At 72.6% G+C, this 56,411-nt stretch carries 51 protein-coding genes and 1 pseudogene (1 of these 52 running past the window's edge); 29 read left to right on the forward strand and 23 right to left on the reverse strand.

Going from position 1 to position 56,411, the window contains the following annotated elements; genetic code table 11:
- Window positions 1-78: 78 nt before the first annotated feature.
- Window positions 79-570, reverse strand: coding sequence for an inorganic diphosphatase (locus tag ACSU6M_RS18955; RefSeq protein ID WP_351244146.1), 492 nt, complete (start codon window positions 568-570; stop codon window positions 79-81).
- An 84-nt stretch (window positions 571-654) separates the two neighbouring features.
- Between ACSU6M_RS18955 and dacB the strand changes: the two genes are divergently transcribed.
- From dacB to folE, 6 genes are all read left to right on the forward strand, one after another.
- On the forward strand, window positions 655-2,223 hold the full coding sequence (dacB, locus tag ACSU6M_RS18960; RefSeq protein ID WP_437070936.1) for a D-alanyl-D-alanine carboxypeptidase/D-alanyl-D-alanine endopeptidase: 1,569 nt from the start codon (window positions 655-657) through the stop codon (window positions 2,221-2,223).
- 88 nt (window positions 2,224-2,311) lie between these two features.
- Window positions 2,312-3,442 carry a zinc-dependent metalloprotease gene (locus ACSU6M_RS18965; protein ID WP_437070937.1) on the forward strand — a complete coding sequence of 377 codons (1,131 nt, stop codon included), beginning with the start codon at window positions 2,312-2,314 and terminating at the stop codon, window positions 3,440-3,442.
- A 191-nt stretch (window positions 3,443-3,633) separates the two neighbouring features.
- Entirely contained in the window at window positions 3,634-4,659 is a 1,026-nt protein-coding gene (gene tilS / locus ACSU6M_RS18970) for a tRNA lysidine(34) synthetase TilS (protein WP_437070938.1), read from the forward strand.
- A gap of 73 nt (window positions 4,660-4,732) precedes the next feature.
- Window positions 4,733-5,293, forward strand: a complete 561-nt coding sequence (gene hpt, locus ACSU6M_RS18975) for a hypoxanthine phosphoribosyltransferase (RefSeq protein ID WP_067028163.1) — start codon at window positions 4,733-4,735, stop codon at window positions 5,291-5,293.
- Window positions 5,294-5,476: 183 nt separating this feature from the next.
- Window positions 5,477-7,516, forward strand: a complete 2,040-nt coding sequence (gene ftsH / locus ACSU6M_RS18980) for an ATP-dependent zinc metalloprotease FtsH (protein WP_437075218.1) — start codon at window positions 5,477-5,479, stop codon at window positions 7,514-7,516.
- Between the two features lie 139 nt (window positions 7,517-7,655).
- On the forward strand, window positions 7,656-8,261 hold the full coding sequence (gene folE / locus ACSU6M_RS18985; protein ID WP_437070939.1) for a GTP cyclohydrolase I FolE: 606 nt from the start codon (window positions 7,656-7,658) through the stop codon (window positions 8,259-8,261).
- A gap of 93 nt (window positions 8,262-8,354) precedes the next feature.
- Here folE and ACSU6M_RS18990 read toward each other — a convergent pair whose 3' ends face one another.
- From ACSU6M_RS18990 to ACSU6M_RS19015, 6 genes and pseudogenes are all read right to left on the reverse strand, one after another.
- Window positions 8,355-8,843 carry a DUF3180 domain-containing protein gene (locus ACSU6M_RS18990; protein WP_437070940.1) on the reverse strand — a complete coding sequence of 163 codons (489 nt, stop codon included), beginning with the start codon at window positions 8,841-8,843 and terminating at the stop codon, window positions 8,355-8,357.
- Window positions 8,844-8,904: 61 nt separating this feature from the next.
- Window positions 8,905-9,516 (reverse strand): 2-amino-4-hydroxy-6-hydroxymethyldihydropteridine diphosphokinase, encoded by a 612-nt coding sequence (folK, locus tag ACSU6M_RS18995; protein WP_437070941.1) that lies wholly within the window; start codon window positions 9,514-9,516, stop codon window positions 8,905-8,907.
- The gene (folB, locus tag ACSU6M_RS19000) at window positions 9,513-9,872 is read right to left on the reverse strand and encodes a dihydroneopterin aldolase (protein WP_437070942.1); all 360 of its coding nucleotides are present in this window, start codon (window positions 9,870-9,872) and stop codon (window positions 9,513-9,515) included. Before folB ends, folK begins: the two co-directional genes overlap by 4 nt.
- Window positions 9,873-10,140: 268 nt before the next feature.
- Window positions 10,141-10,644, reverse strand: coding sequence for a nuclear transport factor 2 family protein (locus ACSU6M_RS19005; protein WP_437070943.1), 504 nt, complete (start codon window positions 10,642-10,644; stop codon window positions 10,141-10,143).
- A complete protein-coding gene (gene folP / locus ACSU6M_RS19010) occupies window positions 10,641-11,501 on the reverse strand; it encodes a dihydropteroate synthase (protein WP_437070944.1) in 861 nt (286 codons plus the stop codon). The genes ACSU6M_RS19005 and folP overlap by 4 nt, the downstream gene beginning before the upstream one ends.
- Before the next feature lie 121 nt (window positions 11,502-11,622).
- Window positions 11,623-12,807: pseudogene (locus tag ACSU6M_RS19015) on the reverse strand (phosphatidylglycerol lysyltransferase domain-containing protein); the annotation flags it as partial.
- 243 nt (window positions 12,808-13,050) lie between these two features.
- Here ACSU6M_RS19015 and ACSU6M_RS19020 point away from each other — a divergent pair.
- On the forward strand, window positions 13,051-14,280 hold the full coding sequence (locus tag ACSU6M_RS19020; protein WP_437070945.1) for a hypothetical protein: 1,230 nt from the start codon (window positions 13,051-13,053) through the stop codon (window positions 14,278-14,280).
- An 84-nt stretch (window positions 14,281-14,364) separates the two neighbouring features.
- Here the strand turns inward: ACSU6M_RS19020 and ACSU6M_RS19025 are convergent, their stop codons facing one another.
- Window positions 14,365-15,678, reverse strand: a complete 1,314-nt coding sequence (locus tag ACSU6M_RS19025) for a PH domain-containing protein (RefSeq protein WP_437075220.1) — start codon at window positions 15,676-15,678, stop codon at window positions 14,365-14,367.
- A gap of 200 nt (window positions 15,679-15,878) precedes the next feature.
- Window positions 15,879-16,463: a PH domain-containing protein gene (locus ACSU6M_RS19030; RefSeq protein WP_437070946.1), complete on the reverse strand. Its 585-nt coding sequence runs from the start codon at window positions 16,461-16,463 to the stop codon at window positions 15,879-15,881.
- A gap of 31 nt (window positions 16,464-16,494) precedes the next feature.
- On the opposite strand from ACSU6M_RS19030, the gene ACSU6M_RS19035 reads away from it, so the two are divergent.
- The gene (locus ACSU6M_RS19035; protein WP_437070947.1) at window positions 16,495-17,646 is read left to right on the forward strand and encodes an NADH-quinone oxidoreductase subunit D; all 1,152 of its coding nucleotides are present in this window, start codon (window positions 16,495-16,497) and stop codon (window positions 17,644-17,646) included.
- A gap of 12 nt (window positions 17,647-17,658) precedes the next feature.
- Here ACSU6M_RS19035 and ACSU6M_RS19040 read toward each other — a convergent pair whose 3' ends face one another.
- Window positions 17,659-18,672 (reverse strand): SAM-dependent methyltransferase, encoded by a 1,014-nt coding sequence (locus ACSU6M_RS19040; protein WP_437070948.1) that lies wholly within the window; start codon window positions 18,670-18,672, stop codon window positions 17,659-17,661.
- 141 nt (window positions 18,673-18,813) lie between these two features.
- On the opposite strand from ACSU6M_RS19040, the gene ACSU6M_RS19045 reads away from it, so the two are divergent.
- The 3 genes from ACSU6M_RS19045 to ACSU6M_RS19055 all read left to right on the forward strand — a co-directional run bounded on the left by ACSU6M_RS19045 (window position 18,814) and on the right by ACSU6M_RS19055 (window position 21,673).
- The gene (locus ACSU6M_RS19045; RefSeq protein ID WP_437070949.1) at window positions 18,814-20,016 is read left to right on the forward strand and encodes a sensor histidine kinase; all 1,203 of its coding nucleotides are present in this window, start codon (window positions 18,814-18,816) and stop codon (window positions 20,014-20,016) included.
- A gap of 135 nt (window positions 20,017-20,151) precedes the next feature.
- Window positions 20,152-20,823, forward strand: a complete 672-nt coding sequence (locus tag ACSU6M_RS19050; RefSeq protein ID WP_437070950.1) for a response regulator — start codon at window positions 20,152-20,154, stop codon at window positions 20,821-20,823.
- Window positions 20,824-21,040: 217 nt separating this feature from the next.
- Complete coding sequence (locus ACSU6M_RS19055) at window positions 21,041-21,673, forward strand: AAA family ATPase (RefSeq protein WP_437070951.1); 633 nt, start codon at window positions 21,041-21,043, stop codon at window positions 21,671-21,673.
- A gap of 40 nt (window positions 21,674-21,713) precedes the next feature.
- On the opposite strand, the gene ACSU6M_RS19060 is transcribed toward ACSU6M_RS19055, so the two are convergent.
- Window positions 21,714-22,814 (reverse strand): DUF5937 family protein, encoded by a 1,101-nt coding sequence (locus ACSU6M_RS19060; RefSeq protein ID WP_437070952.1) that lies wholly within the window; start codon window positions 22,812-22,814, stop codon window positions 21,714-21,716.
- Between the two features lie 162 nt (window positions 22,815-22,976).
- On the opposite strand from ACSU6M_RS19060, the gene ACSU6M_RS19065 reads away from it, so the two are divergent.
- Complete coding sequence (locus ACSU6M_RS19065; protein ID WP_437070953.1) at window positions 22,977-23,171, forward strand: hypothetical protein; 195 nt, start codon at window positions 22,977-22,979, stop codon at window positions 23,169-23,171.
- On the opposite strand, the gene ACSU6M_RS19070 is transcribed toward ACSU6M_RS19065, so the two are convergent.
- The gene (locus ACSU6M_RS19070) at window positions 23,161-24,360 is read right to left on the reverse strand and encodes a threonine aldolase family protein (RefSeq protein WP_437070954.1); all 1,200 of its coding nucleotides are present in this window, start codon (window positions 24,358-24,360) and stop codon (window positions 23,161-23,163) included. The two genes, ACSU6M_RS19065 and ACSU6M_RS19070, sit on opposite strands and share 11 nt — an antisense overlap.
- A gap of 208 nt (window positions 24,361-24,568) precedes the next feature.
- Between ACSU6M_RS19070 and ACSU6M_RS19075 the strand changes: the two genes are divergently transcribed.
- The 10 genes from ACSU6M_RS19075 to ACSU6M_RS19120 all read left to right on the forward strand — a co-directional run bounded on the left by ACSU6M_RS19075 (window position 24,569) and on the right by ACSU6M_RS19120 (window position 33,224).
- Window positions 24,569-25,501, forward strand: a complete 933-nt coding sequence (locus ACSU6M_RS19075; protein WP_437070955.1) for a Rossmann-like and DUF2520 domain-containing protein — start codon at window positions 24,569-24,571, stop codon at window positions 25,499-25,501.
- The gene (panC, locus tag ACSU6M_RS19080; protein ID WP_437070956.1) at window positions 25,498-26,511 is read left to right on the forward strand and encodes a pantoate--beta-alanine ligase; all 1,014 of its coding nucleotides are present in this window, start codon (window positions 25,498-25,500) and stop codon (window positions 26,509-26,511) included. Before ACSU6M_RS19075 ends, panC begins: the two co-directional genes overlap by 4 nt.
- A complete protein-coding gene (locus tag ACSU6M_RS19085) occupies window positions 26,508-28,229 on the forward strand; it encodes an L-aspartate oxidase (protein WP_437070957.1) in 1,722 nt (573 codons plus the stop codon). Before panC ends, ACSU6M_RS19085 begins: the two co-directional genes overlap by 4 nt.
- A gap of 5 nt (window positions 28,230-28,234) precedes the next feature.
- A complete protein-coding gene (gene nadC / locus ACSU6M_RS19090; RefSeq protein WP_437070958.1) occupies window positions 28,235-29,206 on the forward strand; it encodes a carboxylating nicotinate-nucleotide diphosphorylase in 972 nt (323 codons plus the stop codon).
- 16 nt (window positions 29,207-29,222) lie between these two features.
- Window positions 29,223-30,020 carry a type III pantothenate kinase gene (locus ACSU6M_RS19095; RefSeq protein ID WP_437070959.1) on the forward strand — a complete coding sequence of 266 codons (798 nt, stop codon included), beginning with the start codon at window positions 29,223-29,225 and terminating at the stop codon, window positions 30,018-30,020.
- Between the two features lie 595 nt (window positions 30,021-30,615).
- A complete protein-coding gene (locus ACSU6M_RS19100) occupies window positions 30,616-31,239 on the forward strand; it encodes a hypothetical protein (RefSeq protein ID WP_437075222.1) in 624 nt (207 codons plus the stop codon).
- Between the two features lie 47 nt (window positions 31,240-31,286).
- A complete protein-coding gene (locus tag ACSU6M_RS19105) occupies window positions 31,287-31,466 on the forward strand; it encodes a hypothetical protein (RefSeq protein ID WP_437070960.1) in 180 nt (59 codons plus the stop codon).
- 177 nt (window positions 31,467-31,643) lie between these two features.
- The gene (locus ACSU6M_RS19110; RefSeq protein WP_437070961.1) at window positions 31,644-32,051 is read left to right on the forward strand and encodes a BlaI/MecI/CopY family transcriptional regulator; all 408 of its coding nucleotides are present in this window, start codon (window positions 31,644-31,646) and stop codon (window positions 32,049-32,051) included.
- Between the two features lie 9 nt (window positions 32,052-32,060).
- Window positions 32,061-32,594 (forward strand): amino-acid N-acetyltransferase, encoded by a 534-nt coding sequence (locus ACSU6M_RS19115; protein WP_437070962.1) that lies wholly within the window; start codon window positions 32,061-32,063, stop codon window positions 32,592-32,594.
- 294 nt (window positions 32,595-32,888) lie between these two features.
- Window positions 32,889-33,224 (forward strand): histone-like nucleoid-structuring protein Lsr2, encoded by a 336-nt coding sequence (locus ACSU6M_RS19120; RefSeq protein WP_043502963.1) that lies wholly within the window; start codon window positions 32,889-32,891, stop codon window positions 33,222-33,224.
- Here ACSU6M_RS19120 and ACSU6M_RS19125 read toward each other — a convergent pair.
- A complete protein-coding gene (locus ACSU6M_RS19125; RefSeq protein WP_437070963.1) occupies window positions 33,203-33,964 on the reverse strand; it encodes an SCO3374 family protein in 762 nt (253 codons plus the stop codon). The two genes, ACSU6M_RS19120 and ACSU6M_RS19125, sit on opposite strands and share 22 nt — an antisense overlap.
- A 430-nt stretch (window positions 33,965-34,394) precedes the next feature.
- Between ACSU6M_RS19125 and ACSU6M_RS19130 the strand changes: the two genes are divergently transcribed.
- On the forward strand, window positions 34,395-36,920 hold the full coding sequence (locus ACSU6M_RS19130) for an ATP-dependent Clp protease ATP-binding subunit (RefSeq protein ID WP_437070964.1): 2,526 nt from the start codon (window positions 34,395-34,397) through the stop codon (window positions 36,918-36,920).
- Window positions 36,921-36,988: 68 nt separating this feature from the next.
- Here ACSU6M_RS19130 and ACSU6M_RS19135 read toward each other — a convergent pair whose 3' ends face one another.
- Complete coding sequence (locus ACSU6M_RS19135) at window positions 36,989-39,940, reverse strand: NACHT domain-containing protein (protein ID WP_437070965.1); 2,952 nt, start codon at window positions 39,938-39,940, stop codon at window positions 36,989-36,991.
- 54 nt (window positions 39,941-39,994) lie between these two features.
- Window positions 39,995-40,663, reverse strand: coding sequence for an HAD family acid phosphatase (locus tag ACSU6M_RS19140; protein WP_437070966.1), 669 nt, complete (start codon window positions 40,661-40,663; stop codon window positions 39,995-39,997).
- Window positions 40,664-41,111: 448 nt separating this feature from the next.
- On the opposite strand from ACSU6M_RS19140, the gene ACSU6M_RS19145 reads away from it, so the two are divergent.
- Window positions 41,112-41,861 (forward strand): M23 family metallopeptidase, encoded by a 750-nt coding sequence (locus ACSU6M_RS19145; RefSeq protein ID WP_437070967.1) that lies wholly within the window; start codon window positions 41,112-41,114, stop codon window positions 41,859-41,861.
- A gap of 19 nt (window positions 41,862-41,880) precedes the next feature.
- Here the strand turns inward: ACSU6M_RS19145 and ACSU6M_RS19150 are convergent, their stop codons facing one another.
- Window positions 41,881-42,468 carry a TetR/AcrR family transcriptional regulator gene (locus tag ACSU6M_RS19150; protein WP_437070968.1) on the reverse strand — a complete coding sequence of 196 codons (588 nt, stop codon included), beginning with the start codon at window positions 42,466-42,468 and terminating at the stop codon, window positions 41,881-41,883.
- Between the two features lie 141 nt (window positions 42,469-42,609).
- Between ACSU6M_RS19150 and ACSU6M_RS19155 the strand changes: the two genes are divergently transcribed.
- The 3 genes from ACSU6M_RS19155 (at window position 42,610) to ACSU6M_RS19165 (ending at window position 45,433) form a co-directional block, all read left to right on the forward strand.
- Window positions 42,610-44,217: an MDR family MFS transporter gene (locus tag ACSU6M_RS19155; protein ID WP_437070969.1), complete on the forward strand. Its 1,608-nt coding sequence runs from the start codon at window positions 42,610-42,612 to the stop codon at window positions 44,215-44,217.
- Window positions 44,218-44,494: 277 nt separating this feature from the next.
- The gene (locus tag ACSU6M_RS19160; protein ID WP_437070970.1) at window positions 44,495-44,929 is read left to right on the forward strand and encodes a helix-turn-helix transcriptional regulator; all 435 of its coding nucleotides are present in this window, start codon (window positions 44,495-44,497) and stop codon (window positions 44,927-44,929) included.
- A 72-nt stretch (window positions 44,930-45,001) separates the two neighbouring features.
- Entirely contained in the window at window positions 45,002-45,433 is a 432-nt protein-coding gene (locus ACSU6M_RS19165; protein WP_437070971.1) for a VOC family protein, read from the forward strand.
- Window positions 45,434-45,452: 19 nt separating this feature from the next.
- Here ACSU6M_RS19165 and cseC read toward each other — a convergent pair whose 3' ends face one another.
- The 5 genes from cseC to ACSU6M_RS19190 form a co-directional block, all read right to left on the reverse strand.
- Window positions 45,453-46,748, reverse strand: coding sequence for a two-component system sensor histidine kinase CseC (gene cseC, locus ACSU6M_RS19170; RefSeq protein ID WP_437075224.1), 1,296 nt, complete (start codon window positions 46,746-46,748; stop codon window positions 45,453-45,455).
- 232 nt (window positions 46,749-46,980) lie between these two features.
- Entirely contained in the window at window positions 46,981-47,682 is a 702-nt protein-coding gene (gene cseB / locus ACSU6M_RS19175; protein ID WP_437070972.1) for a two-component system response regulator CseB, read from the reverse strand.
- A 12-nt stretch (window positions 47,683-47,694) separates the two neighbouring features.
- A complete protein-coding gene (locus tag ACSU6M_RS19180) occupies window positions 47,695-48,375 on the reverse strand; it encodes a hypothetical protein (protein ID WP_437070973.1) in 681 nt (226 codons plus the stop codon).
- Window positions 48,363-48,902 (reverse strand): SigE family RNA polymerase sigma factor, encoded by a 540-nt coding sequence (locus ACSU6M_RS19185; RefSeq protein ID WP_399643610.1) that lies wholly within the window; start codon window positions 48,900-48,902, stop codon window positions 48,363-48,365. The genes ACSU6M_RS19180 and ACSU6M_RS19185 overlap by 13 nt, the downstream gene beginning before the upstream one ends.
- A 612-nt stretch (window positions 48,903-49,514) precedes the next feature.
- On the reverse strand, window positions 49,515-50,465 hold the full coding sequence (locus tag ACSU6M_RS19190; protein ID WP_437070974.1) for an A/G-specific adenine glycosylase: 951 nt from the start codon (window positions 50,463-50,465) through the stop codon (window positions 49,515-49,517).
- Window positions 50,466-50,758: 293 nt separating this feature from the next.
- Here ACSU6M_RS19190 and ACSU6M_RS19195 point away from each other — a divergent pair, with 293 nt between their 5' ends.
- Complete coding sequence (locus ACSU6M_RS19195; RefSeq protein ID WP_437070975.1) at window positions 50,759-51,649, forward strand: hypothetical protein; 891 nt, start codon at window positions 50,759-50,761, stop codon at window positions 51,647-51,649.
- 58 nt (window positions 51,650-51,707) lie between these two features.
- Here the strand turns inward: ACSU6M_RS19195 and disA are convergent, their stop codons facing one another.
- Both disA and radA read right to left on the reverse strand, forming a co-directional pair.
- Window positions 51,708-52,832 carry a DNA integrity scanning diadenylate cyclase DisA gene (gene disA / locus ACSU6M_RS19200; RefSeq protein ID WP_437070976.1) on the reverse strand — a complete coding sequence of 375 codons (1,125 nt, stop codon included), beginning with the start codon at window positions 52,830-52,832 and terminating at the stop codon, window positions 51,708-51,710.
- An 80-nt stretch (window positions 52,833-52,912) separates the two neighbouring features.
- Complete coding sequence (radA, locus tag ACSU6M_RS19205) at window positions 52,913-54,322, reverse strand: DNA repair protein RadA (RefSeq protein ID WP_437070977.1); 1,410 nt, start codon at window positions 54,320-54,322, stop codon at window positions 52,913-52,915.
- 636 nt (window positions 54,323-54,958) lie between these two features.
- Here radA and ACSU6M_RS19210 point away from each other — a divergent pair.
- A protein-coding gene (locus ACSU6M_RS19210; RefSeq protein WP_437070978.1) for a BACON domain-containing protein crosses the window boundary here: on the forward strand, window positions 54,959-56,411 show its 5' portion. The gene runs 269 nt beyond the window's last position; 1,453 of the gene's 1,722 nt are visible here — the first part of the coding sequence; its start codon is at window positions 54,959-54,961; its stop codon lies off the right edge, out of view.

Here is a 56,411-nt window from a genome sequence, read left to right on the forward strand (position 1 = left end):
CAGGCCCAGTATGCGCACAGACACGCGAACGGGCCGCACGCGCACGCGTACGGCCCGTTCCGCGGGACTCAGGCAGGCTCAGTGGCCGCCCTGCTCCTTGAAGCGCTTGTAGGACCGCTCGATCTCGGCCTCGGCCTCGGTGCGGCCGACCCAGTTGGCGCCCTCGACGGACTTGCCGGGCTCCAGGTCCTTGTAGACCTCGAAGAAGTGCTGGATCTCCAGGCGGTCGAACTCCGACACGTGGTGGATGTCGCGCAGGTGCTCCACGCGCGGGTCGGTCGCCGGGACGCACAGCAGCTTGTCGTCGCCGCCGGCCTCGTCCGTCATCCGGAACATGCCGATCGCGCGGCACTTGATGAGGCAGCCCGGGAAGGTCGGCTCATCCAGGATGACCAGCGCGTCCAGCGGGTCACCGTCCTCGCCGAGGGTGTTCTCGACGAAGCCGTAGTCGGTCGGGTAGGCGGTCGAGGTGAAGAGGCGACGGTCCAGGCGGATCCGACCGGTCTCGTGGTCCACCTCGTACTTGTTCCGCGAACCCTTCGGGATCTCGATCGTGACGTCGAACTCCACCGGTGGCTCCTCCATGATCAGCGCACAGTTCTGGTGATTAAGTGTCCCTCACGCAGGTGTGTGATCGCGAAAGGGGCTGGTGTCGTGCCAGAGCTGAGGCCTTGGCGGGCGGCGAGCCCGCGGGTGGCGCGGATCGCGAACGCCGTACGACCTCGTCTCGCGCGGGCCGCAGCGGCCGCGCGGCCGCGGGTCGCGCGGTGGGCGCGGGCCACGAACCCGCAGGTCACAAGGGTCAAGACCTGGCAGTACACCGCGGGTGCCGCCACCGCCGGACTGGCGCTGGCCGCCGGCGTGGTCGCCGCCGCGGGTCCCTGGGACTCCTCGGGTCAGCGTACGGCCGAGCGGGACTGGGCGGCCGCACGGGAGCGCACAGGTGGCGCAGATCACGGAACCTCCGGCAGGAACCCCGGCGAGCCCCGCCCCGCGCCCAGCGCCGCCTCCGTCCTCGCCGGCCTCGGCGGCTCCGCCCCCGTCGGACGGCAGGCGCCCGGCGCCCCGCCGCTCGCCCAGGTCCTGGACCCGCTGCTCACCGGCCCCGCACTCGGCGAGCGGCACTCCGCCACGGTCGTCGACCTGGCCACCGGCAAGCGGCTGTACGGCTCCGCGGCCGACGAGGCGCTGATCCCCGCCTCCACCACCAAGATCGCCACCGCCGTCGCCGCCCTCGCCGCCCTCGGCCCCGACCACCGCCTCACCACCCGCGCCGCCTTCGAACCCGACACCGAGGAGCTGGTCCTGGTCGGCGGCGGCGACCCCACCCTCACCGCCCGCGAGGACACCGACGGCTGGGCCGGCCTGCGCACCCTGGCCGCCCGCACCGCGAAGGAACTGCGCGACCGCGGCGTACGCCAGGTCACGCTCTCCTACGACACCACGCTCTACGCCGGTCCCGAACTCCACTCGATCGGGGTCAACGACAACCTCGCCCCCGTCACCGCCCTGATGGCCGACGAGGCCCGCACCGACGGCTCCACCAGCGGCCCCGCCCCCCGCAGCGCCGAACCCGCCGCCGACGCCACCCGCGCCTTCGCCGACCTGCTGAAGGACCACGGCATCAGCACCACGGCCCCCGGCCCCTCCAAGGCCACCAGCCGCGCGCAGACCCTCGCCACCGTCACCTCCCCGCCGCTCGCCACCCTCGTCGAGCGCATGCTGACCAACAGCGACAACGACATCGCCGAGGCCCTCGTCCGCCACACCGCGCTCGCCACCGGCGAACGCCCCGACTTCGACGGCGCCGGCCGCGCGGTCCGGGCCCAGCTGAAGAAGCTCGGTCTGCCGGTCCGGGGCGCCGTCTTCCAGGACGGCAGCGGCCTCAGCCGCGACGACCGCCTCACCACCGGCCTGCTCACCGCCCTGCTCGCCAAGGCCGCCGACCCCGCCCACCCCGAACTCCGCCCCGCCCTCACCGGCCTCCCCGTCGCCGGCTTCACCGGCACCCTCACCAGCCGCTACACCGACGGCGCGGCCGGCCTCGTACGAGCCAAGACGGGCACCCTGACCGGCATCAACGCCCTCGCCGGCACGGTGGTCGACCTGGACGGCCGCCTCCTGGCCTTCGCCTTCCTGACCTCGGGCACGGTGGACCCGGCGGCCACCCAGACGGCCCTGGACAAGGCGGCGACGGCGCTGGCGTCCTGCGGCTGCCGGTAGACCACCGCGCCGGGCGGCCGAGGACACCCCGGCCGCGGCCGACCCCGACGCCCTGCCCCCAGCGGACGCGCTCACGTACGGTTGACGCATGACGAGCATCGGTGGTGCCGCATCTGCCGGAATGATCGACTGGAACCTCGCCGTGGCGACCGCGACCCGGCTGGTGCGACCGGGCCCGGAGATCACCCGCGACGAGGCCCGCGCCGTCGTCGCGGAGCTGCGCCGGCACGCCACGGCCTCCGAGGAGCACGTCCGCCGCTTCACCCGCCTCGGCGGCGACGGCCTCGACGACACCCCCGTCCTCGTCGTCGACCGGCCCGGCTGGGTCAAGGCCAACGTCGCCGGCTTCCGTGAGCTGCTCAAACCGCTGCTCGACAAGATGCAGGAGCGCCGTACCGGCCCCGGCAACGCCGTGCTCGGCGCCGTCGGCGGCAAGGTCACCGGCGTGGAGCTCGGCATGCTGCTGTCGTTCCTCGCCTCCCGTGTCCTCGGCCAGTACGAGACGTTCGCCCCCGCCAGCCGCGACCTGCCCGCCGGGGAGAACGGCGGCGGCCGGCTGCTGCTGGTCGCGCCCAACATCGTCCACGTCGAACGCGAACTCGACGTGGACCCGCACGACTTCCGGCTGTGGGTGTGCCTGCACGAGGAGACCCACCGCACCCAGTTCACGGCCGTGCCCTGGCTGCGCGACCACCTGGAGGGCGAGATCCAGGCGTTCCTCGCCCAGACCGACGTCGACCCCGGCACCGTCCTCGAACGCCTGCGCGACGCCGCCCAGTCGCTCGCCGGGGGCCGCCCCGAGGGCGAGGAGGAGGACGGCGGCCGCTCCTTCGTCGAGCTCGTCCAGACCCCCGCCCAGCGCGAGATCCTCGGCCGACTCACCGCCGTGATGTCCCTGCTCGAGGGCCACGCCGACTACGTCATGGACGGCGTGGGCCCCGACGTCGTCGCCACCGTCGCCGAGATCCGCGAGAAGTTCCAGCAGCGCCGCGCCAAGGGCGCCTCCCGGCTCGACCTCGCCCTGCGCCGGCTGCTGGGCCTGGACGCCAAACTCCGTCAGTACCGCGACGGCGAACGCTTCGTACGCGCCGTCGTCGACGAGGTCGGCATGGACGGCTTCAACCGCGTGTGGACCTCCCCGAACACGCTCCCCACCAAGACCGAGATCGCCAAACCGGCGGACTGGATCGCACGGGTGCACGGAAGGACCGAGGAGTGAAAGGCGCGCGAACGGTGTGAACGACGGCCGGTCACGGCAGACGAACGCCCCTCCAATCACCCGTCCGAGGGACCGTGAGCCTTGGACAGGCGTGCAATGCTCGGGGAACCGCCCGTTTCTGTCACCATCTACACACTCTGAGTGACCGAACTCGGGTACTACCCCCGACAACTTCATGAAGGGAACCGGACATGGGTCCCCATCCTGCGGTCGCGGCGATACGCCTGGCGGTCCGCCGCGTCCTCCACGACATCCTCAACGACCAGACCTCCACCCCGCAGAGCCCCGGCCCCGAGCGCCCGCCGATGCCGCTCGTGCTCGTCGCCTGCTCCGGCGGCGCCGACTCCATGGCGCTCGCCTCCGCTCTCGCCTTCGAAGCACCCAAACTCGGCATCCGCGCCGGCGGCGTCACCGTCGACCACCAGCTCCAGGCCGGTTCCGACCTGCGCGCCACGGAAGTGGTCCTGCGCCTGCGTGAACTGGGCCTGGACCCCGTGGAAGCCGCCACCGTCGACGTCGGCCGCGACGGCGGGCCCGAAGCCGCCGCCCGCGACGCCCGCTACGCCGCCCTCGACGCCGCCGCCGACCGCCACGGCGCCGCCGCGGTCCTGCTCGGCCACACCCGCGACGACCAGGCCGAAACCGTCCTGCTCGGCCTCGCCCGCGGCTCCGGCATCCGCTCCCTGTCCGGCATGGCCGCGGTCTCGGGGGCCGGCGGCCGCTACCGGCGCCCCTTCCTGGAGATCGACCGGCAGACCGCCCGCAAAGCCTGCATGATCCAGTCCCTGCCCGTCTGGGACGACCCGCACAACGCCGACCCCGCCTACACCCGCTCCCGGCTGCGCCACGAGGGCCTGCCCGCCCTGGAGAAGGCCCTCGGCAAGGGCGTCGTGGAGGCCCTCGCCCGGACGGCCCAGCTCTCCCGCGACGACGCCGACGCCCTCGACGCCTGGGCCCGCCAGGTGGAGGCATCGGTCCGGGACGCCGCCGGGCTGCTGGAATGCGCCAAGCTCTACGCCCTGCCGCCCGCCGTACGCCGCCGGATCCTGCGCCGCGCGGCCATCGAGGCGGGCGCCCCGGCCGGCTCGCTCTTCGCCCGGCACATCGAGGAAGTCGACCGGCTGATCACCGGCTGGCGCGGCCAGGGGGCCATCAACCTCCCCGGCAAAGTCGTGGCCCAGCGCCAGGGTGGCAGACTGGTGATTCGGCAAGGCTGACTCTCTCCCGACCTGAGAGACGCCCGGTCCCTCCCCGGAGGGGCCGGAGAAGCCGGTGGGACGACCGAAAGTGATGCGGGTGGACGCGAAAGACATGGGTGCCGACCTCAAGCAGGTACTCATCACCAAGGAAGAGATCGACGCGAAGCTGGCCGAGCTGGCCGCGAAGATCGACGCGGAGTACGCGGGCAAGGACCTGCTGATCGTCGGCGTCCTCAAGGGCGCGGTGATGGTCATGGCGGACCTCGCCCGGGCGCTGTCCACCCCCGTCACCATGGACTGGATGGCCGTCTCCTCCTACGGCGCGGGCACCCAGTCCTCCGGCGTCGTGCGGATCCTCAAGGACCTCGACACCGACATCAAGGGCAAGCACGTCCTGATCGTCGAGGACATCATCGACTCCGGCCTGACCCTGTCGTGGCTGCTGTCCAACCTCGGCTCGCGCGAGCCCGAGTCGCTGAAGGTGTGCACCCTGCTGCGCAAGCCGGACGCGGCCAAGGTCGCCATCGACGTCGAGTGGGTCGGCTTCGACATCCCCAACGAGTTCGTCGTCGGCTACGGCCTCGACTACGCCGAGAAGTACCGCAACCTGCCGTTCGTCGGTACGCTCGCGCCTCACGTCTACGGCGGCTGACCCGAAGGGCTCAGCTCCGTACGAAGATCGGGAACCCCGGCGGGCGTCGCGCCGTTGGAGCATGCAGACGGCTTTCGCCCGTCGTCCGTGCGGCTTCGGGCGACAATGCTGGGGTACCGTCAGAAGAACTGTCTTATCAAACTCACTATGGCAGGAGGGACGGGGCGGCACCGCTCCGTGTGGATGGACGTGAAGCGATACTTCCGTGGGCCGGTCATGTGGATCGTGCTGGCCGTCCTTGCCGTGGTCGTGTTGATGCAGGTCGTCGGCTCGTCCGGTGGGTACAAGACGGTGGACACCGGCCAGGTCGTCCAGGCGATCAATCAGAACAAGGTCGAGTCGGCCAAGCTCACCACAGGCGACGAGCAGACCATCAAGGTCGAGCTCAAGGACGGCGAAAAGGTCGAGGGCAGCTCGAAGGTCCAGGCGAGCTACATCGGCGACCAGGGCGTGACCATCGCCAGCATGCTGCAGGACAAGTTCCAGAAGGAGCAGATCCCCGACGGCTACACCGTCTCGCCGTCGAAGCAGAACCCCATCGTGGGCATCCTGCTGTCCCTGCTCCCCTTCGTCCTCATCGTGGTCGTCTTCCTGTTCCTGATGAATCAGATGCAGGGCGGCGGCTCCCGAGTGATGAACTTCGGCAAGTCCAAGGCCAAGCTCATCACCAAGGACACCCCCAAGACGACGTTCGCCGACGTCGCCGGCTCGGACGAGGCCGTCGAGGAGCTCCAGGAGATCAAGGAGTTCCTCCAGGAGCCGGCCAAGTTCCAGGCCGTCGGCGCCAAGATCCCCAAGGGCGTGCTGCTCTACGGCCCGCCCGGCACCGGCAAGACCCTGCTCGCGCGCGCCGTCGCGGGCGAGGCGGGCGTGCCGTTCTACTCGATCTCCGGTTCCGACTTCGTCGAGATGTTCGTCGGTGTCGGTGCCTCCCGAGTGCGTGACCTGTTCGAGCAGGCCAAGGCGAACGCCCCGGCCATCGTCTTCGTCGACGAGATCGACGCGGTCGGCCGCCACCGCGGCGCCGGCCTCGGCGGCGGTCACGACGAGCGCGAGCAGACCCTGAACCAGCTGCTCGTCGAGATGGACGGCTTCGACGTCAAGGGCGGCGTGATCCTGATCGCCGCCACCAACCGCCCCGACATCCTCGACCCGGCCCTCCTGCGCCCCGGCCGCTTCGACCGCCAGATCGCGGTCGACCGCCCGGACATGCAGGGCCGTCTGGAGATCCTCAAGGTCCACCAGAAGGGCAAGCCGGTCGCCCCGGACGTCGACCTGGCGGCGGTCGCCCGCCGCACCCCCGGCTTCACGGGTGCCGATCTGTCGAACGTGCTGAACGAGGCCGCGCTGCTGACGGCCCGCTCGGACAAGAAGCTGATCGACAACCACATGCTGGACGAGGCGATCGACCGGGTGGTCGCGGGCCCGCAGAAGCGGACCCGGATCATGTCGGACAAGGAGAAGAAGATCACCGCGTACCACGAGGGCGGCCACGCCCTGGTCGCGGCGGCCTCGCCGAACTCCGACCCGGTCCACAAGATCACGATCCTCAGCCGCGGCCGCGCGCTGGGCTACACGATGGTCCTGCCGGACGAGGACAAGTACTCCACCACGCGCAACGAGATGCTGGACCAGCTGGCCTACATGCTGGGCGGCCGCGCCGCGGAGGAGCTCGTCTTCCACGACCCGACCACGGGCGCGGCCAACGACATCGAGAAGGCTACCGCCACGGCCCGCGCGATGGTCACCCAGTACGGCATGACCGAGCGTCTCGGCGCCATCAAGTTCGGCGGCGACAACACCGAGCCGTTCCTCGGCCGTGAGATGGCCCACCAGCGCGACTACTCGGAAGAGGTCGCCGCCCTGGTGGACGAGGAAGTCAAGAAGCTCATCGAGAACGCGCACAACGAGGCATGGGAGATCCTCGTCGAGAACCGCGACGTCCTCGACAACCTCGTCCTGGCCCTGCTGGAGAAGGAGACCCTCGGCAAGGAGGAGATCGCCGAGATCTTCGCCCCGGTCGTCAAGCGCCCGCCGCGGCCCGCCTGGACCGGCTCCTCCCGCCGTACGCCGTCCACCCGCCCGCCGGTGCTCTCCCCCAAGGAGCTCGCACTGACCAACGGTGCCAACGGCTCGACTCCGGCGATCAGCACCGCCAAGTCCACGACGACCGACACCGCCCCGGCGGTCGAGCCGGTCACCGAGGACCGCCCCGAGAGCTGACCCTCCGGGCCCGGTGAGCGCACCGGTCCCGGAATGGATGCCGCGCCCCCCAGGTTCTAGCCTGGGGGGCGCGGCATTTCGTGTGACCGCACGTAAGACGCGTGATCCCTACGCGACAGGCACAGGAACGAGGCACCAGATGACCGACCCCGTGACGCTGGACGGCGAAGGCTCCATCGGCGAGTTCGACGAGAAGCGCGCCGAGAACGCCGTGCGCGAGCTGCTGATCGCGGTCGGCGAGGACCCGGACCGCGAGGGCCTGAAGGAGACGCCGGGGCGGGTGGCTCGGGCTTACCGGGAGATATTCGCTGGGCTGTGGCAGAAGCCCGAGGATGTGCTGACGACTACGTTCGACCTGGGGCACGACGAGATGGTGCTCGTGAAGGACATCGAAGTCCGGTCGTGCTGTGAACATCATTTGGTGCCGTTCGCCGGGGTCGCCCATGTCGGGTACATTCCGTCCACCGAGGGCAAGATCACGGGTCTGTCGAAGCTCGCGCGGCTCGTGGATGTCTATGCGCGGCGTCCGCAGGTGCAGGAACGACTCACCACGCAGGTCGCCGATTCCTTGATGGAAATCCTGGAGCCGCGCGGCGTGATCGTCGTCCTTGAGTGTGAGCACATGTGCATGTCGATGCGCGGTGTGCGAAAGCCGGGTGCGAAGACCATCACGTCGGCAGTGCGCGGTCAGCTGCGCGATCCCGCCACTCGTAATGAGGCGATGAGCCTGATCATGGCCCGCTGAGGCCGTCCCGGCGAGGCGCACGCGGCAGGCAGGTCCCACAGGTCGCGCCGCCCCACGGACGGCACGGCCGTCGGGTCGGCGACGTAGGGCCGCCTAGGCCGCCGGGGCCGTGCCTGTGCCGTTGTGGTCGTCGTCCTCGGGGAGTTTGCAGACGCGCTCCAGGAAGAGGGCGGCCGCTATGACGGCGATGCCGGCGAGGACGGAGAAGCCGGCGTAGAGGGCCTGGTCGCGGCGGGCGGGGATGTCGAGGAACTCCAGGAGGAAGGCGCCCGTGCCGCCGTACATGCCGGCGACGAGGGCCGCGACCAGGGCGCTGGACTGGCCGAAGACCACCGCGCGGGCGGCCATCAGCGGGTCGACGCCCTTGGCGCCGGGGCGGCGTTCGCGCTGGGCCTTGAGACGGCTGCGCAGGGACAGCGCCGTGGCCAGGAGGATCGCGGCGATCGCGGCCAGCACGATGGGCGCGGCCAGGGGGACGCTGGGGAGCGTGCCGACCGAGTTCCACAGGCGGGCTCCGGCCCAGGACAGGACGCCGGCGACGACGAACACGCCGGCCAGCATCCTGATGCGCAGCTCTCTCACGGTGTCCCTTCAGCTCCCCCGGCGCGTACGGTCCGGGACCTTGCCGTCCTGACCTTAACGACTACTCGGGCAGCCGGAGTTCCAGGTCCGCGCGCGGCGCGACGCCCTCGCGGGTGACCGAGCCCAGCAGCTCGGCGACGGCACCGTGGCCGGGCAGCTGGGCGGCGGGCTCGACGTCGTGCCACGGGGCGAGGACGAAGGCGCGCTCATGGGCGCGGGGGTGGGGCAGGGTGAGGACCGGATCGTCGGAGACGACATCGGCGTAGGCGACGATGTCGACGTCGAGGGTGCGGGCGCCCCAGCGCTCCTCGCGCACCCGGTGGAACGCCTCCTCGACCGCGTGCGCCCGCTCCAGCAGGGAGGACGGCGGCAGCGTGGTCTTCAGGATCACGACCGCGTTGAAGTACGAGGGCTGGCTGCCGGGCTCCACGCCCCACGGCTCGGTCTCGTAGACCGGAGACACGGCCTTCACGCGCACGCCGGGGGTGTCCTCCAGGGCGTCGATGGCGCCCTGGAGGGTCTCCAGGCGGTTGCCCAGGTTGGAGCCGATGGAGAGGACCGCGCGCCGCGGGTTGTGCAGGGTGGCGTCGGCGGCGTCGACCTTCTCGACGACGGAGGCCGGCACCGGCTGTACGGTCGGGTCGCTGGGACCCTCGGTGAACGATGCGGTCATACTCGGCTCCGGGTGATCGTGATGGTCACGTCGTCGAATGGGACCGTGATCGGCGCGTCCGGTTTGTGGACGCAGACCTCGACCTCCCGCACCCCGTCGTGCTTCAGACATGCCTGGGCGATGCGCTCGGCGAGGGTCTCGATGAGGTTGACGGGCTCACCCTGGACGACGGCCACGACCTCCTCCGCCACGATGCCGTAGTGCACGGTCTTCGCCAGGTCGTCGTCGGCCGCGGCCGGCCGGGTGTCCAGGCCAAGGACGAGGTCCACGATGAAGGTCTGGCCCTCCTCGCGTTCCTTGGGGAACACACCGTGGTGCCCGCGGGCCTTCAGGCCGCGCAGCGCGACACGATCCACGCGAATCACTCCTGCAATCGTCGGTGACGGCCGGTGGCTGCCGCGTGCGGGCGGCAGACCGGCCTCGAACGAATCTACCTGCGGGCACCGACAGCGCCGGGCCACGGGGGCGTGACCGAGCCGGGGGCCAGGGGTGTCCCGCGGGTGTTTCCCCTGGAGAACCCGGCGTCTCACGGGTCGGTGGTCGCCCCTACCCAGAGGGCCGTGATCCCAACCACTTCTTCGCCCCGGTGGCGGCGTGCGTGTCCCCTCAGGGGCGCTTACCCCCTCAGGCGGGCGAGTCCTCGTCCTCGTCCCCCTCGCTCTCCGCGAGGACGGGCGAGGCGTGGTGCGCCCAGAGCTTCCAGCCGTCCGAGGTGCGCATGAAGACGTTCGTGGCGACCACGAGCTGGCCGACCAGCGGGCCCAGCTCGCCGCTGCCCTCGGGGGCGGGGCCGCCGCTGAGGATGTTCTCGGTGCAGGTCACCAGGGCGGTGTCGCCGGTCACGGAGACATGGACGTCGGTGAGGAAGAACTGGATGTACTCGGTGTTCGCCATGATCAGGGCGTACGACCTGAGGACCTCGGCCCGGCCGGTCAGCACCGGCCAGCCGGGGTGCACGCAGGAGACCACGCCGGTGTCGGCGGGGTCGTGGTACTCCTCGTCGACGCCCAGGTCCGAGGGCGTCAGCCAGAGCGAGGAGAGCTCCTCGAAGTCGCCGCGTTCCAGGGCCTCGTAGAAGGCGGTGTTGGCGGCTTCCACCTGTTCGACGTCGGTGTGCGGGGCGCTCACCGGGCTCCTTCCACGGCGCGGGCGACGCGCACGGCGTCCGCTGTGGCGCGCACCTCGTGCACGCGCACCGCCCACGCTCCGGCGTGCGCCGCGAGCGCGGAGACGGCGGCCGTGGCGGCGTCGCGCTCCCGCGCGGGCGGTGGCGCCCCCTCGGGTCCGGCGAGGACGCGGCCGAGGAAACGCTTGCGGGAGGCGGCCACGAGCAGCGGGTGGCCGAGGTCCCGCAGGCGGTCGAGGTGGGCGAGGAGGCTGAGGTCGTGCTCGGCCTCCTTGGAGAAGCCGAGGCCGGGGTCGACGACGACGCGGTCGGGGGAGATGCCCCCGTCCAGGACGGCCTGCACGCGCGCGTGCAGCTCGTCGGCGACCTCGGTGACGACGTCGGCGTAGCGGCCCTTGACGTTGCCGCCCTGGAGGAAGCCGCGCCAGTGCATGACGACGAAGGGGGCGCCCGCGTCGGCGACGGCGGGGATCATGCCGGGGTCGGCGAGGCCGCCGCTGACGTCGTTGACCAGGGCGGCGCCGGCGGCGAGGGACCGGGCGGCGACCGAGGCGCGCATGGTGTCCACGGAGACGACGACGCCTTCGGAGGCCAGTCCGCGGACGACGGGGATGACGCGGCGCAGCTCCTCGTCCTCGTCGACGCGGGTGGCGCCGGGGCGGGTGGACTCGCCGCCGACGTCGACGAGGTCGGCGCCCTGGGCGACGAGGTCGAGGCCGTGCTTGATGGCCGCGGTGGTGTCGAACCAGCGGCCGCCGTCGGAGAAGGAATCGGGCGTCACGTTGACGACTCCCATGACCGCGCAGCGGTCCCATTCCGGAAGGCCCGCGACGCGCCCGCGTCCGCTCTGGTTGCTCATATGTTCAGCGTAGGCCCCGCGGGGGCCGGGAACGGGGTGCGGCCCGGGCACGGGGCCGCGCGGCGGCGGGGTGTGCGGCCTCCCGGCCGGTCGGGGGTCACGCCGCGTGGAGGGACGCGCGGTCGGTGGAGCGCCAGTCGTCGGCGGTGCCGAGGTCACGGGCATGTCGTACCCGGGTTGCGTAACCGGCCCGCTCGATGCGCCCGGCCATCCGGCGCACGACCGGCATCGGGCGGCCGGCGAGGGAGAAATCCGCGGTGTCCACCACCGCCCCGTCGCCTGGTGCAAGGGCGTCCAGGCCGGTCTCGCGGGCCCACACCCGGCCGCCGGTCTCGGAGCAGCCTCTGACGGCCGGTGTCCAGGAGTGGGCGCGGGCCTCGTCCATGAAGCGCTCGATGGCTCCCGGCCATGCCTCCATCTCGCCGATGGGGTCGCCGCTGGCGAGCATGACGCCGCAGACGACGCGATAGGTGACGGCGGCCTTGCCGCTGGGGGAGAAGACGACGGCCTCGTCGCGGCCCAGGGCGAGCCGGCCGAGGGGGGCGCGCTCGCCGTGGCGTTCGAGCAGGGTGCGCAGCCGGGCCTCGTCCTCGGTGCTGCGGTGGGCGGCGGGGTTTCCGGGGCGCAGCGCGAGGCAGAGGGTGGTGGCCGCGGTGAGCAGGCCGAGCGCGCCGAGGGAGAAGGAGACCGTCCAGGCGGTGGTGCCGCGGTAGTCGACGGGCCCGTCGAGGCCGCACAGGCCGTACAGGACGTGGGTGAGCCGGTCGGCCAGGCTGGGGTCGCCGACCGTGTGGCCGGGGTGGGCGCTGACCACGACCAGGCCCAGCAGCAGCGAGAAGGCGCCCATGAGGACGAAGTGGGCGAGTGCGTGCCGGCGGCCGCGGGGGTCGGGCAGGGCGGTGAACTGCTCCCGGTGGCGCAGCAGGAGCCACAGCAGGGCCAGCCCGGCGACCGTGCCGAGCAGGGCACCGCGGTAGGTGAACTGGGCGAGGGCACCGGCCGGCAGCAGCACCGAGGCGGCCCGCAGGGCACCCCGCTCGCCGCGTCCGAGGCCGTGCGCGAACAGCAGCAGGAGCACGCCCGCGGCGAGCGAGACCGCCGCCGCCAAGGGGCCGAGCGCGCCCGGCAGTACCTCGGCGGGAGCGTGCAGCCCGCCGTACCCGAAGCGGGGGAGGACACCGGCGGCGATGTCCAGCAGGCCCACCGACGCGCCCACGCGGGCGGCGAGGACGGGCACCGACTCGGGCCGGGGGCCGCGGGGCAGGCGCCGTGCGCGGCCGGGCGGGGCCGGGTCCTTGCCCGTCATGTCCTGTTCTTCCCTGGCAGGCATCGCTTCCCGTGGCTCCGCGAGTCGAGTGTGGCGGCCGGTGCCGATTCGGGCATCCGGCCACATTGCGCCCTCTAGGACGGTGAGTTCGGGAGGGAGGTTCACTCGGGGCGCGGACGCGCGCGCGGAGTGAATGCCTGATGGCCTGTGAAGGCCCTGTTGAGGCTGTGTTTTTGTGACCCAGGGCACCACGGTTCATCTACGCGCGGTAAGTTTCTGGCCATGCCACGTGGACGTCACCGCCATTCCCCGCCTCTGCACAGGCTGCTGCCGCCGTCGGCGATCGCAGGCGTCTCCGTCGTCTGCGCGTTCGGCCCCTGGGTGTTCACGGAAGCGGCGCTGTTGCGCGTTCTCGCCGCGGCGGCCGCGGGTACGGCGGTCGTCGGCGCGGTCGTGATGCGTCGCTGGGACATGCAGGCCGGCAAGCAGGTCGCCGACCTCACGCGCGCGCGTGCGAGCGACGAGTGGCGGCACGAGGAACGGGTCGCCGAACTGGAGTCCGACCTGGAGGAGTCGCGAGAACTGCGCGGCAAGCTGGAGCAGCGGCTGCGGGCCAAGCGGGCGGAGCTGGCGAAGCTGCGCAACGAGCACGCGGCTCTGCTGCGCCGCTACGCCACGGCGGAGACCGAGCGGGCCAGCGCCCTGGAGGGCCGCCGGCTGCTGGAGATCGGGTCCGGCGCGCCCACGCGCGCCGCGCTGCCGCCCGTACCGGTGCCGCGGCGGGGCGAGACCGAGACGCCGGCCGCCGAGGGTGCCGAGCCGACGCTTCCGGCGGACGCGGACGCCGACCACGCGCGCGGGGACGAGCCGGACGCGCCCGCGGTGTTCTCGCCGGGGGGCGCGGAGCTGTTCGTGCGGGCGAACGCGGCGCTGAGCCGGCTGGCGGGCGGTGCCGGCGGTGCGGCCGGTGCCGCCGGTGCGGGTGACGCGGCTGACGCGGGTGACGCCCAGACCGGCGAGGCCGTCGGCGGCACCGACCGCGCCGGTGACGCCGGTACGGAGGCCGCAGCGGAGGACGAGGCGCGGGGGAAGTCCGCGGCGGCCGCCGGTCATGAGCGCGCGGCCGCCGACCCGCACACCGAGCAGGACATGTCCCGCGCGCAGTCGAAGGCCCCGGCGTCGGCGGCGCCCGGCTCGGCGGCGCCCCACTTCGCCGTCCCCACCGCGGTGGCCGTCGTGCCGCCCGCGCCCGCGCGGCGCCCGGCGATCGAGGGCGGTTTCGACTTCTTCGGTACGAAGAAGCCGGCGCCCGCGGCGCTGGAGGCGGTGCAGAACGAGGATCTCGCCGATGTCGTCGGCCAGGAGGCGCTCGATCTGCACAAGGCCGAGGCGGAGGCCCGGTTCCGGCCGGCCGGTGCGCAGACGCGGGCCGTCGGCCAGGTGATCGACCTGACCGCGCACGACGAGACCGAGCAGATCGACGTCCAGGGCCTGCGCAGCGCGGCCTCCTGACGCTCCCTCACATCACGGGGGCGGCACGCGCACGCGTGCCGCCCTCCGTCATTCCGGGTCCGTCGTCCACCGGTCAATCGCCGGTCAACACCCGGCCATCCACCGGTCCGGCACCGCGTCCCGGCGCCCCGTCCGGGAGCGGTCCGCCTGTCCGCGCAGCAGCCTCGCCGCCTCCTCGGCGTCCCGCAGACGGGCCGTGACGGTCCTGTCGGCTCCGGTGTCCACCCGGACGTGGGCGAGGCGCCACAGGCGCTGCCAGGGCCCTTGGGTGAGCCGTACGCTCTGCACCTTGGCGTGCGGGACCAGCGAGAGGCTGCGGCGCAGCAGGCCGTGCCGGGCGGCGAACACCGCGTCGGTGACGGCGAGTCCGTAGCCGCGCCACCACAGCGGCACGCATCCGCCCGCGCGCCGCGGCGGACGCGACAGCGACGGATGCGACGGCACGCTCACACCGGGCAGGACGCGCGCGACCAGCGACTCGGCGACCGCACGCGGAGCGACCGGCACCAGCACGGAGTTCGAGGACCCGGCCACGTCCAGTTCGACCCGCACCCAGCCGAGCGCCCGCCACAGCAGCGGCTCCACGATCCGCACGGTCTGCACCCGGCCCGGCGGCACCGTCTCGTGGGTGCGGTCCAGCAGGCCGCGGTCGATGCGCAGCCCGTCCGAGGACTCGGCGACCGTCCAGTCGTAGTGGGCGACGAAGCGTCCCACGCTGCGCGCGCCCGCGGCGCTCAGCATCGGCAGCGCGGTGCCGAGAACCGTCCACAGGCTGTGGGTCCACGCCCACAGCACCGGCAGTACGGCGAGCGCGGCGAGCAGCGTGCCCCAGGTCGCGCCGGTCAGCAGGAGCGCGCCGGCGAGGGTGCCGGGGGGCACGCGCAGCAGCCTGCGCGCCGGTGCCTCACCGATCTCGCGCGCCGTCTCGGGCGCGAAACCGGCGGCGCGCGCGAGCAGCTCCGCGCGCAGCGCACGCGCCTCGCGCTCCCCCAGGAACGCGAGCTGGTCCTTCTTGTCGGCGCCGACGACGTCCAGCCGCAGCTTCGCCACGCCCGCGAGCCGGGCGAGCAGCGGGCGGGTGACGTCGATCGCCTGGATCCGCTCCAGCCGGATGTGCGCGGCGCGGCGGAACACCAGGCCGGTCCGGATGCGCAGTTCCGTGTCCGTGATCGCGAAACGGGTGTACCACCAGGTCAGAAAGCCGTAGAGGGCGGCGGCCGGCACGATCACGGCCACGCCGATCAGCAGGGTGGTGGCCGTCAGCCGCTCCAGCTGGCGCTGTGTCTGGCCCGGGTCGTGCGTGGCCCACCCGAGGATCACGGCGATCGGCGCCCAGGCTCGGCGCAGCGAGGTCACGGGATGCAGCCGCCGCTCGACGACGGCGTCCTCGGGGAGCACGACCTGCTCGGCGCCACACGCCTTCGGGACCGCGTCCTGCCCGGCGCCCGGTGGCTCGGGGACCGCGTCCTGCCCGGCACCCGGTGCCTCGGGGACCGCGTCCCGCCCGGCGCCCGGTGTCACGGCGGGTGCGTCCGGTGCGGAGCCGGATGGCTCGGGCGTGTTCGCCGGGCGTATGCACCCGTCGGTGCCCGGCGTGGTCACAGCCCCGCCGATCGGGCCTCGCCGAGCGCGGTGAGCCGATCCCGCAGCCGTTCCGCCTCGGCCGGGTCGAGGCCGGGGATGGTGGCGTCGGTCGCGGCGGCGGCGGTGTGCAGCTGGACACTGGCCAGTCCGAAGCGTCTCTCGACCGGTCCTGAGGTGACCTCGACCAGTTGCATACGGCCGTACGGCACGACGGTGACCCTGCGCCACAGCACGCCCCGGCTGATCAGGAGCTCGTCGGCGCGCTCGGCGTAGCGCCAGGACCGCCAGTTGTGCTCCAGCAGCACCCAGCCCACGGCCAGTACCGCCACCGGCACCAGGGCGAGGGCCGCCCAGGCGGGCCCGACCAGCAGGCCGAGCGGCAGCGCCGTGCCGATCGCCGGCGCGCCCGCCCCCAGCGCCAGCAGCATCCGCCGCAACCGCAGCAGCCCCCGCGGCAGCCCGGTCCACCCCGGACCGTCACGGTCCACCGCCGGGGCCCGGTCGGCGCGGTCCACCCGCTCGGGCGGCACGGCTAAGTCGATCGGTTCGGTCCTGTCGGCTCCCACCGTTTCCGCGGCCCGCGGGCTCCCCGTCTCCATACGGCCAGCCTACGTAGGAGAGACTGTGTCCATGACTCCTCAGACGGAGACCATGGTCGGAATCGGCGGCGCCGCGGAGAGCACCGACATGGTGCTCAACATCGGCCCCCAGCACCCGTCGACGCACGGCGTGCTGCGCCTCAGGCTCGTCCTGGACGGCGAGCGCATCACACGCGCGGAGCCGGTGATCGGCTATATGCACCGGGGCGCGGAGAAACTGTTCGAGGCGCGCGACTACCGCCAGATCATCATGCTGGCCAACCGTCACGACTGGCTGTCGGCGTTCTCCAACGAGCTCGGCGTGGTCCTCGGGGTGGAGCGCATGCTCGGCATGGAGGTGCCCGAGCGCGCGGTGTGGACGCGCACGCTGCTCGCCGAGCTGAACCGCGTGCTGAACCACCTGATGTTCCTCGGCTCGTACCCGCTGGAGCTCGGTGGCATCACGCCGGTCTTCTACGCGTTCCGGGAGCGCGAGGTGCTCCAGAACGTCATGGAGGAGGTCTCCGGCGGGCGGATGCACTACATGTTCAACCGCGTCGGCGGCCTGAAGGAGGACCTGCCGGCCGGATGGGCCACGCGCGCGCGGGGCGCCGTCGCCGCGGTGCGCTCGCGCATGGACGTCTTCGACGACCTGGTCCTCGGCAACGAGATCTTCCGGGGGCGCACCCGGGGCGTGGGGGAGCTCACCCCGCAGGCCGTGCACGCCTACGGTGTGAGCGGGCCGATCGCGCGCGCCTCCGGTGTCGACTTCGACCTGCGCCGCGACGAGCCGTATCTGGCGTACGGCGAGCTCCAGGACACCCTGAAGGTGGTCACCCGGCAGGAGGGCGACTGCCTCGCCCGCTTCGAGTGCCTGCTGGAGCAGACCCACAACGCCCTGGACCTGGCCGACGCCTGTCTGGACCGGCTCGCCGAGCTGCCGCCCGGCCCGATCAACCAGCGGCTGCCGAAGGTGCTGAAGGCGCCCGAGGGGCACACGTACGCGTGGACCGAGAACCCCCTCGGCATCAACGGCTACTACCTGGTCAGCAAGGGTGAGAAGACGCCGTACCGGCTGAAGCTGCGCTCGGCGTCCTACAACAACATCCAGGCGCTGACCGAGCTGCTGCCCGGCACGCTGGTGGCGGACATGGTGGCGATCCTGGGGTCGATGTTCTTCGTGGTCGGGGACATCGACAAGTAGGGCGTACGCGGGTCAGTCCGCCGCCCCCGCGAACGGGTCCGCGATGCCCACCGGCTGGATCAGCCAGCCGAAGTCGCCGAGGCCGCCGACCGCGGTGAGCTCGGCGGCCTCCCCGGCGCTCGCGAGGGCGCGTACGTACGTAGCGGGGTCGGTGGACGCCAGCGCGAGCGGGGGGCGTGCGCCGGTGAGGTCGAGGGCGCGCAGGGCGTCGCGCTGGGAGATCACGCGCCCCCCGGGGAGCGTGCACGCGTCCAGGGCGACGTGCGCCGTCACATCGCACGACCCGTCCGGCACGGGCGCCGTCTCGCGCCCCTCCCGGAAGCCGGTGAGCGTCCCGAACGGGGGGCGCGCGTCGGCGGTGTGCGCATAGTCGACCGCCACCGCGAGCCCCCGCCGCACGCCCGCGACCGCTCCCGCCCACGCCGTGTCGCGCGGCAGCCCGATCTCGGCCCGCAGCCCCTCCTCGCCCGGCAGGGGCCACCACCGCGCCAGCCACTCCGCCTCGGCGCCCGTGACCGGCGCCCCGAGCCGTTCCGTCCCGTCCTCCCGTACGAGGACCAGCCGGGGCACGCCGTCGGGGCCGACCTCGGCCACCTCAAGGGGCACGTTGTCCAGCCACTCGTTGGCGAAGAGCAGCCCGGTGACGTCCCGCGGGGGCTCGGCGAGCCACGCGATCCGCGCATCCAGCCCCTCGGGGCGCCCGGCGATCTCGACGGCGCACACGCGGGCGCGCGCGCTCACCTCGGCGGGCAGCGCGGCCAGCACCCCGGCGGCCAGCTCGCCGCGGCCCGCGGCCATGTCCACGAAGTCCAGCCGCTCCGGACGCCCCAGCGCCTCGTCGACCCGGCACAGCAGCCGGGCCACGGCCCGCGCGAACAGCGGCGAGGCGTGCACCGACGTACGGAAGTGCCCGGCCGGCCCCTCCGGCCTGCGGTAGAAGCCGCCGGGCCCGTACAGGGCGGCCTGCGCCGCGTCCCGCCAGCCACGCCACCCACCGCCGGCCGCAGCCGTCTCCGCCTCGGTCATCCCACCGTCACCTCGTCCTTCACGCCGCCAGGCTAGGCGCACAGGGGAAGGGGGCCTCCACCTTGCGGAGTACGCGCGTCGGGCGCGGATCGGCCCTCCGGTTGACCCGGGCACTCATCGCGTTTCCCTACGCTGGGTTACGTGCAGCGCCTCTATGACTTCCTCCGCAGGCACCCGACCGGGGTCGACTCCTTCTGGGCGATCGTCCTGTTCGGGCTCTCCGTGGTGGGCGGAACGGTCGAGCAGGAGGCCAACGGGACCGATCTGCCGTGGGTGGTCGTCCCGGTCACGCTGCTGCTGTGCGTGGTGGTCGCGCTGCGCCGCCGCATCCCGGAGACCATGCTGGTCCTGGCCGCCGCGGTCGGGGTCGCACAGCTGGTGCTGGACGTGCCGACCACGGTGGCCAACTTCGCCATGCTGGTGATCGTCTACACCGTCGCCACCACCGAGGCGGCCTGGGCCCGCCGGCTCGCCCTGGTCGGCGGGCTGCTCGCGGCGCCCCTGGCGCAGATCCGCTGGCACGACCCGGACACCAGCGCGCTGGGCCATGTGGCCATCGCCGGGTTCCAGACCGTGCCGTTCGCCCTGGCCTGGGTGCTCGGCGACTCCCTGCGCACCCGTCGCGCCTACTTCGCGCAGCTGGAGGAGCGCGCGGCCCGCCTGGAGAAGGAGCGCGAGGCGCAGGCGAAGGTCGCCGTCGCCGCCGAGCGCGCCCGCATCGCCCGCGAGCTGCACGACGTCGTCGCGCACAACGTCTCCGTGATGGTGGTGCAGGCCGACGGTGCCGCCTACGTCCTCGACGCCGCCCCCGACCAGGCGAAGAAGGCCCTGGAGACCATCTCCTCCACCGGTCGACAGGCGCTCGCCGAGATGCGCCGCCTGCTCGGCGTGCTGCGCACCGGGGAGCACCAGGAGGCCGGCGAGTACGTCCCGCAGCCCGACGTGCAGCAGATCGAGGACCTCGTCGAGCAGTGCCGCGACTCCGGACTGCCCATCGACTTCAAGGTCGAGGGCACCCCCCGCCCGCTGCCCAGCGGCGTCGAGCTCACCGCGTACCGGATCGTCCAGGAAGCGCTCACCAACACGCGCAAGCACGGCGGCCCGAACGCCGGGGCGAGCGTGCGGCTGGTCTACTTCGACGACGGCCTCGGCCTGCTCGTCGAGGACGACGGCAAGGGGGCCCCGCACGAGCTGTACGAGGAGGGCGGCGCCGACGGACAGGGCCACGGCCTGATCGGGATGCGCGAGCGCGTCGGCATGGTCGGCGGCACGCTGGACGCCGGGCCCCGACCCGGCGGAGGATTCCGGATCAGCGCCCTGCTGCCGCTGAAACCGGCGCACTGACACCGCGTACGCCCCCGTTGACACCTGTAGGACGCCGTACGGCACACACTCCCCACAGCCCCTGGGGACTCAGACTCCCTGAGATCCCTGCCAGACCCGCTGACCCCAGCGAGACGGACGACGGAAGAGGACCCGATGACGATCCGCGTGATGCTCGTGGACGACCAGGTGCTGCTGCGCACCGGATTCCGGATGGTGCTCGCCGCGCAGCCGGACATGGAGGTCGTCGCCGAGGCGGGTGACGGCGTCGAGGCCCTTCAGGTGCTGCGCTCGACCGCCGTCGACGTGGTGCTGATGGACGTCCGCATGCCGAAGCTGGACGGCGTCGAGACCACCCGCCGCATCTGCTCGGACCCCAACCCGCCGAAGGTGCTGATCCTGACCACCTTCGACCTCGACGAGTACGCCTTCTCCGGGCTGAAGGCGGGCGCCTCCGGCTTCATGCTCAAGGACGTGCCGCCCGGCGAGCTGCTCGGCGCCATCCGCTCGGTGCACAGCGGCGACGCGGTCGTGGCGCCCTCCACCACCCGACGTCTGCTGGACCGCTTCGCCCCGATGCTGCCCGCCACCGGCGGCCAGCCCCAGCACAAGGAGCTGGAACGGCTCACCGACCGCGAGCGCGAGGTCATGATCCTGGTCGCGCAGGGGCTGTCCAACGGGGAGATCGCGGCCCGGCTCGTGCTGTCCGAGGCGACCGTGAAGACGCACGTCGGCCGCATCCTGACCAAGCTGGGCCTGCGGGACCGGGTGCAGGTGGTGGTGCTGGCCTACGAGACGGGCCTGGTGCGGGCCGGCGGTCACGGCTGAGGAGACGGCGGGCAGGGGGGAGGGACCGGCGGGCAGGGCGCCGGACCGGCGGGCACGGCGGAGAAAGCCGTCGGCACGGTGAGCAGAGGGAACGGCGGAGAAAGCGGCCGGCACGGGCGCGGCGGGGAACCGGCGGGCACGGCGAGAAGCGGCGGACATGCCGAGAAAGGCGTCGCGTCCGGCTGACGGGCGCCCGGTGCGCCGGTACCTTCTGCGCATGCTCCTGTGGATCAACGGCCCCTTCGGGGGCGGCAAGACACAGACCGCACACGAGATACAGCGCCGCCTGCCGGGCAGCGTCATCTGCGACCCCGAGCACGCCGGGTTCGGCCTGCGCCGCATGCTGCCGCCCGAACTGCGGGGAGACTTCCAGGAGCTCGCGTCCTGGCGGGCCGGCGTCGTCGAGGTGCTCGATCTCGCCCTGACCAAGCAGCAGGGCGTGGTCATCGCGCCGATGACGGTCACCGACCCCGTCTGCTTCGCCGAGACGGTCGGCCGGCTGCGCGCACTCGGCCACGACGTCCACCACTTCACGCTCCTCGCCGAACGCGAGACCGTGCTGAGGCGGCTGCGCGAGCGGGGCTTCGGGCACCTCCTCCGGTTCGTCGCCGGGAAGAACACCGCTGCCCGGAGGGAGAGTTGGGCCGTGTCCCAGCTCGACCGGTGCCTGGAGCGGCTGCGGGAGCCGGAGTTCGCCGAACATCTGTGGACCGACCGCACCACCGTCGCCAGGACCGCCGACCGCATCGCCGTACTGGCCGGACTGACCCTGCGGCCCAACACCGAAGGGGCCCTGCGGACCCGGCTGCGGCAGGCGCGGGTGGGGTTCCGGCACATCCGGTTCGACTGAGCCCACGGCCGCCCGAGCTGCCCTGCGGTGAGCCCTGCGGCTACCGGAGGATGCCCTCCAGGAAGTCGCTGCCCAGCCGGGCCACCACCCTGACGTCCAGCTGGTGCAGCACATAGCGGCCGCGCCGGCGCGTGGTGACCAGTCCCGCCTTCTTGAGCACCCCGAGGTGCCGGGATATCTCCGGGGCGGTCATGCCGTGCACCTGGGCGAGATCGCTGGTGGTGTACGCGCTGCGGGCCAGATGGCGGCACAGCCGCATCCGCACCGGGTGGGAGAGCGCGGTCATCCGCAGCGTGAGCTCCTCCACCGACGGCGGGCAGGACAGCTCGGGCGAGCCCACGGGGTAGTGGAGCAGGGGCTGCCAGCCGTGGCGGTGCAGCACGTTCAGATGCGGCCAGCCCAGGCTCGTCGGCACCAGGAGCAGACCGTCGGCCCCGGCGGCCGTACCGTCGACCACCTTGTCCACGACGATCCGGCCGGCGCTCTCGTCCAGCGCCAGCGCCGGGGACACCGCGGCCAGCGCCTCCGCCAGGCCACGGCGGCGCAGCACATCCGTCTTGTGCCGGGCGTCGGCGGCCAGCTGGTGGCTCAGCCGGGACCACGCCTCCGCGAAGAACGCCTCGTCGCAGTCCTCCAGGAAGCGGCGCAGCCACGCGCGTACGGCAGGCGGGTCGTCCAGCAGGCGCTGGGTGAAGCGCACCTGCCGCGGCCCCCGGGAGGCGGCGGTCTCCAGCGCCCGGCGGCGCACCTCGGGGCTCGACAGGATGTCCGGCACGCCGAGGTCGTACTGGGACATGCACGTGAACTCCAGGGCCGCGTCCACGAACTGCTGGTCGGTCAGCTTGTCCAGCAGGTCCAGCTCCTCGGCGAGCGTGGCGCCCGGCAGCGTGCCGGCGGGCAGGCCCGCGAAGGGCAGGAACAGGTCCGAGAAGGTGGTGCGCCACAGGAAGTCGGCCTCGCACATCCGGTCCGCCAGGTGCGGGTCCAGGCGGGCGGTGACGCCGGTCGCCCAGCCCTGGAGGCCGGGGTGGTGGGCCGGTTCGGACAGCGCGTGCAACGCCATGCCGAGCTCGGCCAGCGGGGAGGGCACGAAAGCGACCCTCTCCGGCCGCAGCCCCGTGATGTCGATGCGCACGCTCATGCCGTCCATGGTGCACCCCGCCACTGACAACGCGGCCCCCGATTGACGCCGCCCGTCAATCGAGGCGACAGCCGCGGGCAGCGGGCGCAGGGTGGAGGCCACCGGGGCCGCCGCGGAGCCCCGGATCCCGTGCACCTTTCGACGTCCAGCAGAGGCGGACCGATGAGCATCACCCAGCAGCACGTCCTCGACGCCCACCGCGCCCGGCAGCGGAACGAGCCCGCCCCGCCCGCCCCCGGCACCTACGACCGTCAGGCCCTGCGCGAGCGGGGCCGCTCGCGCGCGGTGCCCGCCGGACGACCGGCCCGCGTCCTGTTCCGGCCGAGCCGCCGGACGGGGTCGGGCGCTACGGGCTGAGCGGCGAACCGCCCCCGCCCGGCAGCCGCGCCGCGAACTGCGCGACCGCCTCCCGCACCTCGTCCGCCGTCCACTCCAGCCCCGCCGACCGCACGGTCACCTCGGTGAAGGCCAGGCCCGGACCGGCGGGCACCCAGCCGGAGGCGAACGGCATCGCGCCGGTCTCCTCCGCCTGGCGTACCGCGGCCTCGGCGAGCACCTCCGGGTCGTACGGCAGCCAGACCTGGAACTGGTGGATGTGCGGCACCTCGGGGTGGACGCGGGCCCAGGGGAGGCCCGCCGCCGTGAAGCCCTCGCGCAGCGCGGCGGCCACCACGCGCGCGTGCCGCACGTACTCCGGCAGCCGCGGCAGCTCCCGCTCCAGGCCGATCAGCGCCGACAGGGCGGTCGGGAACTGCTGGAAGACCATGCCGCCGTACCGGTGCCGCCAGGCCCTCGCCTCGTCGATCAGCACCCTCGGACCGGCGAGGGCGGCGCCGCCGAAGCCGTCGAGGGACTTGTAGAAGGACACGTAGACGCTGTCCGCGAGGGAGGCGACCTCCTCCAGGGAGCGGCCGAAGTGCTCGGTGGCCTCCCACAGCCGCGCCCCGTCGAAGTGGACCACCGCGTCCCGCTCCCGCGCCGCCTCCACCAGCTCCGTCAGCTCCTCCCAGGCGGGCAGCAGGAACCCGGCGTCCCTGAGGGGGAGTTCAAGCATCAGCGTGCCGAACGGCTCCTCGAAGCCCCGTACCTCGTCGGCGGTGGGCAGCCGGGACTCGGCCGTCAGATGGACCGGACGCAACCCGCTGACCAGGCTCAACGCGTCCTTTTCGTGCACCTCGGGGTGGGCCAGCGCGTGCAGCGCGACCGTGGGGGTGCCGGTGCGGCCCGCCCAGCAGCGCAGGGCCACCTGCTGGGCCATCGTGCCGGTGGGGAAGAACACCGCCGCCTCCAGGCCGAGCAGGTCCGCGACGCGCTCCTCCAGGGCCGCGACGATCCGGTCGCCGTAGAGGTCGGCCGGCTCGTCCAGGTCGTACACCTGCGGCCCGGCCTCCTGGAGCCACGCCAGCCGCTCGCGGACCGACCCGCCGAAGCCGGGCCGGGACAGCACCCGTCGGGCCTTGCGGTAGGCGGCGCTGCGCCGCTCGCGCAGCAGGTCCGGCGCCGGTCGGGGGTCCTGCTCGTCCTGGTGCCGCGTCACGTCCCTCATGCCTGGGGATCATGCCGCCATCGGCGGGTCGGGGCACCGGGATTTCGCCGTCCGCGCAGCCCGTGGGGAGCCCGTGGGAAGCCCGCGGGGAGCCCGTGGGAAAACCCACAGCCTGTGGATGAACGGACCCCCCTCCAACCGATCGCGTTAACATGACGAGAAATCGTCCGGTACCCGGAGCGGACTGGAACGGGAAGGCCGCCGTCGCGTGAGTACAAGCCAACAGCCAGACCCCAGGGACCGCCCCGCGCGGCTCACCGTAGGCGTCGTCGGCGCCGGTCGCGTGGGTCCCGCGCTCGCCGCGTCCCTCCAGCTCGCCGGACACCGCCCGGTGGCCGTCTCCGCCGTCTCCGACGCCTCCCGGCGCCGCGCCGCCGAACTGCTGCCCGGCGTGCCGGTGACGGCACCCGCCGAGGTGCTGGAGCGCGCCGACCTGGTGCTGCTGACCGTCCCCGACGACACCCTGCCCGGCCTGGTCCAGGGCCTCGCCGACACCGGCGCGGTACGACCCGGCCAGCTGCTGGTGCACACCTCCGGCCGCTACGGCGCCAAGGTGCTCGACCCCGCCCTGCGCGCGGGCGCGCTGCCGCTGGCCCTGCATCCGGCGATGACGTTCACCGGCACGCCCGTCGACGTGCAGCGGCTGGCCGGCTGCTCGTTCGGCGTGACCGCGCCCGAGGAGCTGCGGCTGGCCGCCGAGGCGCTGGTGATCGAGATGGGCGGTGAGCCGGAGTGGGTCGCCGAGGAGAACCGCCCGCTGTACCACGCGGCCCTCGCCCTCGGCGCCAACCACCTGGTGACGCTGGTCGCCCAGTCCATGGAGCTGCTGCGCACCGCCGGTGTCAGCGCCCCCGACCGGATGCTCGGCCCGCTGCTGGGCGCCGCCCTGGACAACGCCCTGCGCTCCGGCGACGCCGCCCTGACCGGCCCCGTCGCGCGCGGGGACGCGGGCACCGTCGCCGCCCATGTGACCGAGCTGCGCAAGCACGCGCCGGGCACCGTCGACGGCTATCTGGCGATGGCCCGCGCGACCGCCGACCGGGCGCTGGCGAGCGGCCTGCTGAAACCCGAACTCGCCGAGGACCTGCTCGGGGTACTCGCCGCCGAGACGACCCTTCCCGAGAACGGGGGAGACCGATGAGCCGCCGCAGCTTCGCACTCGTCCCCACCGTGGACGACCTGACGTACGCGCGGGAGCACTTCGCCGTACCGGGCCGTACCGCGGTGGTGATGACCATGGGAGCCCTGCACGAAGGCCACGCCACGCTGATCCGCGCGGCACGCGCGCACGTGGGCCGCGACGGGTTCGTCGTCGTCACCGTCTTCGTCAACCCGCTGCAGTTCGGCCAGGGCGAGGACCTCGACCGCTACCCGCGCACCCTGGAGGCCGACCTCAAGGTCAGCGAGCAGGCCGGGGCCGACGTCGTCTTCGCGCCCTCCGTCGAGGAGGTCTACCCCGGCGGCGAGCCGCAGGTGCGGATCAGCGCCGGGCCCATGGGCGAGCGCCTGGAGGGTGCCTCCCGGCCCGGCCACTTCGACGGCATGCTCACCGTCGTCGCCAAGCTGCTCCACCTCACCCGGCCCGACGTGGCGTTCTTCGGGCAGAAGGACGCCCAGCAGCTCGCCCTGATCCGGCGCATGGTCCGCGACCTGAATTTCGGCGTGGAGATCGTCGGCGTGCCGACCGTGCGCGAGGAGGACGGCCTGGCGCTGTCCAGCCGCAACCGCTATCTGTCGGCGCAGGAGCGGCGTACCGCGCTCGCCCTGTCCCGCGCGCTGTTCGCGGGCCGCGACCGGCATGCCGCACAGGAGGCCCTGCGCGCGCGTGCCCTCGCCGTACCGGCCACGAACGCGCGCGCCGAGGCGCTCAGCGCCATAGGGGAGTCCCGCGCGGCCGCCGACGCGCACGCCGTCGCCCAGGCCGTGCCCGGCGCCGCCTCCGCCGTGCGCACGGCCGCCCGCCTGGTGCTGGACGAGGCCGCCCGGCACGACCCGCCGCTGAAGCTGGACTACCTGGCGCTGGTCGACCCGGCCGACTTCACCGAGATCGACGACGACTTCACCGGCGAGGCCGTCCTCGCCGTCGCCGCCCGGGTCGGCACGACCCGGCTGATCGACAATCTGCCCCTCACCTTCGGAGCCGCCTCGTGACCAGCACAGGCATACGACTGCACGCGCCCGCGCCCGGCTGGTCGATCGACGCCGACGTGGTCGTGGTGGGCTCCGGCGTGGCCGGACTGACCGCCGCCCTGCGCTGCGAGGCGGCCGGTCTGACCACGGTCGTGGTCACCAAGGCCCGCCTCGACGACGGTTCCACCCGCTGGGCCCAGGGCGGCATCGCCGCGGCCCTCGGCGAGGGCGACAGCCCCGAGCAGCACCTCGACGACACCCTGGTCGCGGGCGCCGGGCTGTGCGACGAGGAGGCCGTGCGCATCCTCGTCACCGAGGGCCCCGACGCCGTGCGCCGGCTGATCGCCACCGGAGCCGAGTTCGACACCGACGACGAGGGCGGCATCGAGCTGACCCGCGAGGGCGGCCACCACCGCCGCCGTATCGCCCACGCGGGCGGCGACGCGACCGGCGCGGAGATCTCCCGGGCGCTGGTGGAAGCCGTCCGCGCGCGCGGGATCCGCACCATCGAGAACGCGCTGGTGCTGGACCTGCTGTCCGACGCCGACGGCCGTACCGCCGGGGTCACCCTGCATGTGATGGGCGAGGGCCAGCACGACGGCGTGGGCGCCGTGCACGCGCCCGCCGTGGTGCTCGCCACCGGCGGCATGGGCCAGGTCTTCTCCGCGACCACCAACCCGTCCGTGTCCACCGGCGACGGCGTGGCCCTCGCGCTGCGCGCGGGCGCGGAGGTCTCCGACCTGGAGTTCGTGCAGTTCCACCCGACGGTGCTGTTCCTCGGCCCGGACGCGGAGGGCCAGCAGCCGCTGGTCTCCGAGGCGGTACGCGGTGAGGGCGCCCACCTGGTCGACGCCGACGGCGTGCGCTTCATGGTCGGGCAGCACGAGCTGGCCGAGCTCGCGCCCCGCGACATCGTCGCCAAGGGCATCACGCGGCGCATGCAGCAGCAGGACGCCGAGCACATGTACCTCGACGCCCGGCACTTCGGCGCCGAGATGTGGGAGCACCGCTTCCCGACGATCCTGGCCGCCTGCCGCGCCCACGGCATCGACCCGATCACCGAGCCGATCCCGGTCGCCCCGGCCGCGCACTACGCCTCCGGCGGCGTCCGCACGGACTCGCACGGCCGCACCACGGTGCCCGGCCTGTACGCGTGCGGCGAGGTCGCCTGCACCGGCGTGCACGGCGCCAACCGGCTCGCGTCGAACTCGTTGCTCGAGGGCCTCGTCTACGCCGAGCGCATCGCCGCCGACATCGCCGCCGGCCATGCCACCGAAGGGCTCCACGCGCGCGTGCCCGAGCCCGTGCCGTACCCGCAGACCCCGGAGCACCCGCTCCAGCCCGCCGAGGCCCGGTTCGCCATCCAGCGGATCATGACCAACGGCGCGGGCGTCCTGCGCTCCGCCGCCTCCCTGGAACAGGCCGCCGAGCAGCTCCAGCGGCTGCACACCGAGGCCCGTGACGCCCTCGACGAGAACGGCAAGACCGCCGAGCCCGGCGTCGACACCTGGGAGGCCACCAACCTCCTGTGCGTGGCCCGCGTCCTGGTCGCCGCCGCCCGGCTGCGCGAGGAGACCCGCGGCTGCCACTGGCGCGAGGACGCCGCCGACCGCGACGACGCCGCCTGGCGCCGTCATATCGTCGTACGGCTGAATCCGGACCGCACGCTCGCCGTGCACACCACCGACACCGCAGACTTTCCCCCGACCCGGCAGCACCGGCCCTCTCAGGAGCAGTGACAGAAGTGAGCGACACCGACCTCCCCCTCGTCCAAGAAGGCGGCTGCGGCGACGGCTGCGCCTGCGGCGGCGACGAGGAGTACCTGGAGAGCGGGCTCGACCCCGCCCTCGCCCAGCTGCTCGCCGACGCCGGGCTCGACCCGCTGGAGGTCGAGGACATCGCCAACGTGGCCGTCCAGGAGGACCTGGCCGGCGGCGTCGACGTGACGACCGTCGCGACCATCCCCGAGGACGCCGTCGCCACCGCCGACTTCGTCGCCCGCGAGGCGGGTGTCGTGGCCGGCCTGCGGGTCGCCGAGGCGGTCGTCTCGATCGTCGCCACCGACGAGTTCGAGGTCGAGCGGCACGTGGAGGACGGGGACCGGGTGGAGGCCGGGCAGAAGCTGCTGTCCGTCACCACCCGCACCCGCGATCTGCTCACCGCCGAGCGCAGTGCGCTGAACCTGCTGTGCCGGCTGTCCGGGATCGCCACGGCCACGCGCGCGTGGGCGGACGTCCTGGAGGGCACCGGCGCGCGCGTGCGGGACACCCGCAAGACCACGCCCGGACTGCGGTCGCTGGAGAAGTACGCCGTGCGCTGCGGCGGAGGGGTGAACCACCGGATGTCCCTGTCGGACGCCGCGCTGGTCAAGGACAACCACGTCGTCGCGGCGGGGGGCGTCGCCCAGGCGTTCAAGGCCGTGCGGGAGGAGTTCCCGGACGTGCCGATCGAGGTCGAGGTCGACACGCTGCACCAGCTGCGCGAGGTCGTCGACGCCGGTGCCGATCTGATCCTGCTGGACAACTTCACGCCCGGTGAGTGCGAGGAGGCCGTCGCCCTCGTGCACGGGCGGGCCGCGCTGGAGGCGTCCGGGCGGCTCTCGCTCGACACCGCGCGCGCGTACGCGGAGACGGGTGTCGACTACCTCGCCGTGGGCGCGCTGACCCACTCCTCGCCGATCCTCGACATCGGCCTCGACCTGCGCGCGGCGGAGTAGGGGAGCGGGACCGGCCATGCTGCTGACGATCGACGTAGGCAACACGCACACCGTGCTCGGCCTGTTCGACGGGGAGGACATCGTCGAGCACTGGCGGATCTCGACGGACGCCCGGCGTACGGCCGACGAGCTGGCGGTGCTGCTGCAGGGGCTGATGGGCATGCACCCGCTGCTCGGCGAGGAGCTCGGGGACGGGATCGACGGGATCGCGATCTGTGCGACGGTGCCGTCCGTGCTGCATGAGCTCCGCGAGGTCACCCGGCGGTACTACGGTGACGTGCCGGCGGTTCTCGTCGAGCCCGGCGTGAAGACGGGTGTGCCGATCCTCACCGACAACCCCAAGGAGGTCGGCGCGGACCGCATCATCAACGCGGTCGCCGCGGTCGATCTCTACGGGGGGCCGGCGATCGTCGTCGACTTCGGTACGGCGACGACGTTCGACGCGGTGTCCGCGCGCGGGGAGTACGTCGGTGGGGTCATCGCGCCCGGTATCGAGATCTCCGTGGAGGCGCTGGGCGTCAAGGGCGCGCAGCTGCGGAAGATCGAGGTGGCGCGGCCTCGGAGTGTCATCGGCAAGAACACCGTCGAGGCGATGCAGGCCGGGATCGTGTACGGCTTCGCCGGGCAGGTCGACGGTGTGGTGAGCCGGATGGCTCGGGAGCTGGCGGACGATCCCGAGGACGTGACGGTGATCGCCACGGGGGGGCTGGCGCCGATGGTGCTGGGGGAGTCGTCGGTCATCGACGAGCACGAGCCCTGGCTGACGTTGATCGGGCTTCGGCTGGTGTACGAGCGGAACGTGGCACGTATGTGATCCGCCTGGGGTGCGGATGCCTGCGGCGGCCTGCTGGTGTCCGGTGGGGGCGTGCGTAGCGCGTGCCGGTGGGTTGTGGGTCGGGGCCGCGCCGGGGGGTGTCCGTCCTCGGTCCGGCGGTTCTCTTGGGACTTAGGGTGGCTGCCCGATGGACGCCGGCCGCTGCGGGCGGACACCCCCCGGCACGTCCCCTTCCCGCCGTCGGCGGCTGACCGACGCCCACCGTGCTGGGTGGCTTCTCGCCGTGGGCGGCTTTCCGGGCCCACGGTGTGTGGTGGCTTCTCGCCGTCGGCGGCTGACCGGCCCGTGGTGTGGTGGTTTCTCGCCGGCTGGGGACGTCCGCGGCGGTGGGCCTTTCGTCGTGGGCGGGGCGGGCGGTCCTGCCTGGTGCCGGGCAGCTGTACGTACCTCAGGGGCGCGGGGAACTGCGCGACCAGCCACGTACTACCCGCGGCCGCCCACGGCGAGACCGGCCCCGTGGGGAAGGCGCCCGCCCGAGTGGCTGAGCCGCGCCACACGGGTGGTGGTGGGGCTGGTTTGTCTGATTAGCGCGTATTGTCGCCGCATGCCCACGCCATACGGATCCCGCGGCGGCATGGCGTTCGGGGCGGAGGAGCTGCGTGTGCTCCGCCGTGCCCTCGCCCTCGCCCTTCATCCCGGTCCCGCCTCGGCTCAGGACGTCCAGGACTGCCATCGGCTCGCCGAATCGCTCGACGAGGCGATGCGGGAGGGGGCGCGGTTGCGCGCGTTCCTGGTGGCCGACCTCGCTCGGTACCGAGCCGCTCTGCCCGGTACCGCGGCCGGTTATCTGACGTTGCTGGAGGAGGTGCTGAGGGCCGGGCACCGGCCCGAGCCCGATGATCTCGCGGCGCTGCGGGCGCTGCGCGGCAATCCGGTCGCCGCGATGCTGCTGGAGCGGTGCCAGGCGATGGCGGAGCAGGACGTACGGGCCCGGCTGGCCCGGCGCACGGCTACCGTCCCGGCGTCGCGCGCACGGCTGCTGGCGCTGCCCGGCGGGCGCTGCGAGGCGGCCGGCGGTGAGGAGTCGGAGGGGCAGCCGAAGCAGAGGCCCGCGCCCGAGAAGCCGGCCGCGCCCAGGCCGGCGCCCGCCTCGCCCGAGCCCTCGCGGCGGCCGATCCCCACGCCCGGCGAGGTCTTCCCGCGCCGCAAGCCGCCCCAGTCGCCGGCGAACCCGCCGCAGCAGCTGGCCGCGGGCTGAGGACACCCCGGAACGGGGGCACGCGCGCGCGTGGCTACTCTGGAGTCATGGACTACCTCTCCGCGCTGCTGCCCCCGGCCGTCATGGCCGTGTTCTTCGTCGGCGTGATCCGGGTCATCGTCAAGACCCAGGGTGGCGCCCAGAAGACCAAGGAGGACGCGGCCGTCGACGCCGCGCTCAAGCGCGCGCAGGGCGCCCGTCAGTCCTCGGCGGGCGCCGACATCTGAGCCGGTCGCGGCTCCGCAGTACCCGGCGTACGACTCCCATGGTTCCGTCCAGGGGGTCGTACGCCCTTTTTGTCCTGGATTGGCCGATGGGGCGCACGTCCGTCACGCGATAGCCGGGATCTCCCACTATGGTGCTGAGTTGTGCCTCGCCCATTGGGAGAACTCGAAGACGCGGTCATGACGCGGGTGTGGAAGTGGAACCGCCCGGTGACCGTTCGGGAAGTCCTGGAAGACCTGCAGCAGGAACGGTCGATCGCCTACACCACGGTGATGACCGTTTTGGACAATCTCCATCAGAAGGGCTGGGTGCGGCGCGAGGCCGAAGGGCGGGCCTATCGATATGAGGCCGTCTCCACCCGTGCCGCCTACGCCGCCGCCCTGATGAACGACGCCTGGGCGCAGAGCGACAACCCGGCGGCCGCTCTCGTCGCCTTCTTCGGGATGATGAGCGACGAACAGCGACAGGCTCTCAGCGACGCCGTGCGGATCGTCCAAGGACCGGAATCCGCCGAACCAGAAGCCGTGCGGTCCGTCGAACAGTCCGAAGAGCGACCCGGCTCGGCGTCGGAGTCCGACGAGCGATAGCGTCCGCTCATGTCAGCAGCCAGTCCCGAAGTCACCGCTAAAGCCATCACCGTCCGGCGGGCCCGGACCAGCGATGTCCCCGCCGTGCGCCGACTCCTTGACGCCTACGTCCGTGACGGCATCCTGCTCGACAAAGCGACCGTGACGCTTTACGAGGACATCCAGGAGTTCTGGGTCGCGGAACGCGACGACAACGCCGAGGTGGTCGGCTGCGGTGCGCTGCACGTGATGTGGGAAGACCTCGCCGAAGTGCGCACGCTCGCCGTGCGGCCCGGACTGAAGGGCGCGGGCGTCGGCCACCGGCTGCTGGAGAAGTTGCTGGAGACCGCCCGCTGGCTCGGTGTTCGACGGGTTTTCTGTCTGACCTTCGAAGTGGACTTCTTCGGACGGCACGGGTTCGTGGAGATCGGTGAGACGCCGGTGGACACGGATGTCTACGCGGAGCTGCTGCGTTCTTACGACGAGGGCGTCGCGGAGTTCCTCGGTCTCGAACGAGTGAAACCGAACACCTTGGGCAACAGCCGGATGCTTCTGCATCTGTGATCGACGTCTGCTCTATGCCTGGTCTATGCCCCGGGTATGCCCGGGGTATCCCCAGGGCTATGCCGGCGCCTATGCCGGAGGTATTCTGACCGATCCCCGCGGCCGGGTTCCCCTATGTCCGAAACGCGCATGTTTCCAGGGGTGGGCGGAGCACCGGTCCTCTCCCGGGGGTTTGTGTTTTTCCAGCAAAAGCGGTTTGCTTTCCGACGTACTGCAGTACTGCATATAAGAGGGGGCGGCGAAACGGCGGACGCCGGACCCCCGGCCCTCACGTTATCGATGAAAGGAAATCCGGTGGCACAGAAGGTTCAGGTCCTTCTTGTCGACGACCTCGACGGCGGCGAGGCCGACGAGACCGTGACGTTCGCGCTGGACGGCAAGACGTACGAGATCGATCTCACGACTGCCAATGCGGACAAGCTGCGCAGCCTTCTCGACCCCTATGTGAAGGGCGGCCGGCGCACCGGGGGCCGTGCCTCGGGCGGGCGTGGAAAGGCGCGTGCCGCTTCCGGCGGCAGCCAGGACACCGCGGCGATCCGCGCCTGGGCCAAGGAGAACGGTTACGAGGTCAACGACCGCGGCCGGGTTCCCGCGTCCATCCGCGAGGCCTACGAGAAGGCCAACGGCTGAGCGCCCGCGCGCCGCAGCCGGATGCGGTGGCACCACGTGGCCACCGTGTCCACCACCCGCACGAGATCGGGGGCGTCGCGTACGCCCCCCAGGGCCGACAGAGTCGGCAGCGAGGTCTCGACCTCGCACCCCGGCACGGGGGGCCGCAGCCACGCGGCCCCCTGGAGCGTTCCGGGGAGGGGCACGGGCCCGTGCGGCCGGTGTCCGGTGGCGTCCTCCTGCGAGGCGTTCGGCCTCGCCCGGTTCCCGGCCGTCCTCCAGTGGCCTCCGGCCGCTGCCCGAGGGGGCGGCGGCTCCGCTGTGCGACCGGGGGCGCCCGCGCGGTGTCGCGGCGGGGCGGGGGCCGGGATCACGCCGCCCGCGCCGATCGGCACGACGTCCGGCGCCAGCGTCCCCCACTCCAGCCAGTCCAGGACGCCCGGCAGCTCCTCCGCGCTGCCCGCGGCCACCAGCAGCCAGATCCGGTCGGCGCACACCGCCACGGGGGAGCCGGAGCCCAGGTGCCGCAGCGCGGCCAGCCCTGCCTCGGCCGGGACGTCCAGGACGTCGAAGCGCAGGCCCGCGGAGAGGAGTACCGGTTCGCCGGGCACTGTCGCCCAGCCCAGTTCGTTCTCGTACCACTGCCGGATCAGGGCACTCGGTGCGGGTGCACGGCGGGGGGACGGGACCGCGGGAGGAGCGGATGACTGGGCCACGGAGGCCGAAGGCGCCGGAGTCACCGGCGGGACTGCGCCGACCATGCCACGTGCAACCGCCGAAAGGGCGCCGGAGTTACGCTGGGTGTTCCGACGTGTGCGCACAGTTCCGGACGAGGGGGCGTGTGGGCGTGCCGGGAGGCGCAAGGTTGTTCGCCCGTAGCGGAGGGAAAGGGGGCGCACCGCATGGAGTGTCAGTCCCAGCGGGTAAGACATCCCTAGTGGGAGGGGGCGACGCGCACAAAGGGCGGCCTCACGTTCGCCATCGGCGTAGCGGCGACTGGGGTAACTGCCTGGCCTGCGGGAACATCGTCTCGCACCATCGGGTTGGAGCAGATGTCGGCGTCAGGGGTCAGGAGGCCATCGACGGTGTCGGCAGTTGGAATGAGCGGTCCCCGCTTGCGGGACTAAGCTGCGGAAGGACAGGGAGGGGAAGTTCCCCTTACTGCCTGACCGCTCTGAGGAGCGATTAACGATGTTCGAGAGGTTCACCGACCGCGCGCGGCGGGTTGTCGTCCTGGCTCAGGAAGAAGCCCGGATGCTCAACCACAACTACATCGGCACCGAGCACATCCTCCTGGGCCTGATCCACGAGGGTGAGGGTGTCGCCGCCAAGGCCCTTGAGAGCCTCGGGATTTCGCTCGAGGCGGTCCGCCAGCAGGTGGAGGAGATCATCGGCCAGGGCCAGCAGGCGCCCTCGGGCCACATTCCCTTCACCCCCCGTGCCAAGAAGGTGCTGGAGCTGTCGCTCCGCGAGGCGCTTCAGCTGGGCCACAACTACATCGGCACGGAGCACATCCTGCTCGGCCTGATCCGTGAGGGCGAGGGCGTCGCCGCCCAGGTCCTGGTCAAGCTGGGCGCAGATCTGAACCGCGTGCGGCAGCAGGTGATCCAGCTGCTCTCCGGTTACCAGGGCAAGGAGACCGCCACCGCCGGCGGCCCTGCGGAGGGCACCCCCTCGACGTCCCTGGTCCTCGACCAGTTCGGCCGGAACCTCACCCAGGCCGCTCGTGAGTCCAAGCTCGACCCGGTCATCGGGCGCGAGAAGGAGATCGAGCGGGTCATGCAGGTGCTGTCCCGCCGTACCAAGAACAACCCGGTCCTGATCGGTGAGCCCGGTGTCGGCAAGACGGCGGTTGTCGAGGGACTGGCTCAGGCGATCGTCAAGGGCGAGGTTCCCGAGACGCTGAAGGACAAGCACCTCTACACGCTTGACCTCGGCGCGCTGGTCGCCGGCTCCCGCTACCGCGGTGACTTCGAGGAGCGCCTGAAGAAGGTGCTCAAGGAGATCCGCACCCGCGGCGACATCATCCTGTTCATCGACGAGCTGCACACGCTGGTCGGTGCGGGTGCCGCCGAGGGCGCCATCGACGCGGCTTCCATCCTGAAGCCGATGCTGGCCCGCGGTGAGCTGCAGACCATCGGTGCCACCACCCTGGACGAGTACCGCAAGCACCTGGAGAAGGACGCGGCCCTGGAGCGCCGCTTCCAGCCCATCCAGGTCGCCGAGCCCTCGCTGCCGCACACGATCGAGATCCTCAAGGGTCTGCGTGACCGGTACGAGGCCCACCACCGCGTCTCCATCACCGACGAGGCGCTGGTCCAGGCCGCCACCCTGGCCGACCGGTACATCTCGGACCGCTTCCTGCCGGACAAGGCGATCGACCTGATCGACGAGGCCGGTTCCCGGATGCGCATCCGCCGGATGACCGCGCCGCCGGACCTGCGGGAGTTCGACGAGAAGATCGCCGGTGTCCGCCGCGACAAGGAGTCCGCGATCGACTCGCAGGACTTCGAGAAGGCCGCCTCCCTGCGCGACAAGGAGAAGCAGCTCCTGGCCGCCAAGGCCAAGCGGGAGAAGGAGTGGAAGGCCGGCGACATGGACGTCGTCGCCGAGGTCGACGGCGAGCTGATCGCCGAGGTCCTCGCCACGGCCACGGGCATCCCGGTGTTCAAGCTCACCGAGGAGGAGTCCAGCCGCCTGCTCCGCATGGAGGAGGAGCTGCACAAGCGGGTCATCGGCCAGGACGACGCCGTCAAGGCGCTGTCCAAGGCGATCCGCCGTACCCGTGCGGGGCTCAAGGACCCGAAGCGTCCGGGTGGCTCGTTCATCTTCGCCGGTCCGTCCGGTGTCGGTAAGACCGAGCTGTCCAAGGCGCTCGCCGAGTTCCTGTTCGGTGACGAGGACGCGCTGATCTCCCTCGACATGTCGGAGTTCAGCGAGAAGCACACGGTCTCGCGTCTCTTCGGTTCGCCCCCCGGCTACGTGGGCTACGAAGAGGGCGGCCAGCTGACCGAGAAGGTCCGCCGCAAGCCGTTCTCCGTCGTCCTCTTCGACGAGGTCGAGAAGGCCCACCCGGACATCTTCAACTCGCTGCTGCAGATCCTGGAGGACGGTCGTCTGACCGACTCCCAGGGCCGGGTCGTGGACTTCAAGAACACGGTCATCATCATGACGACCAACCTCGGCACGCGGGACATCTCCAAGGGCTTCAACCTGGGCTTCGCGGCCTCGGGCGACACGAAGACCAACTACGAGCGCATGAAGAACAAGGTGTCGGACGAGCTCAAGCAGCACTTCCGTCCCGAGTTCCTCAACCGTGTGGACGACGTGGTCGTCTTCCCGCAGCTGACGCAGAACGACATCCTCCGGATCGTCGACCTGATGATCGGCAAGGTGGACGAGCGCCTGAAGGACCGGGACATGGGCATCGAGCTCTCCCAGTCCGCCAAGGAGCTGCTGTCCAAGAAGGGCTACGACCCCGTGCTGGGCGCCCGGCCGCTGCGCCGGACCATCCAGCGCGAGATCGAGGACTCCCTGTCGGAGAAGATCCTCTTCGGCGAGCTGCGTCCGGGCCACATCGTCGTCGTGGACACCGAGGGCGAGGGCGAGTCCCAGACCTTCACCTTCCGCGGCGAGGAGAAGTCCGCCCTCCCCGACGTCCCGCCGATCGAGCAGGCGACGGGTGGGGCGGGGCCCAACCTGAGCAAGGACGCGTAAGTCGTAGGGCTTGCGTGAGCTGAAGGGGCCGGTGCCGTGAGGTGCCGGCCCCTTCGGTGTGCGTACGGTCAGAAGGGGTCGTTGATGATCTCGGCCGCAGGGAAGACCGGGCTCAGATCGGGCGGAGCGATGTGCAGGGGCACGTTTCGCAGGAGGACCCGGCGCACCTGCGGGACGCAGGGGGCGCGCTCCAGGATGTGGTCCAGGCTGTGGGCTCCGGACAGTCGCAGACCGAGCGTGTCGAGTGCCGGAAGAGCGGCGATCTCCGCCCAGTCGGCGGCGGTCAGGTCGCCCTGCTCCAGAATGAGCCGGCTGACCGTGGGCCAGTCGCGCAAGCCACGCAGCGCATCGGACCGACGCAGGGTGTCGGAGCCGAGGAGGAGGCGTTCCAGGGGCGCCTCGGAGGGCAGCACTTCCGACAGACACCTGTCCGGCAGGGGCTGGTGCAGGGTGAGTTCGGTGAGCCCGTTGAGGGTCCGCAGACCGGAGACGTCGGCGACATAGCCCAGCACCAGCTCCTTCAGCCCCAGGCCGGCCAGGGCCGCCAGGTTCGTGGCCGAGGGACAGCGCCACAGCCAGAGACTGGACAGGGAGGAGAAGGCCGTCAGCGCTGACAGGTCCTCCAGGCCGTCCATGCCCTCCAGGCTCAGATGCTGGAGCGCGGCCGGTTCCGGCACCCGCAGCTGCTCAGGGGCGTGGAGCGCGTCGATGACGTGCAGCCGGGACCAGGGGCGCATGAGAGGAACGGTCGCAGCCTGCTCGTCCGATTTGCACACGAGTGCCAGACCGTCCCGCTCCAGGTGGTCCAGGACCTCCCTGGCGTACTGAGCCGCGTCGAACCGGTGCCACGTGCCCACCAGCTGCCGCCGCACGTTCAGGGCCGGGTGCTCCCGGAAGCGGCGCAGGACCGCGAGCGCGCCGTCCGGTTCGTCCGCGGCCAGAAGCGATGCCGTGACCGTGACCCCGTGGGCCGCCTCGTCCGCCAGTCCCTGCGGGCCCGGCAGCAGCTCCAGGACGAGCGGTCCCGCCTCCGCGAGGGCGCGGGCGTCCTCCGTCGTGCGGGGTGGGATCAGCTCCGAGGCCCGCTTCTCCACCTCCGCCCGCACGGCTGCGTCCAACGCCGCCGCATGCTCCAGACTCGCCAGCGCCAGCAGGGTCAGCCGGGGAGTCTCCCGTGCCAGCAGTCGCCGCAGGACCGCGGCACGCTCGCGGGGGCGGGCGTGGGCCACTGCCAGGCGGATGACGTCCTCCCACTGGGTGTCGTCGGCGTGGCTCAGCAGGACGTCCAGGTGGCCCTCCTCCACCGCGTACCGCGCGCCCAGGTAGTCCTGGAAGGTGCGGTGGACGAAGTCGATCACGCCCTCGGCCGGGCGGCGCAGCAGACCGCTGCGGAGCAGGAGCTGGGAGAGGACCGACCGGGCGTCCATCCCCGGCGGCGCCGCGACCACCGGCAGACAGCGCTCCACGATGCCCTCCGCCGTGGCCGCGTCCATCTCCGTGCGGCCGCTGAGCACCAGCGCGTAGGCCAGCCGCTGCAACAGCTCCAGCTGCGCCTCCTCGCCGAGCTCGACGGCGTCCACCGCGCCCATGCCGCGCTCCCGGTCACGGCGGGCGAGGAGCATCGCGAGGGCGGCGTCGTAGAGCTCCTTGCGGCCCGTGGGGAGGTAGCCGCGCCGCTCCCGGTGCAGGGCGCAGATCAGGCCGCACATCAGCGGGTTCGTCGCCAGGCGGGCCAGGTCGCGCTTCACCCGCAGGGAGTCGAGCAGCGGGCCCTCGTACTCCGGGGCCCCGGCCGCCGTGTGCCAGCGGCTGACGAAGGTCGCGACCTCCTCGCGCCGCATCGGGGCCAGCAGCAGCTCGCGGAAGCCCTCGGCGGCCAGCCAGTCCTGCCGTACCGCCGTGGGGCGGGAGGTGAGCAGCCAGCGGTTGCCGGGGAAGGCGCGGGTCAGGTCCAGGAGCCAGTCGCGGGCGCGGTGGCGGTCGGGGGCGGGGATCTCGTCCAGGCCGTCCACCAGGATCAGGGCCCGGCCCGCCGACAGGACGCGGTCCGCCCAGCCCTCCGGCGGGGTCAGCGGGCAGCCCACGGCACCGAGGAAGTCGGCGGGGGCGGGGAGCGAGGGGCGGCGGATCAGGGTCCGCAGCGGCAGGACGTACGGGATCTGCGCCCCGTCCCGCGCCGCCGTCACCGCCAGCCACTGCACCAGCGTGGTTTTGCCCGACCCGGCGTCGCCGCGCAGCAGCACGCGGTCGTGGTCGCGCAGCGCCTGCTCGGCCGGGAGGTGGACCGGGGTGCCGGTCGCGGGCCCGTCGAAGCCGGTCTCCTCGCCCGTCGCCTCCAGGCTCAGATAGGCCACTTCCAGCGGCCAGCGGTCGGGGGAGTCGCGCAGGTCGAGGCCGTAGATGGTGAGGTGGTTGTGGCGGTCGGCGACGTAGGTGAGGTACCGGCGTTCGAAGGCGGTGTCCGGCGCGGGCGGGCGCGGGGTGCGGGCCAGGAGTGCGTCGACCTTGGCGATCAGGGCCGCCTGGTCCCGTGACTGCTCGACCAGGGTGCGGGCCACGAAGGTGGAGCGGCGGGTGAAGAACTCCAGGATGTGCAGGCAGGCCCACTCGGTCGCCGAGTCGAGGAAGAAGCCGGCGTCCGTGGAGAGGCCGTCCACCTCCCCGCGCAGCCGGGCCGCCAGCTCCCGGTGGCCGAGGCGTACGGCCTGTACGTCGTCCATGTCCAGGTCGCCGAGGGCGAGCAGGCGGCGGGTGAGGGCGTCGGTGACCGCGTCCTGCTCGTCCTCGGGGAAGGGCCGCTCGCCCGGTGACTCCACGGCGCGGGTGACGAGCTGCGCGGCCAGGGCGCGGACGTCCCGATCGTTCAGGGTGCGCTTCTCGCCCTTGAAGGAGACCAGGGCGGAGAGGCGGACCGGCTTGTCGACCAGGCCCGCGCCCGGAGCGTCGGACCGGAACAGCTTCTTCAGCAGCGGGGCGATCATCGAGGAGGCGAGCCTGCCGCCCAGTACCGCCGGATCCATCCCCGCCTCACCCCCGTGATCGTGTCAACGGGGGTGAGATTACCCGCCGTTGGGTCAGGAGAGCTGGCCGTCGTAGTCCGGCAGCTTGAACGTCTTCTCGGCGTGGCCGCCGGAGAGGTCGGTGGGCGTGTTGCCGATGTTCGCGATGATCGTGTAGCCCTTGTTCTCGATGGCGACGCGCTGGGCGGTCTTGTAGTCGGCGACGTTCTTGAACAGGTCGAAGAAGCCGCGGACGTGGAGGCCGGAGACCTCGTAGCCGCGGTGTTCGAGGTTCCACTCGGTCGGCGCGTAGATGATGCCGGGGCGGGCGGTGACGAAGAACAGGGCGACGCCGCGCTCCTGGGCGTACTCGGCGACCTCCAGGACCGGGCCGTTGGCCGGCTGGGGGTAGCTGAAGCCGAAGTCGGTCTCCAGGGTGGTGTTGTCGATGTCGAAGACGATGGCCTGCTTCTCGCCCGGCCTCGTGTTCGCTATGCGCTGCTTGAGGTAGGGCAGCGCCTGGTCCATCACGGCCTGGCAGTCGCGCTGCCAGGTGGCGTAGTCGACGTCCTCCGCGGCGGCCGTGGCGGCGGCGGTCGTCGTGCTGCCGGTGGCCGTCGTGGTGCTGGTGGCCGTCGTGGTGCCGACCGCCGTGGCCTGCGCCGGGGCGGCCAGGGTCACGAGGGCGGCAGCGGTGACGGTGACGGTGGCAGCGCGACGCGTCCAGGGGCGTCGTCCGGTCATCTGTGGGGGTCCTCTCACGCGCGTACGGTGGGCCGTACACAACCGATGTTGTCGTGAGCATGCTCGCGTCTTCGGGTGGCGTCGAGGGGTCCGGCAGGTTACCGGTCGGTAGGAACGGCGTAGCCCCCGTCACACCGGGAGGGTGGCCGGGCGGGGGCTCCGGTGAGGTGCCGCACAGGACGCGCGTCACGTACGACGCGGAATAGTGGCGTTCCAGGTTGAGTCACAAGGGCGTTCCGCGCCCGATTCGGGCAGGTGGAGCCCCGTAATGGGTGATTCATCCCCAATGGATGATCTGTCGTGAAGCTGATCCTTGGGGCCGGGCTACTAGATTTGGTCGTAGATCACACATTTGTGGCGGGACGGGAGCGGCGGTTACCAAGGGATGGCCATCCGGACGCCGCTCGGTGCCGGGTGGTTCTCATGTCCCCCACCGCACGAGGTTTCGATGTCCCAGCGCTTCACGTCCCGCTCCACCCGTACGTCCGTCCTCCGCACCCGTGCCGCTGTCCTGGCCGCCGGGCTGGGAATGTCGGCCGTGCTGGGGGCCGGGGTCGCGATGGCCGCGGACACCACCGCGGCCGCGAGTGCCGCCGGTGCCGTCCAGGCGCAGGCCGCGGCGCAGGCCAAGGCCGCCGACGCCGCTCAGGCGAAGGCCGAGGCCGCGAAGAAGGCCGCCGCCGCGAAGAAGGCAGCGGAGGCGAAGAAGGCCGCGGAGGCCAGGAAGGCCGCCGCGGCGAAGAAGGCGGCCGCCAAGAAGGCCGCGGCGAAGAAGGCCGTCTCCTGGGTCTCGCCGGTGAAGCACTACACCAAGACGGCGAGCTTCGCGCAGGCCGGCGGCATGTGGCAGTCCACCCACAGCGGCCAGGACTTCGCCGTCCCGAGCGGCACCCCGGTGGTCGCCGCGCACGGCGGCACCGTGGTGAAGGCCGGCGGCAACGGCGCCGGTGACGGCCCCGCGTACGGCAACGCCGTGGTCATCAAGCACGCCAACGGCACCTTCTCGCAGTACGCGCACCTCTCCCGCGTCGATGTGAAGCCGGGCCAGATCGTCGCCACCGGTCAGCGCATCGCCCTGTCCGGCAACACCGGCAACTCCAGCGGCCCGCACCTGCACTTCGAGATCCGCACCACCCCGAACTACGGCACGGCCGTCGACCCGGTCGCGTTCCTGCGCGGCAAGGGCCTGACGGTCTGAGCCGGCCGGCCCACGCCGGTCAGGCGCCCGAGTGCGCCTGAGTGACCAGGTCCAGGGCGACCTCCAGGACGGCTTCGCGCTTGTCCTCGGGGTCGCCCTCGACGTCGTTCAGGAAGAACATCCCGGCGTGCAGCGTGAAGATCGCGCTGACGCAGCGCACCTGCTCGACCAGCGGCGCCCGGGGGTCGATGACGAGGTCGCGCACCGCGCGCGTGCGGTCCTTGAAGGTGTCGCCGATGCGCAGGTCGCGCACGGTCGCCTGGTTCTCCTGCATGAACCGGAACAGCGGCGCCGCGTCGGCCAGGGCCTGGCTGTAGCGGCGTACCAGCTCGTGCTTGGTCTCCAGGGTGGGCGGCTGGCTCCTGCCCCACTCGATGAGCTCCTCGATCGGCTTGGTCAGGTCCGCGAAGATGCTGACGACGATCTCTTCCTTGGTCTTGAAGTGGTAGTAGAGCGCCGCCTTGGTCACCTCCAGGCGCTCCGCGATCTCGCGCAGGGAGGTCTTCTCGTAGCCCTGCTCGGCGAAGAGCGCGAGGGCCACGTCCTGGATGCGCTGGCGGGTGTTTCCGCGGCGCTGCTGCTTGGTGCCGTCCATGGTGGGGCCCATCCTCGTACTCCTCGCGCTCCTGCGGAAATCCTTCTTACCCAGAAACTTACTTGACGCCCGGCTAGTAGGCGGTCTACGTTCAGCATCGTAGAGAACTAGCCGGGCGGCAAGTAAGTGCAAGAGCAAGGGCTGGGGGAGACGATGGCCGGAACGGACGTCGCAGCGAAAACCGAGAAGGAACCGCAGAACATACGGGTCGTCCTGCTGGCGCTGATGATCGCGATGATGCTGGCGATGCTCGACAACATGATCATCGGTACCGCGATGCCGACGATCGTCGGCGAGCTCGGCGGACTGGACCACCTGTCCTGGGTGGTGACCTCCTACACCCTCGCCACCGCGGCCGCCACCCCCATCTGGGGCAAGCTCGGCGACATGTACGGGCGCAAGGGCTCGTTCCTCACCTCCATCGTGATCTTCCTGGTCGGCTCCGCCCTCAGCGGCATGGCCCAGGACATGGGCCAGCTGATCGGCTTCCGCGCGGTGCAGGGACTGGGCGCCGGCGGTCTGATCGTCGGCGTGATGGCGATCATCGGCGACCTCGTGCCGCCCCGTGAGCGCGGCCGCTACCAGGGCATGATCGCCGGCGTCATGGCGCTGGCGATGATCGGCGGACCGCTGGTCGGCGGCACCATCACCGACAACTGGGGCTGGCGCTGGGCCTTCTACATCAACCTCCCGCTCGGCGCGGTCGCGCTGGCCGCCGTCGGTGCCGTACTGCACCTGCCGAAGAAGTCCACCGAGGCCCGCGTCGACTACGTGGGCGCCGCCCTGCTCACCATCGGCATCACCGCCGTCGTCCTCGTCACCACCTGGGGCGGCACCGAGTACGCCTGGACCTCCGCGCGGATCATGGAGCTCTCCGGCATCGGGGTGGCCGCCCTGGTCGGGTTCCTCTTCTGGGAGACCAGGGCCGCCGAGCCGCTCATGCCGCTGCACATCTTCCGCAGCCGCAACTTCACCCTGATGTCCGTCATCGGCTTCATCGTCGGCTTCGTGATGTTCGGCGCGGTGCTCTTCCTGCCCCTCTACCAGCAGTCCGTGCAGGGCGCCTCCGCGACCAACTCGGGGCTGCTGCTCCTGCCGATGCTCGGCGCGATGCTGGTCGTGTCGATGGTCGCGGGCCGGATCACCACCACCAGCGGCCGCTACAAGGTCTTCCCCGTGGCCGGCGGCGTGCTGATGGTCGCCGGACTGTATCTGCTGTCCACCATGGACACCGGCACCTCGCGGCTGACCTCCGGGATCTACATGGCCATGCTCGGCGCGGGCATGGGCTTCCTGATGCAGATCACCATGCTGGTCGCGCAGAACAGCGTGGAGCCGAAGGACATGGGCGTCGCCTCCTCCTCGGCCACCCTCTTCCGCACCCTCGGCTCCTCCTTCGGCGTCGCCATCATGGGCGCGCTGTTCAACCACCGCGTCCAGGACGTCATGTCCGAGCGGGCCGGCACCTCGGGCCCCAAGGTCACCGAGACGTCCGCGCAGCTCGACGCGGCGAGCCTGGCCAAGCTGCCGGAAGCGGCCCGCGATGCCTACCAGCACGCGGTGTCCTCCGGCATCCACGGGGCCTTCCTGCTCGGCGCGGCCGTCGCCGCGATCGCGCTGGTGGCGTCCGTGTTCGTCAAGGAGGTGCCGCTGAAGGGGGCGGCGCCGCAGAAGGCGGAGGACGACGGGGCGCCGGGGGACGGCAGCGCCGCCGCGGCCCAGGCGGAGGGACGGCAGGCGCCGGTCGGGGAGCCCGTCTGACGGTCGCCGCCTGACCGCCTGATCGCCTGATCGCCTGGCCGCCTGGCCGCCTGGCCGCGCGTCCGACGGTCGTACGGCTTCGAGGGGTGTCCCCTCTCGCGGGCCCCGGGGAGTCGTGCCCCGGGGCCCGCGCTGTGCTCCCGGCCCGGCCCGCGCTGTGCTCCCGGCCCGGCCCGCGCTGTGTTCCGGGGCCCGCCCTGTGCTCCGGGGCCGTTGTCAGACCCCCGTGCCACCATCGACGTACGAGGTCGGAGGCCGTCGGGAGGAAGGAGGGCGGATGGACAAGCTGCGGCAGCTGCGGCTGGCCAAGGACGCCATGGACCGCGACTGGGCCGACCCGGCACTGGACCTGGACGCGGTCGCCGCCCACGCCGGCTACTCCCGCTACCACTTCGTCCGCGCCTTCAAGCAGACCTACGGCGAGACACCCGGCCAGTACCTCACCCACCGCCGCATCGAGCGCGCCGAGGAACTGCTGCGCGCCGCCGACCTCAGCGTCACCGAGATATGCCACCTGGTCGGCTTCAGCAGCCTCGGCACCTTCTCCAGCCGCTTCAAGATGCGCACGGGCCTGTCGCCGAGCGAGTACCGGGCCGAGCACGTCGGCCGGGGCGCGGCCCTGATACCCGGCTGCTACGCGATGCTGTGGGCCGGCGGCTTCCCGCGCCGCCCGCCGCCCGGACAGGAGCGCAATTCCGGAGAAGCGGGCTGAGACGCGCCCTGCCTACGGTGACGGAGGAGGACGACCTCCGGGAAGACCGACCCCGCACCACAGGAGCGACCCATGATCACCGGCCTGGGCATCACCACCGTATGGACCTTCGACCAGCAGCGCACCAAGGCGTTCTTCACCGAGAAGCTGGACTTCGAGGTGCGCACCGAGCTCGCCATGGGCGACATGAGCTGGGTGACCGTCGGCGCCAAGGACCAGCCCGACGTCGAGCTCGCCCTGATGAGCCTGGACGGGCCCGGCCTCGACGCCGAGTCGTCCGCGGCGCTGAAGACACTGGTCAGCAAGGGTGTCATCGGCGCGGGGGCGTTCCGCACGGACGACTGCCGGGGGGACTACGAGACGTTCAGGGCCCGCGGGGTGGAGTTCCTCCAGGAGCCGCAGGAGCGGCCGTACGGCGTGGAGGCGATCTTCCGGGACGACAACGGCAACTGGTACTCGCTCACGCAGCGCAACGAGGAGCTGGACTTCTCCAAGGAGTTCTGAGGCCCGGACCCGACGGGCCTCAGGACGGCAGCACCGGATAGCTGCCGGTGTTCGTCGGCGCGTGCTCCGGCAGCCACAGCACGGCGACCGCACCGTCGGCCGGCACATGCTCCGGCGCCCCCGGCGGCCGTACGTTGCGGAAGGTCAGCCGGGCGCCCAGCACCCGGGCCTGCCCGGCGGCGATCGTCAGGCCCAGGCCGTGACCGTGCCCGGCGCGGTCCATGCTGCCGGTGCGGAAGCGGCTCGGGCCCTCGGCGAGCAGCTCCTCCGGGAAGCCGGGGCCGTGGTCGCGCACCCGGATCACCCGGCCCTCGACGGTGACCTCGATGGGCGGGCGGCCGTGCCGGGCGGCGTTGGCCAGCAGGTTGAACAGCACGCGCTCCAGGCGGCGCGGGTCGGTGGTGACCTCCGACTCGTGCACCACCAGCACCTCGGCGTCCGGGTCCTTGGCCGCCACCCGCCGGGTCACGAACTCGCCCAGCAGGATGTCCTGGAGCTCCGCCCGCTCCGAGGCGCCGTCCAGGCGGGCCACCTCCAGCACGTCCTCCACCAGGGTGCGCATGGCCTTCGCCCGGTCCAGCACCAGCTCGGTCGGCCGGCCCGGCGGCAGCAGCTCCGCCGCCGTCAGCAGACCGGTCACCGGGGTGCGCAGCTCGTGCGCGATGTCGGCGGTGACCCGCCGCTCGGCCTCCAGGCGCTGCCGCAGCGCGTCGGCCATGGCGTCCACCGCCCGCGCGAGATCGTCGGTCTCGTCGCGCACCACCCCGCCGATCGCCTCGCGCACCCGCACCTCCGTCTCGCCCTTGGCGACCTGGTTCGCCGCCGAGGCCGCCTTGCGCAGCCGGCTGGAGAGCTGCGCCCCGATCAGCACGCCGAGCGCGCTGCCGCCGAGGACGGCCGCGATGGAGCCGATGACCAGCGCCTGGTCGAGGTCGTCGAGGATGTCGGCGCTGCGGTCGGGGAAACCGGTGTGCAGGGACAGCACCCGGCCGTCCGTCGCCGGTACGGCGGCCCAGATGTCCGGCGGGCCGTCATGGTCGTCGGACACGTATGTCGCCCGGCGGCCGCGCTCCACCTTCTCGCGCAGCTCCCGCGGCAGGTCCGGGTCGTCGATCACGACGTTGGGGAAGTTCAGACGGCCGGTCAGCTCGTAGGTGCGCTGGGCGATCTCCACCCGCTCGTCGGCCAGTTCACGGGCGTTGTCCAGCATCGACACCCGGGCGGCGTTGTGCACGACCAGGCTGAGGGCCACCGCCACCAGGGCACCGACCAGCGCGATCGCGGCGCTGAGCTTCCAGCGCAGACCGGTGTGCATACCGTCGCCGAGGCGCCGCCCGAGCCGGGCGCGCACGCCGTCGCCGAAGCGCCGGCCGGGTCCGGTGCGCGGGGCGCCGCCGTCCCGTCGCGCCAGTCCGGCGCGCACGCCGCCGATCCGTCGTCCGAGCCCGGCCCGTGTGCCCGCGTACTGTGCGGGCCGGGGTGCGGCACCTCCCGCGTTCCCCCGCACGGCCGTGCTCCGCTCCCGCTCGCTCACGCCTTCAGCCCGCTCACGCCTTCAGCTTGTACCCGAACCCGCGCACCGTCTCGATGCGGTCCTGGCCGATCTTCGTGCGCAGCCGCTGCACATGCACATCCACGACCCGGGTGTCCCCGCCCCAGCCGTAGTCCCACACGCGCTCCAGCAGCTTGTCCCGCGACAGCACGGTGCCCGGCGCCGCGGAGAACTCCAGCAGCAGCCGCATCTCGGTCGGCGTCAGCGCCACCGGCCGGCCCGCGCGGCGCACCTCCATGCCCTCGGTGTCGACCTCCAGATCGCCGAAGGTCAGCACCCCGCCCACCGCGTCGCCGGTGTCCTCGGCCTGGGCACCCCCGCTCGCGTGCCCGAAGCGGCGCAGCACCGCGCGGATCCGGGCGACCAGCACGGCCCCGTCGAACGGCTTGGTGACGTAGTCGTCGGCGCCCGCCTCCAGGCCCAGCACCACGTCGATGGAGTCGGCCCGCGCCGACAGCATGATCACCGGCACGGTCGACTCGTCCCGGATCCGGCGGCACAGGCTGACCCCGTCCAGGCCCGGCACCATCACGTCCAGCAGGGCGATGTCCGGACGCCGCGCCCGGAACGCCTCCAGGCCCGACAGACCGTCGGGCATGGCGGTGACCGCGAAGCCGTCCCGCTCCAGGGCGAGCTGGGTGGCCTCGCGGATGACGTCGTCGTCCTCCACGAACAGGACGTGGGTCTGGTCTGCCATCCGGCTGCTCCGTCAGTTGCTCTCGGGCGCCGGGGCGGGTGAACCGCCCCGAGCGGTGGTGCCGTAGTCGTTGTGCCAGTGATGCCGTGCGACGAAGCGGTCCGCCGCCCAGCGGTAGGTGAACACGTCCTCGCCGGACGGTTCCGTCACCGCGTCACCCCTGTCGTACACCTGTTTGGTCACCAGCAGATCGCCGCGGTCGATCTCGGCGTAGACCGGCGGCTCCTCCAGCCGGAAGACGTTCTCGTAGCGGCCGCCCTCCCGGCGATACACATACGAGCCGACACCGACGGTGTCCCCGCAGGTCAGCACGTTGATCACGATGTCGTCGACCGGGCCGCCGGTCAGCTCCCCGTAGGAGACGTCGACCGGGTACTGGTCCCCGTTGCACGGCTGCAGATCCCGTTTGACCGCCAGCGAGACCAGCGGGTCCTCCTGCACCAGCCGCACCGCGTTCACCCGGCGGGGGGCGGGCCCGAAGTGCGTCGACGGGGACGCCGCGGCCCCCGACACGCCCGCCGCGTGGGCCGGACCCTCGTCCCTGGTCCCGGTGCCGCCCGTGGAGCACCCGGAGACCACAAGGGCGAGGGCGGCGAGCCCGACCACCGCCGTGCTCACCGCCTGCCACGAGTCCAGGACCCCCGCGGTCCCCTCGCGGTCCCTCCTGGGCCCCCTGCCGGTCAGGCCGCGCAACGCTCCCGCTCCTCACGCTCCAGCGCGCGTGCGTCGAGATCGCGGGACTCCAGCTCCTCACGGAGCCGCGCGAGGGCCCGGTGCAGCGTGCTCTTGACGGTGCCTGCCGACATGCCGAGGGCGGCGGCCGTCTCCTCCGTGGACATCTGCTCCCAGTGTCGCAGCACCACCACGCTGCGCTGCTTGGGGGCGAGCACCTTCAGCACGTCCATCAGCAGGGCGCGGTCGGCGTGCTGCTCGGTGGAGTCGTCCACGCAGGACTCCGGCAGCTGCTCGGTCGGCACCTCCTCCAGCTTGCGCGCCCGCCACCACTCCGTCCGGGTGTTGATCATCACCCGGCGCAGATAGGCGTCCGCCAGCCGCTTGTCGGCGATGCCCTCCCAGCGGCCGTATGTGCGGGCCAGCGCGGTCTGCAGCAGATCCTGGGCGTCGACGGGGTCCGGGACCAGCCGGCGGGCACTGCGCAGCAGCGCGTCCTGCCGGGTACGGACGTACTCCTCGAACTCGAGCACCTCGCCCTGCGCCATGATCAACCGCCTCCCGCTTCCCCGAATTCCGGCGGTCCCACCGCCGCCGTGACACTCCGTGTGGTCTGGACAAGAAGCTACGGAGGGCTTGTCACGGGGCTGTCCGAAGCAGCCTGCGGTCAGCGCTCGGCTGTCCGTCGGTTGTGTAACAGAAGTAGGAACGGGGTAAAGGGCGCGGGTGTTTGGTCCGGGTTCAGGGTGATCGGTACGGCGATCGGATCACGCGGTCCGTCACGGGGGTCGGGTCACGACGGTCCGTTGGCGGAGGTCCGTTGCGGGGGTCGGGTCACGACGGTCCGTTGCGGAGGTCCGTTGCGGGGCTCCGGTCACGACGGTCCGTTGCGGAGGTCCGTTGCGGGGCTCCGGTCACGACGGTCCGTTACGGCGGTCCGTCACGGGGTCGGGTCACGACGGTCCGTTGCGGAGGTCAGCGCGCGGCGGTCCGTTACGGGGTCGGGGCGCGGCGGTCCGTCACGGGGTCGGGTCACGACGGTCCGTCACGGGGTCGGGTCACGACGGTCCGTTGCGGAGGTCAGCGCGCGGCGGTCCGTTACGGGGTCAGGGCGTGGCGGTCCGTTACGGCGGTCAGGTCGGCGCGCTGGACGGCGGCGGTCAGGTCAGCGGCAGTCGGTACAGCCCGCCCGGCAGCGGCTCCACCAGTCCGTCGGCCACCAACCCGTCCAGCGCGCGGGCCCGTTGCACCGGCTCGTGCCATACGGTGTCCAGCGCGGCCTGTGCGACCGGCGCGTGCGCCTCGCGCAGCACGGCGAGCAGCTTGCCGCGTACCTGGCGGTCGGTACCGGCGTACGTCTGGCCCCGGCGCGGCGGTCCGTCGTGCTCGGGCTTGCCCGCCAGCCGCCACGCGCACTGCGCGGCGATCGGACAGCGGTGGCAGTTCTCGTTCTTCGCCGTGCACACCAGCGCGCCGAGCTCCATCGAGGCGGCGGCCCACCGGGCGGCGGTCGCCTCGTCCTCCGGCAGCAGCGCGCGGGCCAGCCGGCGCTCCGCGGCCGTGGTCGCGTTCGGCGGGTACCGCACACCGGTCACCGCCCGTGCGAACACCCGCCGCACGTTCGTGTCCAGCACCGCGTGCCGCCTGCCGTAGGCGAACGACGCCACCGCGGCCGCGGTGTACTCCCCGATGCCGGGCAGCGCGAGCAGTTGCGCGTGGTCGGACGGCACGTCCCCGCCGTGCCGCTCCGTTATGGCGACCGCGGCCCCGTGCAGCCGCAGGGCGCGGCGCGGATAGCCGAGCCTGCCCCAGGCGCGCACGGCCTCGCCGGGTGCCTCGCGGGCCAGGTCGGCGGGGCGCGGCCAGCGGGCCAGCCACTGCTCGTAGACCGGCAGCACCCGGTTGACGGGCGTCTGCTGGAGCATGAACTCGCTGACCATCACACCCCACGCCCCGGCCTCCGGACGCCGCCAGGGCAGATCGCGGGCGTGCTCGTCGAACCAGGCGATGACCGGGAGGTGCAGGTCGGCTCCGCGGGGGGCGGATGCGGCGTCGGGGTCGGCTTCGGTGGGGACAGGCGTGCTGTGCGGGAGTTTCGTGGGCGCAGTCATGGCGGGTCCGATCCTGCCATGCGGGGGTGGGGGTCCGCGGGGACCGCCACCCGCGGGGGGTAAGACCAGGGCGTCGGGGCGGGCCGCCGCCACGCGGAGGCCAACAGACAGTTCCGTGGCCACGGACGGTAGGCGGCGCGCCGTTCTCGTCACACCCGGCGATCGTCGGGCGTCGTACCTGACGATCGGCGGGGGCGGGTCCCTCGCGCGCCGGAATGATGATCCGCAAAAGTTGCGGTCCTCGGCGGCGGGTGGGGCAGGCGAAGGCGCCGATCTCTCGTACAGTTTGCGCCGTGGGATCTCTGCGCAATCCGGTCGGGCCGCTTCCCTCCTCCATCTACTGGCGACGGAGGGTCGTTCTCGTGTCTGTGGTCGCCCTGTTGGCGCTGCTGATCACCTGGATCGTCACCTCGGGAGGCGACGGCAGGAACGGCGCCGACGGCACCAACGGCAAGAATCCCGCGCCGTCCACGTCCACCATCACGCCGGGGCCCTCCGGCTCCGGACCGGCGATCAGCCAAGCTCCGGGCGGGCGGGACGAGTCGGGGGACGGGGACTCCAACGGTTCGGGTTCCGGGGACGGTTCGGGGTCCGACGCGGGGGCCGGATCCGGGCCCGGGTCGGGCGACGGTTCGGGCGCGGGGGACGGGGCCGGGGCCGGTGACGGATCCGGTACCTCTGAGGGCAACGGCGTTGGTGGCGCCGGGGGTTCGGGTTCCGCCGGTGGCGCCGTGGACGGGGGCGGCAGCGCGGTGGGTACGCTGCCCGCCGGGTCCTCGCTGCCCGACTGCACGGCGAACGCGGTGACGTTGAGCCTGCGCAGCGTGCACAACTCCTACTCGCCGGACCAGACGCCCGCCTTCCAGATCACCGCGAAGAACTCCTCCGGCAGCGACTGCAAGGTCGATCTCGGGCCCCGTGCCGCCGTATTGACGATCACTCAGGCCAGCGCCGAGGACCCGTACTGGTCGTCCGCCCACTGCCCCAAGGGTGCCGGCAGCCTGCTCTACCGGGTGCCCGCGGGCAGCAGCGTCACCTACACCGTGCAGTGGGACCGCAAGCCGAGCGCCCCCGAGTGCGGGACGCCTCCGGCGGGGTCGGCCGCGGCGGGGACGTATCTGGTGGAGGCCCGTGCGGCGGGGTTCGCCAAGGCGCGGACGTCGTTCATGCTGAAGGCCGACTGACGGTTGTGGAGGCCGACTGGCGGTTCTGAAAGGGCCGACCGGCGGGTTCGGCGGTCTGCTAGACGTACCTCTCCAGGATCGACGACTCCGCCAGGCGCGACAGGCCCTCGCGTACGCTGCGGGCGCGGGCCTCGCCGACGCCGTCCACCGTCTGGAGGTCGTCCACGCTCGCGGCGAGTAGCTTCTGCAGGCCGCCGAAGTGCTCGACGAGGCGGTCGATGATCGCACCGGGCAGCCGCGGCACCTTCGCCAGCAGCCGGAAGCCGCGCGGGGAGACGGCCGAGTCCAGGGTCTCCGGGGAGCCGGTGTAGCCCAACGCCCGTGCCACCGTGGACATTTCGAGCAGCTCGGCGTGGGTCAGCGCGTCCAGCTCGGCCAGCGCCTCGTCCACCGTGCGGGAGCGCTTGGCCGTCGGCTCGGGCACATAGTCCCGGACCACCAGCTCGCGCTCCGGCTCCACGCCCGCGATCAGCTCGTCCAGCTGGAGGGCCAGGAGTCTGCCGTCCGTGCCCAGCTCCACCACGTACTCGGCGATCTCGGTGGCGATACGGCGGACCATCTCCAGCCGCTGGGCGACCGCGGAGACGTCGCGGACCGTCACCAGGTCCTCGATCTCCAGCGCCGACAGCGTGCCCGCGACCTCGTCGAGGCGGAGCTTGTAGCGCTCCAGGGTCGCGAGGGCCTGGTTGGCGCGGGACAGGATCGCCGCCGAGTCCTCCAGGACGCGGCGCTGACCGTCGACGTACAGCGCGATCAGCCGCATCGACTGGGAGACCGAGACGACCGGGAAGCCGACCTGCTTCGAGACGCGGTCCGCGGTGCGGTGCCGGGTGCCCGTCTCCTCGGTGGGGATCGTCGCGTCCGGCACGAACTGCACGCCCGCGCGGAGGATCTTCGACAGGTCCGAGGACAGCACGATGCCGCCGTCGAGCTTGCACAGCTCGCGCAGCCGCGTCGCGGTGAACTCCACGTCCAGCACGAAACCGCCGGTGCACATGGACTCGACCGTCTTGTCCGAGCCCAGCACGATCAGACCTCCGGTGTTGCCGCGGAGTACCCGCTCCAGGCCGTCGCGCAGGGCCGTGCCCGGCGCCACGGCGCTCAGGGAGGCGCGCATCAGGCCATCGGAACCGGCACTCCCACCGGACTTTCCGGGAGCTGCTGCCCGGTCGTTGGCTGCCACTGCACTCCTCCGGTCGCAGGTTCTGGGCGCTCCCGTTTCGCGCACTCGGTTCGTACGGACGGGCAAGACCAGGGCAAAGTCTACCGGCGGTCCTCCGTCTCCCGTGGGGCCTCTCGGCGACGGGAGCGCGGCAGGACCCTCAGGGCGTCCCCTATGTCCGCCACCTCCAGCACCTTCATACCGGCCGGGATCTTGCCCGGATCGGCCGGGACCAGGGCGTGCGTGAAGCCCAGGCGGTGCGCCTCGGCGAGGCGGCGCTGCACGCCGGTGACGCGTCTCACCTCTCCCGCGAGGCCCACCTCGCCGATCGCGACCAGGTTCTTGGGCAGCGGGGTGTCGCTGGCCGCGGAGGCGAGCGCCAGGGCGACGGCGAGGTCGGCCGCGGGTTCCGAGAGCTTCACGCCGCCGACCGTTGCGGAGTAGATGTCCCTTTTGCCCAGCGCGCTGATTCTGCCGCGCTGTTCCAGGACGGCCAGCATCATCGAGACGCGGGAGGTCTCCAGACCGGAGGTGGTGCGGCGGGGGGACGGGATCTGGGAGTCGACGGTGAGGGCCTGGACCTCGGCGACCAGCGGGCGGCGGCCCTCCAGGGTGACGGTCAGGCAGGTGCCGGGGACCGGCTCCGCGCGGCGGGTCAGGAACAGGCCGCTGGGGTCGGCCAGTCCGACGATGCCCTCGTCGTGCAGCTCGAAGCAGCCGACCTCGTCGGTGGCGCCGTAGCGGTTCTTCACGCCGCGCACCAGGCGGAGGCGGGCGTGCCGGTCGCCCTCGAAGTGCAGGACGACGTCGACGAGGTGCTCCAGGAGGCGGGGGCCCGCGATCGCGCCGTCCTTCGTGACGTGGCCCACGAGGAGGGTGGACATGCCGCGCTCCTTGGACGCGCGGATGAGGGCGCCGGCGACCTCCCGGACCTGGGCCATGCCGCCGGGGGCGCCGTCGATCTCCGGGGAGGCGACGGTCTGTACGGAGTCCAGGATCAGGAGGGACGGCTTCACGGCGTCCAAGTGGCCGAGGACCGCGGCGAGGTCGGTCTCGGCGGCGAGGTAGAGGTGGTCGTCCAGGGCGCCGATGCGGTCCGCTCTCAGGCGGACCTGGCTGGCGGACTCCTCGCCGGTGACGTAGAGGGTGCGGTGCTCCTCGCTCGCCGACTTCGCGGCGACGTCGAGGAGGAGGGTGGACTTGCCGACGCCGGGCTCGCCGGCGAGCAGGACGACCGCGCCGGGGACCAGGCCGCCGCCGAGGACGCGGTCCAGTTCGGGTACGCCGGTGGAGCGGGCCGTGGCCTGCTTGCCGTCCACCTGGCCGATGGGGAGGGCGGAGGTGGTGACGCGGCCGGGGGTGGTCGTGCGGACAGCGGGCGCGCCGTACTCCTCGACCGTGCCCCATGCCTGGCACTCGGGGCAGCGGCCGAGCCACTTGGCCGTCTGCCAGCCGCATTCCGTGCAGCGGTAGGACGGGCGGTCCTTGGTGGTCTTCGTACGGGCAGCCATGGGGGAAACCGTAGCGGGCGGGTCTGACAGTGGGGTGGCTGCGGCGGCCTGTGCGGGTGCGGGCCGGTGGGGGGATGCCTGCGGCGGCCTGCTCGCGTCCGGTGGGGGCGGGCGTAGCGCATGGCGGTGGGTTGTGGGTCGGGGCCGCGCCGGGGGGTGTCCGTCCTCGGTCCGGCGGTTCTGTCGGGACCTAGGGTGACTGCCTGACGGACGCCGGCCGCTGCGGGCGGACACCCCCCGCCACGTCCCCTTCCCGCCGTCGGCGGCTGACCGACGCCCACCGTGCTGGGTGCCTTCCCGCCGTCGGCGGCTGGGCGACGTCCGCGGCCGGGGGCGTCGTCGCAGGCGGGTGCGGGCGGTCCTTCCTGGTGCCGGGCAGCTGTACGTACCTCAGGGGGCGCGGGGAACTGCGCGACCAGCCCGCCACGGACCCGCAGGGGAACACGATGGACAGCACCCGTACCCGAACACGGCAGAAACCGGCAGCAGCCGCCCATAAGCGGCCACACTTCTCAGGAACACGCCACGGAACAAGGCGTCGCTGTCCCCTTATGAGGGATCGTTTCACCCGTACGGAGTAAATGTGCTCAAGGGGCCGGAATCGTGTGCCCCAGGACGCCTACGGTCGCACGGGTGATGAGCATCAGCCCGGAGACCTCGACCCGCACCACCGGCGCACACCGGGCGCACCGGGAGGCGCGCGACCGTGGTGCGGCGCGTACGTTGGCGCAGCGGACGCCCGCGCGGTACGAGCCGTACGTGGACGGGCTGTTCACGTACTGCCTGTCCGTGCTGTGCGACCACGACGCGGCGACGGCGGCTCTCGGTGACGCCCTGGCGCTGGCGGAGCGGCGGGGGACACGCGCCCCGGAGGCGGCCGGTGACCGCAGGGCGTGGCTGTACGCGCTGGCCCGCTGGGCGTGTCTGCGCAAGATGGCGGAGGCCAAGCAGAAACGTCAGGCCGGGCATGCGGCGGGGCGGCACGGCCCCCGGTACCAGCCCGCGTCGCCGCCCCCCGCGCCGGTGTCGGAGGAGGTGCAGGAGCAGCGGCGGCGCGAACTGGCGCTGTTGGCCTGGCCGGAGGCGGCCGGGACCACGCCCGAGCAGCGGGAGGCGCTGGAGCTGGCGGTGCGGCACCGGCTGGCGCCCCATGAGGTCGCCGCCGTGCTGGGGATGGACCCGGCCGTCGCACGGGAGCTGCTGGCGTCGGCCGCGTGCGAGGTGGAGCGCACGCGCGCGGTGCTGGCCGTCGTGGAGAGCGGCGTCTGTCCGGGCGTGGCCCGGCTGGCCGGGGACAGCCAGCTGGTGCTCAGCACGGCACTGCGCCGGGAGCTGGTGCGGCACGTCGACGACTGCCCGCGCTGCCGGCGGGCCGCCGAGCGGGCCGTTCCCGGCCGCTGGCCCGGCGCCACCGTCACGCCCGAGGAGCTGCCCGTGCTGGAGGCGCCCCGCGCGGCGCTGCACGTGGCCATGGCGCACCACTCGCGCGCGCGGGGCGCGGCCGCCCCGCGGTTCGACCGGCGGGGCTTTCCGATGGACCCGAAGGACCGTGCCGCGCGGCGCGACCGGCTGCGCGCGCGTGCCGTGACGACGACGGTCGTCGCCACCGTCGTGGCCGCCCCCGTGATCGCCCTGTGGTCCGCCTACCGGGGCGGGCCGCTGGCCGGTGACGGCGAGGGCGGTCCGGGCGCCGCCGCCAGCCGGGAGCACGGGCCGGACCGGCTCGACAGCTCGGCCGCGGGCGGGGGGTACGAGAACGCCGGCAACGCCCGTACCCGGCCGGGGGCCGGTTTCGGGGACGACTCGCGGTCCGATGTCTCCGTCGAGGTCGTCAGCGTCGGCGGGAGCGGCGGGAAGGGTGCCGGGCAGCTGGAGGTGACGGCTCGGGGCAGCGGGGACGTCACGTTCATCACCCTGACCGCCTCCGGGGAGGGTCCGGTGCGCTGGTCGGCCTCGACCGGGGCGCCGTGGCTGTATCTGAGCCGGTCCTCGGGAACGCTGCGGCCCGGCGAATCGTTGACGATCAAGGTGTACGTCGACCCGCTGCGCGAGCCCTCCGGCCACTGGCACGCGCGCGTGGCCGTCTCGC

It is taken from the genome of Streptomyces sp. enrichment culture, from assembly GCF_964272895.1.
In the GTDB taxonomy this organism is placed as follows: Bacteria; Actinomycetota; Actinomycetes; order Streptomycetales; family Streptomycetaceae; genus Streptomyces.

Coding starts and splice junctions, on each gene's coding strand:
- cseB (WP_437070972.1), bottom strand. CDS start 47,682: ATGGCAGACCAGACCCACGTCCTGTTCGTGGAGGACGACGACGTCATC.
- ACSU6M_RS19035 (WP_437070947.1), top strand. CDS start 16,495: ATGACTCCTCAGACGGAGACCATGGTCGGAATCGGCGGCGCCGCGGAG.
- ACSU6M_RS19125 (WP_437070963.1), bottom strand. CDS start 33,964: ATGGTCGGCGCAGTCCCGCCGGTGACTCCGGCGCCTTCGGCCTCCGTG.
- ACSU6M_RS18965 (WP_437070937.1), top strand. CDS start 2,312: ATGACGAGCATCGGTGGTGCCGCATCTGCCGGAATGATCGACTGGAAC.
- ACSU6M_RS19185 (WP_399643610.1), bottom strand. CDS start 48,902: ATGGCGCAGGGCGAGGTGCTCGAGTTCGAGGAGTACGTCCGTACCCGG.
- ACSU6M_RS19160 (WP_437070970.1), top strand. CDS start 44,495: ATGGACAAGCTGCGGCAGCTGCGGCTGGCCAAGGACGCCATGGACCGC.
- ACSU6M_RS19095 (WP_437070959.1), top strand. CDS start 29,223: ATGCTGCTGACGATCGACGTAGGCAACACGCACACCGTGCTCGGCCTG.
- hpt (WP_067028163.1), top strand. CDS start 4,733: ATGCGGGTGGACGCGAAAGACATGGGTGCCGACCTCAAGCAGGTACTC.
- tilS (WP_437070938.1), top strand. CDS start 3,634: ATGGGTCCCCATCCTGCGGTCGCGGCGATACGCCTGGCGGTCCGCCGC.
- radA (WP_437070977.1), bottom strand. CDS start 54,322: ATGGCTGCCCGTACGAAGACCACCAAGGACCGCCCGTCCTACCGCTGC.
- ACSU6M_RS19040 (WP_437070948.1), bottom strand. CDS start 18,672: ATGACCGAGGCGGAGACGGCTGCGGCCGGCGGTGGGTGGCGTGGCTGG.
- ACSU6M_RS19150 (WP_437070968.1), bottom strand. CDS start 42,468: ATGGGCCCCACCATGGACGGCACCAAGCAGCAGCGCCGCGGAAACACC.
- ftsH (WP_437075218.1), top strand. CDS start 5,477: ATGGACGTGAAGCGATACTTCCGTGGGCCGGTCATGTGGATCGTGCTG.
- ACSU6M_RS19155 (WP_437070969.1), top strand. CDS start 42,610: ATGGCCGGAACGGACGTCGCAGCGAAAACCGAGAAGGAACCGCAGAAC.
- ACSU6M_RS19020 (WP_437070945.1), top strand. CDS start 13,051: ATGCCACGTGGACGTCACCGCCATTCCCCGCCTCTGCACAGGCTGCTG.
- ACSU6M_RS19135 (WP_437070965.1), bottom strand. CDS start 39,940: ATGGATCCGGCGGTACTGGGCGGCAGGCTCGCCTCCTCGATGATCGCC.
- ACSU6M_RS19060 (WP_437070952.1), bottom strand. CDS start 22,814: ATGAGCGTGCGCATCGACATCACGGGGCTGCGGCCGGAGAGGGTCGCT.
- ACSU6M_RS19100 (WP_437075222.1), top strand. CDS start 30,616: ATGGCGTTCGGGGCGGAGGAGCTGCGTGTGCTCCGCCGTGCCCTCGCC.
- ACSU6M_RS19130 (WP_437070964.1), top strand. CDS start 34,395: ATGTTCGAGAGGTTCACCGACCGCGCGCGGCGGGTTGTCGTCCTGGCT.
- ACSU6M_RS19190 (WP_437070974.1), bottom strand. CDS start 50,465: ATGACTGCGCCCACGAAACTCCCGCACAGCACGCCTGTCCCCACCGAA.
- panC (WP_437070956.1), top strand. CDS start 25,498: ATGAGCCGCCGCAGCTTCGCACTCGTCCCCACCGTGGACGACCTGACG.
- ACSU6M_RS19115 (WP_437070962.1), top strand. CDS start 32,061: ATGTCAGCAGCCAGTCCCGAAGTCACCGCTAAAGCCATCACCGTCCGG.
- cseC (WP_437075224.1), bottom strand. CDS start 46,748: ATGCACACCGGTCTGCGCTGGAAGCTCAGCGCCGCGATCGCGCTGGTC.
- ACSU6M_RS19145 (WP_437070967.1), top strand. CDS start 41,112: ATGTCCCAGCGCTTCACGTCCCGCTCCACCCGTACGTCCGTCCTCCGC.
- ACSU6M_RS19055 (WP_437070951.1), top strand. CDS start 21,041: ATGCTCCTGTGGATCAACGGCCCCTTCGGGGGCGGCAAGACACAGACC.
- ACSU6M_RS19065 (WP_437070953.1), top strand. CDS start 22,977: ATGAGCATCACCCAGCAGCACGTCCTCGACGCCCACCGCGCCCGGCAG.
- ACSU6M_RS19105 (WP_437070960.1), top strand. CDS start 31,287: ATGGACTACCTCTCCGCGCTGCTGCCCCCGGCCGTCATGGCCGTGTTC.
- folP (WP_437070944.1), bottom strand. CDS start 11,501: ATGAGCAACCAGAGCGGACGCGGGCGCGTCGCGGGCCTTCCGGAATGG.
- ACSU6M_RS19030 (WP_437070946.1), bottom strand. CDS start 16,463: ATGGAGACGGGGAGCCCGCGGGCCGCGGAAACGGTGGGAGCCGACAGG.
- ACSU6M_RS19110 (WP_437070961.1), top strand. CDS start 31,644: ATGACGCGGGTGTGGAAGTGGAACCGCCCGGTGACCGTTCGGGAAGTC.
- folK (WP_437070941.1), bottom strand. CDS start 9,516: ATGACCGCATCGTTCACCGAGGGTCCCAGCGACCCGACCGTACAGCCG.
- ACSU6M_RS19165 (WP_437070971.1), top strand. CDS start 45,002: ATGATCACCGGCCTGGGCATCACCACCGTATGGACCTTCGACCAGCAG.
- folE (WP_437070939.1), top strand. CDS start 7,656: ATGACCGACCCCGTGACGCTGGACGGCGAAGGCTCCATCGGCGAGTTC.
- ACSU6M_RS19050 (WP_437070950.1), top strand. CDS start 20,152: ATGACGATCCGCGTGATGCTCGTGGACGACCAGGTGCTGCTGCGCACC.
- ACSU6M_RS19140 (WP_437070966.1), bottom strand. CDS start 40,663: ATGACCGGACGACGCCCCTGGACGCGTCGCGCTGCCACCGTCACCGTC.
- ACSU6M_RS19070 (WP_437070954.1), bottom strand. CDS start 24,360: ATGAGGGACGTGACGCGGCACCAGGACGAGCAGGACCCCCGACCGGCG.